Origin of the sequence: Leptospira wolbachii serovar Codice str. CDC (assembly GCF_000332515.2) — a bacterium.
Taxonomy (GTDB): Bacteria; Spirochaetota; Leptospiria; order Leptospirales; family Leptospiraceae; genus Leptospira_A; species Leptospira_A wolbachii.
Window position 1 is genome coordinate 403,005 of the sequence record NZ_AOGZ02000014.1, and the last position, 57,671, is coordinate 460,675.

Consider the following 57,671-nt stretch of genomic DNA (forward strand, 5'->3'; position numbering starts at 1 on the left):
AAGTTCGGTGGTGCCTTCGAGGGAATTTTTGGAAGAAAAATTTGCCTCTCTTACCAAAGAATGGGAAGGAAAGGAAGTGCCCATGCCGGAAAACTGGGGTGGGTATTCGGTTTTCCCTATCAAAATCGAGTTTTGGCAAGGAAGGGTGGGAAGGCTCCACGACCGGATCCAATTTGAAAGAAAAGAAACAGGATGGAACCGTTCGAGATTATCCCCTTAAGCAGTGAAATCACTGTTGTTCTTATTGATAAATCCGGTGGTTCCTCTCGGAGTATAAGCTTCAAACAAAACATACTCAAGAGGAATTGAATTAACCGTGTAAGTTTAACAAATGTCCTAACTTTGTTTTTTTGGTATGTAGATAACGAGAGTTCTCCTCCACAGGATCAATCTCTATTGGAACTCTTTCTGTTACATGTAAGTTGTATCCTTCGAGTCCGACAATCTTACGAGGGTTATTGGTGATGAGTTTCATTTGTTTCACCCCAATATCCCTTAAAATCTGAGCACCTATTCCGTATTCTCTGAGGTCAGGAGCAAATCCCAATTTTTCATTGGCTTCGACAGTATCGAGTCCCCCCTCTTGCAAAGAATAAGCTTTGAGTTTATTGATGATTCCAATCCCACGCCCTTCTTGACGCATATAGAGAAGTACCCCATTTCCTTCTTTTTCGATCATTCGCAAAGCATTGTGGAGTTGAGGACCACAATCACAACGCTGCGAAGAAAAAATATCACCAGTCAAACATTCACTATGTACTCGCACGAGCACGGGCTTTGCAGGATCAATCTCGCCCTTAACTAAAGCCATGTGGATTTTATCATCTATTTGCGTGGAATAGGCTTTGATTTTGAAGTCACCAAACTCGGTGGGAAGATTTGCTTCCACTTCTAGATGGATGAGTTTTTCTTTGTGTCGGCGGTAACGAATTAAATCTTCAATCGTATAAATGTTCAGTCCATGGGTTTTTGCAAATTTTTCTAAATCAGGAATGCGGGCCATTGACCCGTCGTCATTCATGATTTCACAAATGACACCACTGGCATACAACCCAGCTAACTTTGATAAGTCGACTGCGGCTTCCGTATGCCCTGCCCTTCTTAAAACCCCACCAGTCACGGCTTGTAGCGGAAACAAGTGCCCGGGGCGAACCAAATCTTCTGATTTAGTATTTGGATCAAGTAGGACTTCTACAGTTTTTGCTCTGTCATGTGCAGAGATTCCCGTAGAGGTTCCATGTTTAGCATCCACGGATACGGTAAAAGCAGTTCCGTGTTTGTCTCCCAAACTTAAATCATCCACCATCTTCCCAAGGCCCAAAGTCTGCAGCCTTTCCCTTTCCATCGGAACACAGATAAGTCCGCGGCCGTGAGTCGCCATAAAGTTAATTTTGTCTTTGTCTGCAAATTGGGAGGCACAGACCAAATCACCTTCGTTTTCTCTGTCTTCAGAGTCGACGAGAATGATCATTTTGCCTTGGCGGATTTCTTCGATTGCTTCTTCGATCGGACGTATCATAGGGGAAGGCCTCTATATACTAAAACTCTGAAAGGCGTTCCGAATTAAAGAAGATTCCCAAAGAAATTCATTGATTTTTCCCCTTTCTTTTGTCTAAATAATCCGGATCGGAGGCCATGTGGAACTGAAACTGAACACAACAGGAAAGATCAAAACCATTGAAATCGCAGGGAAATTTGATATTGAATCCACAGAGGAATTTGAATCAATTTTTGCCAAACTGATAGAACCAAATCCAAGTATTGTATCCATCGATATGAGTCGCCTTGACTATATAGATTCGTCTGGTATTGGCTCGCTAATCAAAAGTTTAAATTCTCTAAAAAACAAAAAGGGCAAACTCATCCTTGTCGGAATGAAACCAATGATCCAAAATGTATTCAAATTAGCAAAACTTGATATGTTCTTCGAAATCATGACTGATTCAGATTTCCAAACAAAATATGCTAAGGACGATATGGATTCCGATATTGACGATTTACTAAAAAGAAATTAATTTCCTGATCTTTGGCTTAAATAGTTTTCAATGTATTTGGCCAGAACATCCACTTCCACATTCAATCGTTGGTCTTTTTTCCAGGAACCTGCATTGGTTTTTTCCATAGTCTCAGGAATTAAGATCAGTTGGATATTTCCATCCTTTACATCCACCACAGTCAAACTGATCCCATCTAAAGTCACAGATCCCTTTTTCACAAAATAACGCTGAAGTTCTTCAGGAATTTCCACCCAGAATTCTTCTACTTCTGCTTCAATTTGTTTTCGGCTAATGACCTTGGCCATTCCATCCACATGGCCTTGCACTAAATGGCCTCCGAAACGTTGGCCAAGAGACATTGCCCTTTCCAAATTAACAGCGAAACCTTCACCTAATCTAGATAAGTTGGTAAGTTCTAAAGATTTAAAGGAAGCATAAAATTTAAACAAATTTCCTAAGTCAGAAAACTCGGTGACTGTCATACAAGCCCCATTGATGGCTATGGAATCTCCTATTTTTAAATCAGGATTTTCCCATTCTGTTTCAATTGTGAATTGAATGCCCGAATCAATGGGAGTAATTTCAACGACTTTTCCAATAGTTTCCACAAGACCAGTAAACATAGACTTAAGTGCTCCTTTGGGGTTTTCTAACAAAAATACGGTTGGTTCCTAACTGGTATTCCGAAATCAAAAAATCATTCTGATAAACAAAAGGAATTCCGTCGGGTAAGGATTTGTTTTCATTCCGAATCTCCAGGATTCGATCTGTTTCTGTCAGTTCCTCACACAAAAAAGATGGGAAAAAATTTCCCGATTCGCATAACAAAGTGTTGATGCCGAGGCCACCCAATATTTCTAAAAATTTTCCGCCATCACTTGGACCGATGTCCACTCCCTCAAAACGCGAAAGTGATTGGATCTGATTTTCCAATTCTATGGAGAGAGGTTTAGTATCATCCTCGGTTAGGATAAAAAAGATACATTTTTTTTCACCGATTCTCTCAGTAAGTTCGAGTTGTTTTGCAAAGAATGTATCTAGCGGAAGACGATTCGGATCCAAAACAAAAACACGATATGGTTGGTAAAGATTTTCTTCCAACCGATGAATTTCTGCGGTTTCTTTTGTATACTGTAATAAAGAAGAAATAAGTCCAGAGCCGGCTTCAAAAAAAGGTTCTAGTTCTGTGATTCGTTTTCCTGGTTTTTGCGAAAGTATCATTTCTTCGGTGATCCGAAAATGAAGAGAAGGAGAATCGGAAACAACAGTTCCTGGACCGACTGCCACCGCATCCACTTTGGCGCGTAACAACTGCAAGGAGAGATCGATTTCTTCCGAACTTACGCGTTCTTTTTTTTTATCCTTGGAAGCAAAATTCCCTTCCTTGGATGTGGCAGACTTAATCCAAACCCATGGCCTTCCTGTTTGTACTCGAGTCAAAAATCCTTGTAAATAAGGTAGAGAAACTTTCGCAAGCATCGGGTCGAGAGCCACAGAAATTCCAGCTTTCGTATACTTTTCCCAGTCTCCTGAAGCAATCAAAGGATTGGGATCTTTCCAGCCAAGTTTGATATCCTTTGGCTTTCTTTCGATCACCAAATCACGGCAAGGTGGAGTTTTTCCAAAATGGGTACACGGTTCTAAACTGACAGAAAGGAATTCAACTTTAGTTAAAGTCTCATTTGGGTTGTTTGAATTCTTTATCTCATCGGAATTTGTATCTTCTTTCCGATCGCTCACTTGAGAACTTGGGTAACGAGAATAAAGCTCCCTTTCGGCATGGTTACCACCATAGATTTGGGTATGTGCACTTGACAAGACAGAGCCATCGGGATCGGTTAATACCGCAGAGACGGGCGGATTGGCTCCGGTTTTTCCCATGGCCAAAAACCCAAGAAGGGAATGCAGAGAATAAGTTTCCTTTCGTTTCTCTGCATTCATAAATATTTTGTTATGCGAATCTTTTTTTCCTGAGTTGGTCGTAGATCTCAGAAATTGGAGCAGCAATGTAAATAGAAGAATATGTTCCCACAATCACTCCAAAAAGAAGGACAAAAGCAAAATCATACAATTCCACTGCCCCACCTACAATGATCGCCACAACGGAAATCATTGTTGTAAAGGAAGTATTGATAGTTCTACCTAAAGTTTGAGTGATGGAAACATTAATGATATTGGAAAGAGCTAAGTTGTCTTTTCCGTGGGCATTCTCCCTGATTCGGTCAAATACTACGATTTTATCGTTAATGGAATAACCAAGAAGAGTAAGAAGAGCCGCAATGATGGGAACACTCGGTTTGATTTGCAAAAAACCAATGAGAGCTAGTGTCATTAGGATATCATGAACCAGTGCGATGGAAGATGCCAAAGCAAACTTAAACTGAGAACGAATACTCAAATACAAAAGAATGATGGCAAGAGTTGTTAAAAGCAGTGTGATTCCCACTTCCGTCAACTCACCACCCACAACTGCACCCACTTGGTCAGCAGACAAAACTTTTTCTTTAGGAAGTTTGTATTCATATCTTAAAAGTTGAACAAAGCGGTCAATAGCAGAAGTTGAAGATTCTCTGTTAACTTCTGGAATTTCTTTATACAAAGATTCTATTGTATCAAGGGAACCTAGTCCGATATCCAATTGGTAGATATTCTTTTCTTTTTCCAAAAGGATAACAACTGCTTCGATTTTTTTGGATTGGAAGTATCCTTCTAAATCGTTACGAGTTTTGTCTGCCGGAAGTTCAACAACCGTACGAAGTCCACCATTAAAATCGAGTGAGTGAGCAAACCCACCATACTTTGCGAAGGTGACAACAAATCCGAAAACAATCGCTAAGAACGAAAAACTAAGAGTAAAGTATTTATACTTTGTGAAATTGATATTATGCATTAGTAGTCTCCTTTTTCCCAAAGAAGAAAGGTCTTAAATTCAAGTGATGGACACCCAATCGGTTGACTGTCAGTTCCATAAATAATCGCGAGAGGAAAAGCGATGTAAAAAGAGTGGTAACAATACCCCAACAAAGTGTGATCGCAAAACCTTTTATCGGTCCATTTCCAAGACGAATCATTAGAATTCCCGCAATGAGTGTGGTGACGTTGGCATCCATAATGGTCCAGAATGCGTTTTCAAAACCACGAGTGACGGCAATCGAAAGTGCTCGGCCCTCTTCTATTTCCTCTCGGATCCTTTCATAGATAATCACGTTGGCATCCACGGCCATACCTGCAGTCAAAATGATCCCTGCAATTCCAGGAAGGGTTAACGTAAAATCCATAAGTGTGAGAAGTGCAGCCAAAATGATGATATTCACAAGTAAGGAAAGGTCGGCAATAAAACCACCTAACCTGTAATAGAATATCATATAAACCATCACCAAAAAGAATCCGATGGCTACGGCTTTGACTCCCACTTCTATCGATTCAATTCCAAGTGTAGGTCCAATGAATCGCATTTCCAAAACTGACAAAGGAATAGGAAGTGCACCTTCGGAAATTACGTTCGCCAAACGGATGGCTTCTTGTTCCGAAAAACTTCCAGAAATCTCAGCACGACCGCCAGCAATAGGATCATTGATTACTGGATTAGAGATTACTTTATCCCCCCAAACAATCGCTAGGTTACGTCCGCGGTTTTGAGATGTGAGATCAAAAAATTTCTCTGCACCATTAGGAGTGAGAGTAAAACTTACCATCCATCCATAGGAGTTGGAATTGTAAGATGGTTGTGCGTTGGTCATATCATTCCCGGAAAGGGCAATTTTACGTTCCAAAACCACAAAACTACGAGGGAGAAGTGCCGACTTAGCAGAATTGCCCCGAGCCCACATAGCATATACTTTAAAGTCTTTAGGAATATTGTATTTTTTCTCAAGGCTTTCTAAAAACTCATCTTGGGCTTTTTTTCCAGCCTTGTTTTTCACAAGTTCTTGAAAGAGATAAATGTCCGTGTTTTCTCTTTTACCTAAATCCATCATCCGGCGTTCGCTATCGGCAATTTGACCTTTGAAAAGAAACGGTGTTGGCTCTTCTAAACGGTATTCGACAGTTTCAGTGTTTTGTAAAATTTCTAAGATGGCAGCAGAGTTCGAAACACCTGGAAGGGATACTTCAATTGCATCTTGTTCCTTTTGGATACGAACTTGTGGTTCTGTTAGGTTCTGTGTTGTAAGACGATTGTCGATAATCATCTTTGCTTTCTCTAACTCCACAATTTTACGCATGGGAGAAAGATCAAAACTAGATTCAATTTCTGCAAGTCTTGACTTTGCTTTTTCTTTCTCCTCTGGTTTCGCAGTAGGATTGTTTAATGTAAGATTGAGTTCAGACAATTCTTTTGCATATAGATCTTTTAGTTTGGATGTGTAATCATCAAAGTCTCCTTTGAGAACCACTCGCATACCACCTTGTAAGTCGAGACCCAATTTAATGGATAACGATTTTCCACCGCGGATTGTTTCTTCAATCCAAGTAGGCTCTAGTTTGTTTTTTGATTCGCTTACTAAAGATTGGTTTTCTTGCGAAATCTGATTGATCTTTGCGGAAGTGATAAACCTTCCTTTCACAGTATAAAATGGATTCTCTTTAGGAGGAAGAGTTCCTTGAGGTTCAATGGTCCAACCGGAAGTTTTTCCATAATCGTTTGCCCAACGTTCAAAGAGTGCGTTTACTCTTGTTTTTTGATCGGCTTCAGGAAGAGAATACACATCCTCTCTAACAACGATCTTTAAAGTGCGATCGGCGAAGTTCGGATACAGGATTGTAAAGGAAACTGCCAGAATCAGAAAAGGAAGAATCAATAGTCGATACGATTGCAAGTTAGTTTGCTCCTAAAATTATTATCTTCTATAAGAACGACTGCTAGATCCCGGGCGAGCAGATCTAAGTCTGTAAAAAGCAAAGAGTATGATAATCCCAAGGATCATCATCGCTTTTTTGTATTTAGCAAAAAAATCAGAGAAATTAAATAGCGATTTTCCTGTTTCTTTGTTTGGAGAAAAACTGACTTCCGATTTAGAACCTTCTGTCTTTCCGATTTTCAAATCAGCGGAAAATCCAGGCAGTCCAGATGGTTCTACAGAAACATTAGAATCCATCCACAATCCATTGTGAACCACTTCCTCTTCTTCCAAAACCGTAGGCTGTTTTTCCAAACCAGGAAAGGATTTATCCGTAACCGTCGTATTTGTATTGGGATTGGCAGCCAAATTGGTGTTTTGCGGAAGAGTTTCTGTAGTAACGAGTTGGTTTTGTTTAGATTTCTTTTTGGATCTCTTCTTCTTGCCTGTTGTTGTTACCGCCGTGGTCACAACATTCGTTTGTTTTTTTGTTGTGGGAGTGACGGTTTCTTCTTTCGGTTTGGTAGTTGTAGATTTTGGTTTATCGTTGACCTTATCTAAAAAATCCAATCCCTCTTGTGCAAAGAGGGAGGCCGAAAAACAGAATATTAGGGAAATGAAGAAGAGTCGTTTCATCTTAGGCTTTCTTCTTCAGAATAGCGCTAGTTTCAAATGTGATGTTTGTATTCGCAGCAACACTCAAAACAACAGTTTCGTTATTGTCTTTGAACTCTACAATCTTTCCGTGGAGGCCGCTATTCGTTACAACGTTGTCCCCTTTTTGGAGATTGGTAATCATCTCTTTACGTTTCTTCTCTTCTTTTTTGTTCGGAAGGATCACAAGAAAGTACATAGCAACTAACATGATCGGAATGATAATGAGTGACTGTAGGGACGATTTTGCACCCTCTTCTTGGGCAAGGATTAGGATATCTGGTGTTAAAAAATTAAAATTGAGCATAGCTATTTATCCAATGTTTATAGGCCTTATGTTAAATTCAATGTTTCACGAACGAATCGGAGAACTTTTTTCTCAAGGAGAGCCCCTTTCGCAGTTTCGTACCCTGTTCGTATATCGTTTACGACTCCGAGTAAAAACATCGCCACCCCAGCGTTTAGGGCAACCATCGCCGTCCCTCCCGTCGATTCTTTAGGATCGAGAACTGCCCGAAAGAGGGACTCCGCCCCTTCCTTCGAAGAGGAGAACACCGTATTTCTGTCCAATTCCTGGGAGTTTAGGCCCAATTCCTTAGGATCAAAAGACAATTCGATCGTTTCCTTCCCATCAAAATAGGCGTAATCAGTGCTTTCAAAGATGGAAAACTCATCCAACCCGTCCTGTGAATGGCAAACAATGGCCCGTTTGGAACCAAGCCGTCCCAAAATCTCCGCCATCGGTAGACAAAGAGACTTATCATAGACACCTACAATTTGATGAGAAGGGGAAAAGGGATTGGAAAGAGGTCCAATCAAATTGAAAAAAGTGCGAAATCCGAGGGAGGTCCGAACGGGTCCTGCATATTTCATGGCAGGGTGCCAGGCGGGCGCAAACAAAAACACAAAGCCCGTGCGAAGGAATTCCGCTTCTGAGTCTGCTGTGGACTGATCGAGTTTGTAACCAAGACCGGAAAGAATATCGGAACTTCCCGAAAGAGAAGATACAGATCGATTTCCGTGTTTGGCTACTTTGAAGCCGAGACTTGCTAAAGTAAGGGCCGAAAGTGTAGAAACATTCAAAGTACCTTTACCGTCCCCTCCCGTCCCACAAGTGTCCAAAAAATCAAAACCAAATTCTTTAGAGGGTTTGATTGCATGGCTTCGCATTGCACGGACAAATCCGTACAATTCGTCCGTGGTTTCCCCTTTCATTTTCATCGCAGTGAGAAAAGAAGCAAGAACTGGCTCTGAAACATTACCATCCATCACTTCACTTAAAAAATATTCCGCATGATTGTCCACAAGGTGGTGTCCGGAAACAACTTGTCCGAGAATTTCCTTAATTGTTGGAACGGTCATAAAAAATCCTTTTTAGGTTAGAAAAAGTTAACAGCTGATAATTGGTCACAATATAACGTAGGCCCGAAATGACAGTGATGAATGTTGTGAATAACATTCCAAAATAAGGAACAAAGGAAGCTATAGAATCAAAAAAATCTTTAAAACTTAAACTTTCTGTGGTTTTGACAAGCGTACAAAACTCGTTCGCATGTTGTGATGCGACTTCGAAGGTGGAATATCCAGCAAGTTTTCCCATAGCATAGGTTTCATTAATCATGGCTCGCCTTTTGCCGGAGATCAGCATAAACACAACAAGGATCATAAGGATAGCACCCATCTGGAAGGCAGTTTTCACCTTTCCCATCATGGTCGTACGAAGACTTTTTCCAGAACGAACGGCAATATAACGAAGGAAGGTGATGAGCATGTCTCTTGCTATGATGAGAACCACCATCCAAACCTCGATAGGTTCGTGGATGAATAAAAAAGTTACAAAACACCCAATGACTAAAAATTTATCAGCTAAAGGATCGAGAAACTTTCCAAACTCTGTTTGTTGGTTCCACTTTCGTGCGAGGTATCCATCAACTAAATCAGTGAGAGAAGCGAGCGCAAATAGAACAAAAGCAAAAATTTGGTATTCCCATTCCTTTTGGAAGAGTGCAAAGATAAATAAAGGGAGCGCAAGAACCCGAAGTACGGTAAGTAAGTTCGGAATATTGGCTATGGTTTTCCAATCTTCCAACTTAAGCCACCCAAGTCCCTGCCATATCTAATTCAAAGAAAGAGTCCACACGAACCCGACCGAACTGGCCCAGTTTCAAACCCATATCTTCCACATAGACAATTTCATCAATCTCAGGAGCATCTTGGAACCTACGTACCATCGCTCCCTTTTCTAATACTTCATCCACAACAGCAGAATAGATTTTTCCAATTCGATTTTGATGGATGGTTTTTAATGTTCCGAGGTAGGCATCACGCACCAAGTTCACACGGCGAGCAATTTCTTTGTCTTTGATCTGACCTTCCATAGTGGCACCCTTCGTTCCCTCTTGCGGGGAATAAGGAAAGAGATTTACCTTTTCCGGTTTTACATCTTCCACAAAACGAATGATCTCTTCTACATCTTCCATTGTTTCGCCAGGGAAACCTAAGATGAAAGATGTGCGAATTTCCAATTCAGGACGAAGGTCCCTTGCTTTTTGGAATAAAGATTTGAAGTATGAGTATTCGCCAGTACGATTCATGGATTTTAAAACGGACTTGGAAACGTGTTGTAAGGGGCTTTCCAAATACGGGGCAATTTTCGGAATTTCTTTATAAAGATCGAGTAACTTTTCTGTTTTTTTGTCTGGATAGAGATAGAGAAGTCGAAGGAGTTCGAGTCCATCCACATCAGCCACAGAACGAACCAAATCCAAAAGTTTGTCTGTGTCTTTTCCATAAAAAACAGTATCTTGGGAAACAAGACAAATCTCTTTAGAACCTGCTTTGACAGCACGTTTTGTTTGTTCTAAAACATCAGAACTTTCTGTATCTCGATACTTACCTCGTAAATTAGGAATGATACAGAAGTTACAACCGCGATTGCAACCATCGGAAATTTTTACATAAGAATATGGTTTGGAATAGTTTTCAATTCCCTTACTTGTGATAAGCCGATCCAAAAGATCTGCATTGAATTCGGTTAGGTCTTGGAACTCTAAGGGAAAGTTTTTACGTAAAATCTCCCCTGCTTTATCATACTTTCCTGTTCCAAAGTGAAGGTCCACTTCAGGAAGGTCGTCGGAAATTTCCTTTCCTGCACGTTCCGCAAAACAACCAACAACCACTAACTTCTGTTTGCTTTTCTTTTTGATATCGATGGAATCCAAAATGGTTTGGATGGTTTCTTTGGTAGCATCTTGGATAAAAGTGCAAGTATTGACTAAGTGGAAGTCACTGGCTTCCGGTCCCGCTGCAGGAAGGAGGCCCTCTTTCAGTAGAGACTGGTGCATGGCCATCGAATCTACGGTATTTTTAGGACAACCGAGAGTCGTGATAAAAAACGACTTCGGTGTCTCCTCGGTTTTTTCCTTAACCTTGGGCATTATTCGCCTAACTCACCAATGATGGATTGAGTGGAATCATAAGGATTTGGTTTGCGGATGAAGATTTTTTTAACAAGTTTTCCAGGTTTTCCGAGAACAGAACGTTCTTTTCCATTTTGAACCATTTCCACAGCCCCACCGTCACCCACTTTAATCTCGAGCCTATCCCGAGCCTCTAAGTGTTTGACCTCTCCTGCAGAAACAAGTCCTCGTTCTCCCATTTGACCATCTAACACAAATTCCACATAGCTTGGTTTAGAGAAAAAGAGTGTGACTTGGATCGGAACATCTCCTACTGGAGATTTTACTGCAGCCCCTTCTCTTTCTTCTTTGAGAGTCACAAGAACTTTGGCTGATTTTTCAGTAACGGCTTGTGTCACAACTCGGATGTCACGACGTAAAGAGGCAAGTTCTTCAATGCGATAAGAAAGTATGGTTTCTTCGCCTTCTGCTGTTTGAAAAAAGTATACATTTTTCTCAGGAAAAATATTGAATCCAAGGTTTGCCTTTCCATTGGATACACCTTTGATAAACATCTTACATTGTTGGTTGTTTACACTGAAACTCACACCACGGTCTTCCGTTAAGATAAAAGGAACACTAGCGTTTTCAGGAACACTTTGAGAAACAAAGTTAATTCCAGAAGGAATGTCGGAACTAGCCACAGTCTCTACAGCGGAACCAACTTCTGTTGTTTCCTCGTCCATGGATCCCGATCCTGAATCTTCAAAACTAATGTAGATGATATAAGCTGAGATTACAAAAAGAAAAATGGAAACTAGACTTATGATTTTATTGCGATCCAAACTGTAGGGAGTTGTTGTCGGACGAGTGAGTTCCTCTAGAGGAGCTTGTGATTCCTCAATTTGTTCTCCACGGTAGAGATTGAGTAACATAGCCGTATCCAATTTTAAGTAACTTGCATAGTTTTTTAAAAAACCAAGAGCAAAGGTTTCTGCCGGGAATTGAGAATAGTCTTCTGTTTCTAATGCAATGATGTATTTGGCAGCGATGTTTGTTTCTTTGGCTACATCTTTGACGGAGAGTTTTTTATCTTCCCTTGCTTCTCGTATAATTTGGCCGACTCGTTTTGTGTTCAAGATGATATCCTCTTAGCTTAGTTCTCGGATACAAGTGGGTTGTTGACAATTTTGGCGTTTCCACTCATGTGAAAATTGAAAACTCCATCTTGGATTTCTTCAGAAAAATTAATATTGGAAAATGAAATGGTGGTTACTTTCCCGCGACCATCAGTGGCCACTGCTTTTTTGATTAAGTAAGATTCGGAATCCACAAAGAGTTTCATCTTTTCAAATCCACCAATCTTTTCTCTTTGGTCGAGATCCAAAACAAAGTATTTGGCCGCATCCCCCATAGAACGAGGTTGTTCGATGGTATCAAATTTATAATGGTATTTACGAAAAAGACGATTCAGGCCATCGGGACTGTTCGTTGTAAAAATGGGACCAGAAGTATTTTTGCGATCCAGAGTTAAGTCCTGTTTTCCGACAGCACCTAACCTCTTAATAAAGATATGAAGAGTTTTTCCATCAGATACAATTTCATCCCCTTCCGGTTCCGCAAAGTTATATCTGATTTTGCCGGGACGTTTGTAGAAACATTTCCCGCGCATCTGTTTTTCCTTTTTGTTGTCTTCTGTTTTGATGAGAAAATCAGCCGAATAGGAATTGATATCGCTAAAGTTCTTCTTTATCTTTTTGACAACTTCGGAGGGTGAGTGCCAATTGTGAGCCGGACTTGTTTGGGCACCAAGAGACACCCCAAATACAAGTAAAAAAGATCCGATCCATACTTTCATAGTTTCCCAGTTTTTCAGACAAAGTTCTCTTGTCGATGATTTACGCTGAACGCAGGATTTCCCGAGGTTTGGCCCCGATTTGTGGGGAAACATAACCCCGCATTTCCATAAGTTCCATAAGCCTTGCGGCTTTGTTGTAACCGATTCTCATCCGGCGTTGGAGGTAACTGGCACTGGCTTTTTTTTCCGTGACCACGATATTCCAAGCCTCGTCAAAAAGTTCTTCGTCTTCGTCGGAAGCCATTTCGACACTGGTTTCATCGTCCCAATTCATTTCCACATACGCAGGAGCCCCTTGTTTTTTGGCCTCTTCCACGATGGACTCAATTTCTTTCTCTTCAATAAAGGGAGCTTGGATTCTTTGGAGGTCACTCGAAGTCGGAGACCGGTATAAAAAGTCCCCTTTCCCGAGAAGGGTTTCTGCCCCACTTGTATCCAGAATGGTTCTAGAGTCCGTTTTTTGAGCCACTTGGAAGGCTACCCTTGCTGGACAGTTGGCTTTGATCACACCGGTGATCACATCCACAGAAGGCCTTTGGGTTGCCATCACCAGATGGATTCCGACGGCTCTTGCTTTTTGTGAGATTCGTTGGATTTGTTCCTCGAGGTCCTTTCCCGAAACCATCATAAGGTCTGCAAGCTCATCAATAAAGATGACAATGTATGGAAGTTTTTGAAAGCCTTTGGCATGAGCATATTCATCGACTTTTTCATTAAAACTTTTGAAGTCCCTACTTTTCAATTGAGAGATCATTTGGTAACGACTTTCCATTTCTTGGATGGCCCAAGACAAAGCCTTCGTTGCTTTTTTTGGATCGGTGATCACAGGCATTAAAAGGTGAGGGATTCCTTCATACAGAGTCATCTCCACCATCTTTGGATCGATCATGATGAAGCGCACTTCTTCTGGGGAACGAGTGCAGATAAGACTTGTGATCATAGCATTGATACTCACCGACTTACCAGAACCAGTCGTTCCCGCCACGAGTAAGTGAGGAAGTTTGGCGATATCAATCATCACGAGTTTTCCTGAGATGTCTTTTCCAATACAGATGGAAAGGTCTTTGGCCTTGTGTTGGAGGATGGTATCTTTCAAAATTTCTGAGAGAAATACATCCTCACGGATTCGGTTGGGAACCTCAATCCCGATCGAAGCTTTGCCAGGAATCGGTGCCACAATCCGAATGTTTTTTACCTCTAAGTAAGCGCGAATTTCGTCAGAAAGGGAAACGATACGGTTTAGTTTGATTCCATTCGGGATGGTGATCTCATAACGCGTGATAATTGGTCCTCTTTCTTTTGTGACGACTTTCGATTCAATTCCGAAATGTCCCGTAGACTCTTCGATTTTACGAGAGATAAGATCCAACTCGGAATCGTTCTTCATAATATTGGCTACAGGCACTTGGTGGGAAACAAGAAGCCTTGGAGAGATATAATACTTTCCTTTTTTCAGTTTTGGTTTCGGAACCATGGAACCAAACATCAGCTCTTGTTGTTCTTTCGGCTCTTTGGGTTCTTGTTTTTTCTTTCCAAAATTACCAGAACTTAGGTTCGATCGAACGAGAGGTGAGGCTTCTTCTACGGCTAAAGTTTCGAGAGTTTCTTCTTCCAACTCTTCTGGACTATAATCCAGACCTTCTACTGACTCGTCGTGGTCACGTTCTTCACTAGCATCCCAACCAGTTTCTTCCACAAGCGAGAGGCGCAATGATTCAGGAATTTGGATGGCTTCTGTTTTTGACAGACCTTCTTCCTCCTCTACTGTCGCAAGTAAATCAGAAGTGGAATCCATTTCTTCAGACAAATCCTCATCGGATTCGTAGCCATCCTCTGTTTCCTCTTCATAAAGGTCATTGAAAGATGACAGATTAGAGTTTCCGAAAGCTGGATTTTTTCCACCAAACGGCAACTTAATGGGATCAAGTTTAGGTAACTCCAAACTAGTGAGATCCGCAACTGCCTCCCCTTTTGGCTTCCATTTAGCTTCTGGAAATTGGAAAAGGATCTTGGATTCACGAACATTTTCTAGTTCTTCCAATTCTTCCGGAAATCGCCTATTATCAGTTAGTTTAAGTCTTGATATTAAAACTTCGTTTCTTTCTACTTCTGCAAACAAATCCAATTTCGATTCTTGTTTTTGAAAACGAAATACCTTTTCCGACTCATCAAAAAAACCTTCGAATTTCGCAGTATTGCGATAACGAACTGATGGTGTTTTACGAGTGGAACCTTGTGACGGAGAAACACCATCTTTTCCCTTCGTTTGAATCTCTTCTTTTCTGAAACGATCGAAATCCAATCCAGCTCTTTGAGAACTCCCATTCGTTTTCCCATCCGCGACGACTTTCCAGAAATGATTAGCAATATCTTCTTTAGTTTCTTCTTCTGTTTGGACTGCGAACCATTGTTTGTTACGAATTTCATCGATCGGTGCTCGGCGAGTCGAAACCACTGATTCCAAAAAACCAGGAAGTTTTAAATGAGGAAGTTCCCTTTGTCCCCCCATCAATCGATAAATACCATTGGAATATTTATGAATCGCATCAAAGGTAAAAGACCAAGCTCCATCCTCAAGCCAGATCACGGCAAAGTATAAGTATAAAAAGAAAACGACAAGGATACGACCAGTCTCTCCAAAGAGATAAGAAAAGACCCAAGAGAAAAATTGACCAAGGATTCCGCCGCTATCTCCTACATGGCCAAGAGGGGTTTCTAGTAAATTCAGACTCACTGTCGTTGCCACAAGGAACAAAGGAAAAAACAAAGCTTTCCCAAGCCTATCGAAATCAGGGTTACGTAAAGAAAGGACACCTAACATCAAAACAAAACCCGCAAATAAAAAGGAAGATTTCCCAAAAAGATAAAGAAGAGTAAAAGCGATGTAATGCCCAAGCCTCCCAAACCAATTGAGAAGCGACCCATCCTCTCCTTCCTGAAAAGAAAAGAGAGAGAGAAGTAAAAACACACCGGAAAATACTAATAGATAGGGAAGGAAGTCTTTACGTGGCAAAGTCCATTCCCATACGGATTTTTTAGGGTCCATAGGGGAAATATCGGTCGGTTTTGAGACATAGATAGAAAAAAAATGGAAGCCGAATTACCGTTTTTTAAGGCAGAATTCTATCCCTTAAAGTTCGTAAAATTGGCATCAAAATTAAAATTCGCATTCCGGATAGCCGCCATCACCTCTTGTAAATCGTCCTTTTTTTTACCCACAACCCGGACTGATTCGCCCTGGATGGTGGCCTGGACTTTCAATTTTTGGTCTTTGATGAGGGTGGTGATTTGTCTCGTTTGTTCTTTGTCCAAGCCATTTTGGATCTTTACTTTTTGGCGAACTGTTTGGCCGGTCGCCGACTCCACTTTGGACTCAAAATCAAAGGCTTTGAGGCTAATTCCCCTTTTGGCCATTTTGGTCGTGAGGACATCGATCACTTGTTTCAATTTGATTTCATTTTCCGAGGTCAAAACCAAGGTATCTTCGGTAAGTTTGATCTCTGAATTGGAACCTTTAAAATCAAACCTGGTTTGGATTTCGGTCATGGCTTGGGCCACGGCATTTTGTAATTCCGGTCTTTCGATTTTTGATACAATGTCAAATGATGGATCTTGTGCCATACATTCCTCCTAACTCTTTCCTATTATCCTAAACTCTTTTTCGCAAGGCCCAACGCAAATTCCAAAGCGGCACTTAGGTTTTCTGGTTTTTTACCGCCACCTTGCGCCATATCCGGTCTTCCCCCACCTTTCCCATCTAACAGAACCAAGGTTTCTTTTAAAAGGTCTCCACAGTGGATTCCCCTCTCATTCAATACCTTATTGCACATAAAAACAAGTGAGCTAGAATCTCCATCGACGGATCCAAAGAGACAAAGGACTTCTGGTTCTTTGGATTTGAGGCTATCGGCTAGATCTTTAAGAGACTTGGCATCCACGGAAGTAAACACTTCTATTACTACTTTTCCTTTGGGTAAAGAAACTGCCTTTTTTAAAAGTCCATCCACAAGTTCTGGATTCATTTGGAAACTTAATTGCTCTTTTTTCTTTTTGGCTTTGAAAAGAGCACTGGATTTTTCTTCCAGTTCTCTTTCTAAACTGATCCGTAACTTCCGTAAATTTTCAACAGTCGCATTCCCTTCTTTGGAAAATAAATTTTGTAGGTCTTCGGGAGCAGGAACAACACTTGTGATTCCAAACTCTTTCAGATCACCAAATGTTTCTTTGGCGGATAAATTATGTGTTTCTACTTTCGCTGCCAAAGTTTGGAACTGCGATAAAAAGTATTCAATGACCGTATCTCCGCAAATGGCTTCCACCCTTCTGTTTCCCGCACCTGGACTTCCTTCTTTAATGATGGCAAAGTAACCAATTTCTTTTGTGTTCGTTACATGAGTTCCCCCACAAAATTCTTTGGATTTATCACCCATCGAAATTACACGAACTGATTTTCCATACTTCTCATCAAACATTGACAAAGCACCTGACTGTTTTGCGGCATCAATGTCTAAAACTTCTGTTTTCACTGGAATTTTAGAATTTACTGCATCGTTCACATCTTTTTCGATAGAGACAATTTCTTCTGGAGAAAGTGCTTTGGGATGAGAAAAATCAAATCGTAAATAATCGGAAGAAACAATGGAACCTTTTTGAGCTACATGGTTTCCGAGAATCCGACGAAGGGCCCCGTTTAACAAGTGTGTACCAGAGTGATGGTTTGCGAGATTTTGTCGCCTTTCTGTATCAATCTCTGCTTCAATGGTTTCGCCGACCGAGACTTTTCCTTTTAGTATCAAACCGAGATGGAGGAAGGTTTCGTTTTCTTTTTGTGTGTCCTGGACTTGAAACTGGAATCCTTCTTTTTTTAAGTAACCCCAGTCTCCTACTTGCCCACCACCCTCTGCATAAAACGGTGTTTTGTCCAAAACTACAACTGCCTCTTCTCCTTGTTTGGCAGAAGTCACAGACTTACCATCCACAAAAAGATACAAAACTTTTGCTTGGGCCTTTGCAGAAGTGTATCCTAAAAATTCTGTTTTGAGTTCGGGACTTGCTGTAAGACCAGTGAGATACTGAACTTTTTTTCCTTTCCAACTAGCGCGGGAAAGATCTCGGTCTTTTTCGAGTTCCTCTTCAAATCCTTTGTCATCGAAACCAAAACCTCGATCTTCCACAAGTTCCTTAGTCATCTCACGGGGAAATCCGTAAGTGGAATACAATCGAAAACCTTCTTTTCCCGTAACAACCGTTTGGTTGTTTGATTTCAAATGATCTAAAAGGGATTCTAATTCTTCGAGTCCCACTTCCAAAGTATGGAGAAAGAGTTCTTCTTCTTTTTTTAAAATAGATTCAATGTCTTTTGCTTTGTCTTTTAGTTCCGGGTAACGAACCGAATATAAATCGCGAAGTGTCGCAATCAGTTTGTATAAAAACGGTTCATGGATTCCTAGTTTTCTGGCAAATAATGACGCTCTTCTGATAAGCCTACGGATCACATACCCACGCCCCGTACGATCAGGATAAATCCCATCCCCTAACGAAAAGAATACGGAACGAGAATGGTCCGTAATCACTCGAAAGGATTGTTTCGTGGATTCATCGTAAGTTTTGCCTGAAAGTGTCTCGATTTTACGGATGATGGATTTTAGTTCATCTGTATCGTACACGGAGTCCACTTCTTGCAAAAGCATGGCCACTCGTTCGAGTCCGGACCCGGTATCAATTCCTGTTTGTTTTAAAGGAAGGAGCTCCCCAGAAACAGTTTGGTTAAATTGGTTAAATACTAAATTCCAATATTCTAAATAACGATCACAGTCACATCCCGGTTTACAATTTGGATTGTTCCCGCAATTGGGGCCCCCTTTTTCGGGACCACGATCCAAATACAATTCCGAACATGGTCCACAAGCTCCACTATCTCCCGCAGGTCCCCAAAAATTATCTTTTTTTCCAAGCCGTACAATCCGTTCTTCGGGAATGCCAGCTTCCATCCAAATCTTTTTGGCTTCATCATCATCTAAGTAAATCGTCACCCAAATTTTCTCTTTGGGGATATGTAAGTGGTTCAGTGAAAAATCTAATGCGTATTCAATGGCCTCTTTTTTGAAATAATCGCCAAAGGAAAAGTTACCAAGCATCTCAAAGAAGGTACAATGCCTTTCGGTTTTACCAACAACTTCCAAATCAGTAGTACGAACGCATTTTTGCACCGAGGCCGCACGGGTGTAAGGCAACTCCACCGCACCCGTAAATAGAGGTTTGAACTGAACCATACCTGCGGTTGTAAATAGAAGTGTAGGATCTCCCTTGGGGATGAGGCTAGAAGAAGGCACGATGGTGTGGTCTTTTTCTTTAAAGTAATTGGTATACAACAGAGCAATTTCGCGGACAGTTTTCGACATCATACACTTACAGCGAAATCGGTTTCACCTCCTAGGGCAAGGAATTTAGAAGTTAACTCTCCCGTAATTCCTTGTATTGGAGAAAAGAAAACAAGGCAAAACAGAGAAATAACCCACCCAAAATTCCAAAGGTGAGTTGGGAACCAATGGTATCAGCAAGGAGAGCTGAAAGAAATCCAGACACTGCCGGTGTGAATTGAAAACAAACTGTATAAAGGGAAAGGATCCGTCCGCGGATTCCATCTTCTGCCCGTTTTTGTAAAATGGCCGGAAGAAGACTCGAAACCACACCCCCGGAAACTCCAAAACAAAACAAAAAAAGCGAAGTTGTAAAAGCCTTTCCAAAAGGAACAAAACCCAAAAAGAAAATTGAGGAAAGGGTAAAAACAATGAGTAGAACAAGGCCCTTTCTTTCCAGGTGGTGGAAAAGGATGGTGAGAACTCCTCCGAGAAATAACCCTGGACCCAAAAATACGAGAACGGTTCCCCGGGCTAGTTCTCCGAGTCCCAACTCAGTTCGAACATATTTAGGGAGGATGACTTGGATGGGTCCAAGGGCAAGCATACTGAGAACTGCCATGTACATCACTTGCCTAGAAACCGAATCTACTTTCAAAAATTCCAATACTGTTTTGAGATTTTCAGATAAAGAGGGAATTCTATCTAGTTTTGAACCTTTCGAATCTAAGCCTGGATTTTGGATCTTAGCATTATAACGTAACGAAGTAAAGGCGATCATGGATAGTAAATGAAAAGAAGCCAATACTAAAAATAAACTGGGATAGTCATTTCCTTCCCGAAACCAACCCACAGCAAGCGGGCTCATTCCAAAGGCAAAAATCAAAAGTAAATTCCCAGCAATGGTATGAAAGACCAATCGGTGTGACTCCATCACTTCTCGAAGAATGGCCATTCGTCCCGGTAGGACTGTCGTCATTCCAATCCCATTGACAAAGGCCAAAGGCAATAAAAGCAAAGGGTGGTTATGGAAAAAATCCGTGAATGCACCTAACAGAAAAGAGGAGATAAAAAGAAAAAACTGAAAGCTCACCACCACCCATTTTTTGGAATAATGATCGAGTAAGTAACCTGTGTATAAGAAAAAAATAGGAAAGGGTAAAAACAAAAAAAAGAAAACAATCCCAGAGAATCCTTTCACTGCATCTAGAGTTTGGCAAAAAATTACAATGGAATATAAAAAACAACTACTGGCAAAGGTACCAATTGCGAAGGCAAAATAAAATATGAGTTGGTTCAAGTGAGTACCTACCTAAAAAAAAAGCCTCCCATGTCTAGGAGGCTTTGGTTCGGAAAAAAAAGAGGATTTCCGATTAACGTTTTGAGAACTGAGTTCCTCGGCGAGCTTTGTGTAGACCGTATTTCTTACGTTCCACCATACGGCTATCTCGAGTGAGAAAACCTTCTTTTTTCAAAGCTGGTTTGAAAGCTTCGTTAAAAGCTACGAGTGCACGAGCTACAGCATGTCGGATCGCTCCTACTTGCCCAATCACCCCACCACCAGATACATTCAGTGCAATGTCATATTTGTCACGAGCTTCTAAAATTAGAAGAGGCTCAAGAGCACGGCGCACTAGGTGGTCGCCGTTTTTGATATAATCATTTACATCTTTATGGTTTACTGTGATTTTACCAGTTCCCGATGCGATTTTTGCACGTGCAACGGATGTTTTACGTCGGCCTACTGCCCAAATTGCTTTTTGCGCCATATTATTTCAACTCCAGTTTAAGGGGCTTTTGAGCTCCCAAGTTGTGGTCATTACCTGCGAATACGCGGCAATTTCTCAACATTTGATCACCTAACTTAGATTTAGGTAACATTCCTTTCACCGCTTCCATAATCACTCTTTCAGGATTCTCTTGAATGAGTTTATGAAATGCAATTGCAGTCATACCACCTGGGTAACGTGAGTGATGATAGTAAATTTTTTGTTCTCTTTTGCGGCCAGTGACTGCCACTTTAGATGCATTAACGATAATGATATTATCTCCACAATCCTGGTTAGGAGTGAAGGTAGATTTGTGTTTTCCGCGAAGTCGGGAAGCTACTTGACTTGCCAATCTTCCGAGAGTCTTATCAGTTGCGTCCACAACAAACCACTGTTTTTGTACGGCTTCTTTTGCGATAGAAGGGGTCTTGTGGGCTTTAGACAATAGTTCCATAAGTACGAGATTTTCCTCTTTTATGTCAGGATTTTCGGTTTTCACACCGGGTCAAACAAATTTATTGGATGTAAGCCTTGAAAGAATCCGAAATTATACGAACCTTGTTTGGAACCACTCCTCCCCCAGAGGATGACTGTTATTTTTTGGCCCCCAACCGGCTTGTGACAACAGATTCCCTTTCGGAAGGCACACATTTCCTCCACGAGTGGTCCTCGGCCCCCATTTTGGCCAGAAAACTGGTCGAAGTCAACGTATCCGACATTACAGCTTCTGGTGGACGGCCCAAGGAATGTTTCTTAAACTTGGGACTCTCTCCCCTCTCTCGTAAAAAAGAATGGATTCGAGCCTTTTCCAAAGAACTTCGCAAATCTTTAGACCAATATGGAATGAAACTAGCGGGGGGCGACACCTTTTCGGCTTCCAAAACCCAACTCACTCTTACCGTTGTGGGCACAGTGGAAAAACCCTGGCTTCGTTCTGGAGGGAAACCGGGAGACTATCTATACATCACGGGATCTCTCGGCAAAAGCCAACTCGGCTTCCGGGCTTTGAAAAAAAAATCAAAAAAAAATATATACCAAGATGCCATAACTCACCACCTCTCCCCTAAATCTCGTTATGTGATCTTGAAACCTCTCCAAAATTTTCAGGTCCATGCCTGTATGGACATCACCGACGGACTCATCCAAGATGCAGAACGGTTGGCTATCCCCTCAAAGGGAAAATTAAAAATCCAAATCGAATCGGTTCCATTGGATCCTTTGGCACTAACGGAACTTGGCCTAGATTTATGTTTGGGTTCGGGGGAAGAATTAGAGCTACTCTTTCTTTCTCCGCTGGTCCTTCCCACAAAACTTGCAGGAATTCCTGTGACAATGGTGGGAAGATTGGAAAAAGGAAAACCTGGAGTGCATTTTTTAAAAGCTGGTAAACAATACCTACCGAAGTCTCGCGGGTTTCTTCATTTCGCTGAAGAAGAATAAGGTAAAAAAATCCGAAACTCTATCTTTGGCTCTTTTGTGTTGTTCCTATGATCGATAATGTTGAATGCAGAAATGAATCCTCCAAATTTTTGCAATGTTTGGCGAACAAAGCTAAGTCCGATTCCGTAATCAAGCGAACCATGTTTTTCATAAATATTCTTATTCAATCGAAAAAAAGGTTCAAATATTAATTCTAAATATTCATTTGGAATTCCATCTTTCATTTGAAAATCGTCACTAAATGAATTAACAAACGATATACGAAACCCCTCTTTACTAGATTGAAACATAGTATAAATTCTACTTGAAGAGGCAGAAAACCGCATTGCATTCAGTAACAATTCATAAAATACACTATGGAAATATTTTTGGTTCCAAACGACAGTATTTTCATCCAAATACTTTGGATCTATTTCTCCCATGGAAAAAGATTGGTCCTTAAGTGAAAACAGATTGCTCATTTCCGCTTTAACATCTAACAGTTCTTTTATTACTTGGTTCGGGGTAGCCAATTGTGGCGGGACTCGATCAAAAATTACATCTTCGATTTCAGTGAATCTATTTAATACTTTTTTGGAATAGTTAGCATTTTCCTCTAGTAAGTCGAGAATATCCTTATCCAAAATAAAATTTCCATTCGGAGCCTTGGGCATCACTTTAATGATATCGATAATTTGTGTTAGAATTCCAAATCCTGCACCCTGCGCCAAACTGGTTCTAAGTCCATAAAACAAGTTTTTGTGCATATCTTGTGTATTTAGATCCCCTTTTTTCAGGCTATGATTCTTATAACTATACCAATCTAAAAGTTTCTCAAGAGAAATGATCTTTTCTCTTTCATATTCAGAATATTGGTATTCCTTATCTTTGTTAGAAAGTTGGTATTTGATTCTAGAAATAAGTTCAGCGGGTATGACTGGTTTGATGATATATTCTTGAACATGTTCTTTCATCACTTCGATGATAGATTTTGGATCTTCTGTTGATGTGATGACAATAATGGGAATGGACTTGTTTATCTTTCGAATTTCCCGAACAAATTCCAAACCATTCCCATCGGGTAATTGTAAGTCTGTCAAAATCACACTTTCAGATAAAAATTGGTTGGCTTCGATGTATTCAAGAGCAGTTTTTATTTCTGCAAAACTGGTTACTTCCATTCCTTGTTTTTGAAGTAACCCACTGTAAAGAAGGGAAATGGTGGGATCGTCTTCAAGAAGTAATACTTTTGTTAGTGTTTGCAGTTTTTTCATCGGTACATCCGACGAAAGAATAGAAAAAAAGGTAAGGTTTCTCACCTTACCTTTTCAATTAGTTACGTTTCTTCTGAGTCTGAATCAGAGATCTGTCTTTCGGAAGTGGAACCTGGTTGTTTGCCAGTGTCTGCTTGGTTCCCATCTTGAACATTGTTCTGGTTTTGCGAACCGCCACCTCTTCTATCTCGGTGTTTCTTTCTCGGTGGGCGTTTTTTGTTAGGTTCTTTTTTACGATTCTGTTGTCCGAACTGATGGCTATCAGGTTTCGGTCTTTGTCGCAAAGAGATTTCCCAAAAGAAAGCAGTTTGTACTGCCGATTCGTTTCCTTCCGAAATCGCAACGATCTTATAGACCATAAACGCATCGTAGAAGTAGTCCTTCTTTTTGAAAAAGGAGTTTTGTCTTTCTTTTTCATCATCAGTGACTTGGAAACGAGGTTGGCTAATAAAAATTTTCACCAAATTGTCTTGTTCCCGTTTGGGAATTCCCATTCGTTCAAAAACAGGTTGGAGACTTTCTTTAATGTTGTGTGCTAAATGGCCCCGATCATTTTCATAAAGATCTTTGACGATATCATAGAAAATTAACGAATAAAAGATAGCAGGTGTCATCTCTTCTCTTGCCGAGAGGAGTTTGTCAGTGACTGCGAGTCTTTTCCCAAGTGGTGTTTCCATAAAATGTTCACGCCACTCTGGATCTGTTTTCTTTAGTTTATCTGTAGGTTCTTTGAAAAGTACATCGAGCAAATGATTCTCAGCAAGACCTTCGAATATAATCGAAGTCTTCCAAGTTCTAAACATTTTGTTGTATTCTTCTAAGAGTCTTGCAGTGGACGACTTATCAAGTTCCAAACGGTTCTTTTTGATTGCCAGTTTGGTTTTTTTCTCAATGTCGAGCCCGAGTAAAACAGAAAACTTAACAGCTCGCAACATACGAACTGGATCTTCTTTGAAGGAAATATCTGGATCACCAATGACCCTAACGATTTTCTTTTGAATGTCTTCGAATCCACCAACGTAATCCAAAATGGAATCGTTTTTAGGATCGTAAAACAAGGAGTTAATGGTAAAGTCGCGTCTTGCCGCGTCTTCCTTTGCTGTACCGAAGGAATTGTCCCGTTTGATGAGATAATCGTTATCTGCTTTGTGTTTTTCCAAACGATGTTCCGGTAGTGATCGGAACGTAGATACTTCAATAATTTTACCTTTAAAAATGATATGTACAATTTTAAATCGTTTACCGATGATTCGGCAGTTATTGAAGACCCTTTTGATTTGGTTTGGTGTCGCACTTGTGACTATATCAAAGTCTTTAGGGCGTTTGCCCATAAGCAGATCTCGGACCCCTCCACCGACTAAATAGGCCTTGTAACGAAACTTGTTCAATCGATTGATGATTTTGATGGCATCTTCATCGATATTGGCCCTGCGGATAGAATGGGATTCTCGATAGTATCTCTTTCCCTCGGGGTACATCAAAAAGGAATCGACAGAGTCGGCTTTCTTTCTGAAAAGAGAAGTGAGAAATTTAAACATATTGGACTCATCCACTTTCCCCTGAAAAATGGCATGGGCAAGGAAAAAATTGGCGGAATAACGAACATTGGCAGAAACTTACGTCACAACCGCCTACGAAAGGCTCCAAATTGCAAACTTACGTTGGCGAAAACGCCTCCAGAAGTGGATTTCCCGCAGCCGGGAAAGAGTAAGCTTTGTCCTCATCCCCAACGATGAAAAAGCTTTGGCCCAAATTGAGATTTCTGTGGGGATGCTTGGGTTTTTGTTCGGGCTTTCCCTTTCCTTAGTCCTACTCTCCTTCGGCCTTCTCTTCTATTTTTCCTTTCTATTTGACCGAGATCTCTCTTTGGAGAAAAAAACGGAAACCCAACTAGTCTCTTTTTTGTTTTATGATCTACTTTCCCAGGACTTACGAGATTCCGTGGAAGAATTAGAATCCACTGCCGAGTCTTTGAATCTCCTTGCTTGGGAAGAAATTCCTGAAAAGGAAATGATCACTCAAGATTATTTACTGAAAGAAGAATTTCGTAAAGATGCAAGCGAACTAGATTCCAATCTCTTGTTATTCCAACAAGTGGTTACCACCTACACTCAGTTTGGTGTAAGGTTAGGCAATCTTGTGCCTAACTTTCAAAATGCGATTGATTACCTTTCCATGAGAGAAAGTATATTTTATTCCATGCCCAGAGGGCGTCCTCTAAAACCTGGTGTGGGAGTGGTAACATCTACTTTCGGTTACAGGAGTGATCCTTTTGGAATTTTACCAGTGGGTGAGTATCATTCAGGAATTGACTTTGCCGCAGGGGAAGGAACACCTATCTATGCCACAGGTCCCGGAATCATTGCGGTAGATACAGCAGTCGGGGGCCTTGGAAAATCAGTTCGCATCAACCATGAAAATGGATTTTTTACTCTTTATGGCCACTGCTCTTTGATTTTAGTGAATCCGGGAGATCGAGTCAAACGGGGAGATAAAATTGCCCTTGTGGGACAAACAGGAAAAGCAACAGGAGCTCACGTCCACTATGAAGTGAGGATTGGCCTCGATGCACCACTCGATCCAGAAGAATACATTAACTTAGATTAGAAGTGGGATTGGTTCGAACCCTTGTTTGTTGGTAAACCAAACAGGGACAAAGGTCGAACCAGTTCGAAACAGAATCTTAAAATTTTCCGATTAAATTAAAATCAACGGAATACACACCAGCTCCACCAACCACGAGGGCGATAAGAAGGCCTGCAGCAAGAATATGAAACTCATATCCTTCACCTTTTTGGTTTCCATTCCAATTGATAAAAAAACCATTTTGTCTATGGGCGAGGACAGCAGCACCAATCATAATGATGGCGATAGAAGCCGCAGCAAACTTAGTTAAAAAACCCACAAGCAAAAGCACGGGGCCAAAGGACTCACCAAGAATGATAAGAACCGCAAGGATTCCAGGAAACTTCATTTGTCCTGTAAAAAATCCGTAGGTACCTTTGAATCCGTATCCACCAAACCAACCGAGTAGTTTTTGGGCACCGTGTGGGAAGATCACAACAAAAGCTGTGATGCGTAAGATAAGTGGGATAATATCCCCTGATGTAGAAAATAGGGTATCGAACATTTGGATCTCCTTAAGTCAATACTAGATAGTTTAATATTAAACTATCTAGAGTCAAGCTAATTTCTTATTTTTATTCTAAGAAAACGCAATGACTAGAATTCAAAATAACACTAACTTTATCTGTTATAACAGATATTTTTCTTGAAATCCTCAAAATTTACGCCCCTAATGAAGCTGAATCAATGTCCCAATCCACAAAGAAGACAAATCTTTCACTTTTTTCCTTGGTCTGCCTGGCCATTGGTCTGACCATCGGAGGGGGAATTTTCATTCTCACAAGCGTCCTCACAAAAGACCTCGGTGCGACTTTACCTTATTTTTATCTTTTGGCGTCCGTTCCCATGTTCTTTATCATCTTTCCTGTGGCGGTACTCGGAAGATATTTTCCCACCAATGGGGGGATCTATTTTTATCCGAGTCGCCTCGTCTCCCCGAGGTTTGCCTTTCTCGTCACCTGGATTTTTCTAACCACAGCAAGCTTCGGTCAAGTTCCCTTATTCACGCTTGCCTGTTCCGAGATCTTATTTCAAATATTTCCCTTTGGTTCCAAAGAAATTTGGGCCTTTTCCATTCTGACTGTTTTCTTTCTCTTAAATGTATTGGGACTGAAACCCGTACTTTTTGTACAAAATCTCCTAGTTTCCGTATTGGTATTTCTACTTGGGTATTCGATCTTTCGGTTTGCCGATCCAAGAGCCATCCCGCAAATTTCCCCCGATTCGTTCCCTAGTTTTGTATCTGGATTAAAAACCATCTCAATTCTATGTTTTACTTTTTTCGGATCTAATGCGATTATAGAACTCGGAAAAGAATCAGGAAAACCCAAACACTTACTCAAAGCTTTTTTATGGGCATTTCCCATTGTTGTACTTCTTTATTTTAGTTTTAGTTTTGCTGTATCCACTCTCGGGCCGGGAGATCCAACTCTTCCCCCTTCCGATTATCTTTTTCATTTGATTCGGAGTCGTTTGACCCAAGTAGAATACAAACTTTTTCTTTTAGGCGGACCTCTTCTTGCCGTAGTTACTTCGTTAAACGGAATTTTTCTCATCCAAACAAAGTCCTTTATCTGCTTGATAGAAGACGGATGGTTTCCTTTCCTAAATAATGAAAGGAAATCCCCTTCTTATCTGAAAATTTTTACCATCATCTATATTCTTTCCACATTAGGTTTATACTTACAATGGAATCTGGAAACCTTAGCGACTTATTCTACAGTCGGTTGGTTCTTTGTTGTTCTATCTCAATTGTTTTCACTCTTTGTTGCAAAAAAAATCTTAAAAGAAAACGGTTATTTCCCTAAATTATTTTTTAGAAAATCGATCACATTCGTGACCATCCTCGGATTTATTTTTGCGCTTCTTTTAACGGGAATTCTCCTATTCCGTTTGAACGAGGATCGAAAATTACTCGGTCTTATCATAGTGAGTGGATTTGGGTTTTTCTATTCTTATCTAATATCAAAAGCCAAAGATTGGGAACCCAAAGAACAGTCAGAAAGAAAACAGGAAATACTCAAACTTTATTTAGAATCAGAGGATGCCAATGACTAGGATTAGTTTAACAGAATACGCTTCATCAGATGCGGAAGTTAAAAGAGAATACGACTACCAAATCCAAAAAAACGGAAGGATCACGAATATGAAGAGGACTCTTCTTCATTCGATACCATCTTACAAAGCCTATATGGAATGGTATGTTTTGAAAGAGGAAATGGTTCCTTTCCTCGGCGAAAGACCTTTCACTATTTTTTCCCATGCTCTATCAGCAGAAACCGATTGTTTGATATGTTCCACTTTCTTTCGAAGGATCATCTTTGATTGGGGAGAAAATCCAGACACCATTCAATTCAATGAAACAGAAGATCTTTTAGTGGAATTTGCCAGGGAAATTGTAAAAAATTCCAATACGGTTTCCGATTCCATTTTCCAAAGATTACAATCCAAGTTTGATGAAAAACAAATCGTTCTTCTTACTGCTTTTGCAGGCATTATGATTGCGACAAATATCTTCAACAATGTATTAAAAATCCCACTCGACGAAGTATTAAAACCATTCACAAAAAAAGGAAATCACCATCATGACTAAAGAATTCTCCAATCAAGTTGTATTCATTACGGGCGCTGCCCACGGACAAGGGAGAGAAACGGCTCTGGCCTTTGCAAGAGAAGGTGCAAAGATTGCTGCCTTAGATGTTGCTAAACCCTTAAGTTATCCTTCATATACTTTGGGTACAAACGAGGAGCTGGTATCTCTAAAAAAGGAAATAGAATCCTTGGGATCAGAAGCCATCCTCCTAACAGCCGATGTGCGAAACTCAAAAGAAGTAGAAGTTGCCGTTACAGAAACGATTTCTAAATTTGGAAGGATTGATGTATTGTTTAATAACGCAGGGATTTGTGCTTATGGTTATTCTCATGAACTCACCGAAGAGGCTTGGGACAGTATGATTGATATCAATTTAAAAGGAGCTTGGGTGGTTGGAAGGTATGTGATTCCCCAAATGATCAAACAAAAATCAGGGGTCATCATCAACAATTCCTCCATTGCCGGCTTACGAGGTATGAACCGTCTCTCTCATTACGCCGCATCTAAATGGGGGCTCACTGGTTTATCCAAGTCCTGGGCCATTGAACTTGCCCCTTACGGGATCCGAGTCAATTCCCTTCATCCTACAGGAGTCAATACTCCCATGAACGATGGTTTGGCGGCTATGGAAGGTGCCACTCCCATAGAGATTGCTGAGAGGTCTGCCGGGAACCTACTGCCCGTTCCTTGGGTCGAAACAGAAGATGTGGCCAACGCAGTTCTTTTTCTGTCCTCTAAAAAAAGTCGCTACATCACAGGTTCAGAATTTGTATTAGATGCCGGGTTACTGACCAGGTAATTTTAGTCGGAGTGGAAGCATTTTAAGGTCATTCCACAAAGAAATTCTCCTTTTCCCATGGGGCGTAAAATTTACCCTTTCCCCTATGTTAGATCGAATTCCGATTCCGAATCCCTTTGGCTGGGAGGGTTTATCCACTTTCAGCCTTCTCATGATGTTGGCCTTTCTTGTCGGTTCTTACCTCCTCCCAAAAGAGTTGGAACGAAAGAAGTTGGATCCGAGCCACTCGGATTGGTTGATTTTTCTTGGGATTTTAGGCACCTTGGTGGGCGCCAAAATTTTCTTTATCTTCGAAATTTGGGACCAAGTGTTTATTGATGTTCCAGGATACGACGGGAAATACACATATCCCCTTACCCATTGGAATGGATTTCCTGGACATCCAGGACTTTGGTCTTCTCTATTTAGCGGGGGTGGTCTTGTATTTTTTGGAGGTCTTCTCTTTGGATGGCTTTTCATCACTCTATACTTTCGTCATCACAAACTAGACATTGGTGCCTATTACGATGCAGTCATTCCTGCCATTAGTATGGGTTATGCGATCGGAAGACTTGGATGTTTTGTGAGTGGGGACGGTTGTTACGGTTTTGCCACCGATGTAAGGATTCCTTTTTTCGTATTTGATTTTCATGGAGCTCATCCGTCCGGCGTTCCCGTTTGGAACACACCGGTGATGGAATCCATTATGGCCTTTGGCTATTTTGCTTATTTTCAATTTTGGGCAAGATACCAAAACTTTCGTAAATGGAGTATTGGAGCGCAGTTTCTCATCATCCATGGATTTGCAAGGCTCATTATCGAGTTTTTACGTGTGAATAAAGCGGTAATTCCATTTATCGATCCACCCACTTTAGTCAACATTCCTGATGCCAACGGAAACCCAACATTTCTTACCGGTTATTACTGGCATGGTTTTTCACAGTCACAATATATTTCTATTGCACTCATCCTCTTTGGCGTGTATCTTATGATTTCCAAAAAACTATGGTTAAAGGAGAAAACAAACGTATGAACCCTTCTCCATTTTTTGAAATCGAAAAAAGAAAAAACGTAGCCATCCTTTGGTTAAATCGTCCCGAAAAACGGAATGCCATGAATTGGCCTTTTTGGCGTGACCTGCCGGATATGGTGGATCAAATTAATGCCGACCCACAAATTCATTGTTTTGTGATTGCAGCCAAAGGAAAATCTTTCTCTACGGGACTTGATTTGGAAGAGTTCTTTCAAGAATTCAAATCAGTTTTCCAAGGAGAATTTGCAGACGGTAGAGAAAAACTTTACCAGCTCATTCTTACTATGCAAAAAGGAATCAACGCCATCTACAATTCAAAAAAGCCATCCATTGCTCTAGTGCAAAAACACTGTATTGGTGGTGGACTGGATTTAGTATCCGCATGTGATATTCGTTATGCGTCAAAGGATGCTAGTTTTTCTCTCAGAGAATCCAAAGTAGCTATTGTTGCCGATATGGGATCTTTACAAAGACTACCGCATTTGATTGGCAATGCTCACACAAGAGAATTGGCTTTGACCGGAAAAGACATCAGTGCAGAGGAAGCTCTTGAAATGGGACTTGTGACAAAAGTCACAGAAGACTTTGATTCTCTACTCCAAGCTGGATTAAAAACCGCAGAAGAAATTGCAGAGAACCCAACCATTGTGATCCGTGGAGTCAAACAAGTATTAAACCATGGAATTGGAAAAACCATCGACGAGGGATTAGACTATGTAGCCGTTTGGAATGCGAGTATGCTTGATTCCAAAGACTTTCGTTCGGCCATTGGTGGGTTTATGGAAAGAAAACGACCTGTTTTCAATCCAGAAACCCGGGTAGACTAATTAACAGTAGATGTCGAGTAACCTTTCGCTTTTTGCTTGTGGGCCTACTTTTTCTTCCACAGCCAACTTCATGAGTTTCTCGTTGAGTTGGTTTTGGGCCTGGAAAATTTCCTTCGGCAAATTGACGACTGAGTTAATAGGTGTAGATGGAACCATAATAGGACCTCCTTTTACAATCTTTACTCCCTATTCTACCCATCGGCGAATCCCTTATTTCCTGAAGTAAAAAACGTCGAATGAGTTCTTTTTTTTCCCTGATCCGTGAAGCAAAACTCCTGGAAGATGAAAAGGAATTCACTCGAGCATTTAATGTTTATGCACAGAGTGAGTCACATACAACCGACGAATCTTCTCTTATCAAAATCAAAGCCAAAAAAGCCTGGTGTTTGTATGCCGTAGGGAACCCCAAAGAAACAGAATCACTCTTTCAAGACATCATCAAAAATTATCCATCTCATCCACTCAGTATCACCGTATACTCGCGTTATCTGATCAAATTGAAAAAATTTAAATCAGCAAAAGTTTTACTACAAAAAAGTATTACGTATTTTCCATCTTATCTAGAAAACTATCTACTACTAGCTTCTCTCTTGAAAGATATGGAACGTTCGGAAGAAGCAATCAAAGTTTTAAAGAAAGCTCTTTCCCAAGAACACTTAAGTAATGGCCGAGGGATTGATCGTAAAGACATTTGGGCAGAACTTGGGTCTTTATATTTTTCTCGCGGTGATTTTAATTCGGCACTTGCTTCTTTAAAAAAATCGCTTAAAATGGTGGAACCAGAAGAGTTCCTTGATTATGATCTTTTAGCTCTCTGTTATTTGGAAGCGGAAGATCCTGAAAACGCACTTACTTCCATCCGTACACATATCCAGTTCTGTAAAGAGATTGATCCGGAAACGCTAATCATCTTAGCTCGAGCCCATTGCCGACTGGGTAAGTTGGAAGAGGCTGCGAACAATCTCATCCAAGCTTATTCCATCGAAGATTCTTTATACTTAAAAGCAGCCGATTTTATCGACTTTGCACCACTACTTAGAAATGGTTTTTTTACAACCTTGGAGAATATTGAATGGGAAGAACCATAAAACAAGAGTTTGGTTCACTGGAAGAAGAAATTCTAGATATAAAAACACTGTTATCCAAGGAGCGAGAATACGAACGTTCTTTATTTTTGGAAAAAGGTCAAAATGCCAAAGCCATTAAATTCGCACAGCTGGAAGATTTACGATTTGTTGTCGGTAATACGTGGAGAGCTGAATTCCAAATCTCCCCTTCCACGAAAGCAAAAGAATGGTTAAAATCTGGAATTCCCGTCCTTATCCAAGGTGAAACAGAAACCATATTCGGAAATATCTATAAGGCCACAGATTCTAAACTCACCATCCAAGTTCGAGGCGACTATGAATGGGAAGACCAAGAATTCCAAATCTCAAAATGGTTCCAAGAATCTACTTATGATTTGTATAATGAAATCATTTCCAAAGTTTTAGAAGATAAAGAAAGTATATCACATAAAAAACTTAATTGGATATTGGGTTTTGGGCTCGGGGAAAAACCAACTCCTCCTAAAGCCGGCTTGAATGACCCTCCGCTAGAACGAATCTTTCAAATTAATGATTATGGAGTGATCTTTGGTCCACCGGGAACAGGGAAAACCACCTTACTCATGCAAGCTGTGGAAGAAATAAAAAAAAGAAATGAATCGGTATTAACCCTTTGCCCCACAAACTTTGCTTGCGATTATATTGTAGAACTGGCACTAAAAAAAGGGATTCGCGTGATTCGTTTGGGTAACTCCACCAAAATCAAAGAAGAAGTTCTACCCTACCATATCGATCACCTAATCCAAACAAATCCTGACCAAAAACAAATCCATAACTGGCAAACGGAACTAAAAGCCCTACAGAAAAAAGCAAACTCTTGGAAACGTAATTTTGGAAAAGAAGAAAGGGAGGAAAGAAAAGCCCTACGTAAAGAAGCAAAGTTTTTACTTTCAACCATTAGAGAATCAGAATCTAATATTCGCACCAAGTTACTCGACAATGCAGAACTGATTGTATCTACCTTTTCTGGATTTGGAAATGAATTTAAAAAAGGGAGGACTTTTGATTTTGTTTTTGTCGATGAAGCCACACAAAGTTTGGATCCAGGATGTTACATGGCCCTCTATTTAGGTAAAAAAACATTCTTTTTTGGAGACCCAAAACAACTTGGTGCCAGTTACTCTCACCCTGACCATCTAACGATTCATAGCTTTTTAGAAAAGGCTGTAGCCTTTGATTCTGGGGAACGGATTTTATTCTTAGAAAAACAATTCAGAATGAAGCCGGAAATTTTGGGTTTTCCCAACCAAACCTACTACGAAAGTAAAATCCTTACCCATCCCGATGCTACTTGGACCCAATCCCTCGATATTTCTGAAGCTATTGGTTCGAATCCACCTATCCTCTGGATAGATACTGCGGGAAGCGATTCCGAAGAGGAAACAGAAGGAGAAGAACCGAGTTTTTTCAACCACACAGAAATTCAATTGATTGAAAAATTATTTAGTTTAGGAATTCCCAAAGAGTTAACTACTGTTATTTCCCCGTATCGAGGCCAAGTAGAAAAGTTGGTAAAAGTCTCGGAAGGAAATTGGTTTACCCAAACTATTGACTCTTTCCAAGGAAGAGAATCAGAAATTGTCATCTTAAGTCTGGTACGTTCGAACTCAGATGGGGAAATTGGTTTTTTACTCAATCCCAAACGTTTGAATGTGGCCCTCACAAGGGCCAAATCCCATTTAATCCTTATCGGAGATTCAGGAACCCTTTGCCAAAATAAAGAATTCCAAGAACTGTACTCTTATGTGGAAACAAACGGTGAAATTCGTTCGATTTATGAATTTATGGAATGATCGAAGCAATTGGTTACGCCATTTATAAAACAACCCACTTGGGTTCTTCTAAAGTATACACCAATCGATACGCACCATCCGAACCAGGGGGGATCTCGGAGATCCCTTCAAAATCGAAATCGGTCGTTTCATCTGCATTTTCTTTCACTGCACTCGTAACTAAAATTTCCCAAGCTTTGGCAGTATCTTCACCTAACTTAGATGCTGCATTTACTTCTGACCCAAATACGTCTGTGTCTCCAATCTTTAAGATTTTTCCATACCCAAGTCCTACACAAAGAAGAATCTGTTCTTCAGCGGCCCTTCCTTCGTTATATCTTTTGCATGCTTTTTGCATATGGATAGCACATTGAATGGCTTTGTTGGTATTTCGAAAGAGAACCATAAAACTGTCCCCTTCGTCTTTCATAAGAATACCATCAAACTCATCGACTACCGGAATAAGAATTCTTTGCGATTCGTAGATGGTTTGTAAAAAATGAATGATTCCAAATTTAGCGACACCGCGAGAAAATCCAGAAAGATCAGTAAACATCACGCACCATGTTTCTCCAAAAAGATCCCAAATTCGTTTGTCGATAAATTCTTGGTTGGATCCTGGAATTAATCTTTCTTCAAGAAGTTTTTCCAATCGTTCTTCGGATGCGGATGTGGCAATGGCTCTTTTTTGTCCCATGCGTGTGAGTATAACAAGTAAAAAGAGAATGTCAAGGTATGCGAAACAAAAGATAAGGATCCTTTCCTTGGCAACTGAAAAAGAAATTCAATGATCTCGAGAATCTACCTACGGCTTCAAATACAATGGCTTTGTAAATGTCTCTTAAAGGAAACATATAAAGAATCATAAACTTTACGATCATTCATCACCTTTCCCATAGCAAAGGTTGCTTCTTGGAAAGTAACAATGAATTCTGCAAGTTTTAGAGTGTCCGTATTTTCTTTTATCACCTTTTGTTTCTTTGCGAGATCCAAATATTTTTTTGTGTTCTGGATCCAAGTGGTTAACAATCCTTTCGCTTTCTTCTGAAATTCCGAATCAATTGCTGACATCTCTTGGCCTAAATTATTGAGTGGGCAACCGCGAGAAACAAACTCTTCTGGCCAACTATCAAAGGTTTTTTTAAATATTTGGATCATTCCCTCGATGGGATTCTCGTATCCTTCCAACGGTAGAATCCAACGTTCCATTATTCCCTTGGTCAGAAACTCATCAATGATTGCATAACCCACAAGATTTTTGGTTGGGAAGTGATAAAAAAATGCCCCAATCGTTAAATTGGCGTTTTCTGCAATCTCACGAACCCCCACACCTTGAAACCCATTTTGGTAAATCAGTGAAAAAGCAGATTCGATGATTAATTTACGAGTTTCCTCTTGTTTTCCCATTCCTTAGCCTTGTCCCCTCATAAAATCTTCCCTGCTTTCTCAATCGAACACCGATTTGAAATCCCATTCCAAAAGATGCCAAAACCTATGACTCTTATTTATATTGATTATAAATTCTATTGACAACATATCAGTTGATATGTTTTTCTGGCTAGATAGATTTTTTACAAGAGGTGGTTTTATGAACGAATTCAATAGCTCTCCAGCGTATCTTTGGGTGGGAAGGATCCTAAGTGGTCTTGTGATTGCTTTTTTACTTTTCGATGCAGTGGGGAAATTAGCCAAAATTGAACCTGTTTTAAAAAGTATGGAGGAATTAGGAATTCCCGGATCCCAAGCAGTGACGATAGGAATCATCCTTCTTGTGATCACTGTTTTGTATGCCATCCCGCAAAGTTCTGCGTTAGGTGCCCTGCTACTCACAGCCTATTTAGGTGGAGCCGTAGCCATACATTTGCGTGTGGGAAATCCACTTTTCTCTCACACATTATTTCCGGTATACATTGGCCTCCTACTTTGGATCGGCATTACACTCAGAAACCCAAAAGTAAAAGATCTTTTCTGGTTTTTTTAAATAAAATAAAAGAAGATAGCAAACAAAAAAAGACCCTTGGTTTCCCTTGGGTCTTTTAAAATCTTTATGATTACTTTTTAACAGGGATCACAGCAATTTTTTCTAAACCTTCTTTTGCATCCTTTTCTTTTTTTAACTTTTTATAGAAAGTTAATTCTTTGGGAATTTCTCCTTTTTTTATTAAGTAATAATATCTTCTCGTTTCAATCTGTCCGGGAGAAAGAGTTGCTTCGTATAGGGATGTGAATAAGACTATTGATTTTAGGTCTTGCAATAAATCTTCACCAAAATGACAGCAATACGAAAGTCCTACTATACTTGCTGATTCAGCACTATTCCCCTTTGCTTCATTATACATATATGGAAAATCAATTGGGTAAGGCTCTTTCGATACGTTCTGGAATGCGATATCCACTTCTGCAAATTCATAATTACTATCCGTAATATGTTTTTTTCCAACATAGTTTGTTGTATCATATCCAAGTAAGTAAATGTTTAAATTAGGTCCATTTACATCTGGTTTCGCATCCTTAATTTTTGCCGTACTACAATTTATAGCGATCAATATGCTAAAAATTCCAATCGAAAGTCTATATAACATCTGTTTCATTCATTCTTACCTTTACAAAGACAACAAAATGAAACAACACATAACTTTTGTCAAGTGGCATTAAATAAAAAAAGGACCCTTGGCAAAAACCTCGGATCCTTTTTTATTATCAATGTCGGATTCGCTCCGACTAAGATTAGTTTTGTTTTAACATGTTTTTGTTTGTATAAGGAACTTCTTCCAAACCTTTGGTTAGGTCAGAAAGTGGAATCTTTTCTTTCGAAAGATCCTTTAAGCTACCATACTCATACCCACGAGGATAATGTGTTTTGTCTGAAGGACTATAGAAGGGATTGTATTCCTTCACGAGTCCTTTAGAATATCTCCAAACACTTACTTCTGGGTCTTGGTTTACAACAAAACAACGTGGACTCATATAACCTTCGTTTTTTGCCGTTTGCACTTTAATAAAGTATTTTGGTGCCCATACGTTGTGGTTACGGGATTCAAACACTTTTACTACTGTTCCTGTCGGAACAAATTCTACCACTTTTGAGTTAGAATCTGCTTCGGAATACAATGGAACAGTAAAATCCAAACTTGCTTTGTTGGTTTTGGCATCACAATTTTTATGCCAAGCCACTTCTGCATTTTTGGAACAAGCAGTGAAACTTGCTCCGGCAATCATTAGTAATACAATCTTGTTTTTCAATTCCATTCTCCTATTGGTGGTGGTGGAGGCACTCATCTAAACGAGGATCTCCAACCGGAACTAAGCTGTGTTTTTCCAACTTTTTAAAAACGAAGAAACCGAAAATTCCCACCACACCTACAGTTCCACCAAAAGCGAGAACGAAGTGAAGGATGGAAAACTTCTCGAAGTTTGCAGGGAATACCAACCAGAAAAGTTCGAAGAACTGAACCGAAAGAATCCATACAGACAACTTCCATAAGAAATCAATGTCTCTTTTGTTAGGACGGTTAAGTAGGAGAAGGAAAGGAATCACAAACTTCACAAATGGAAGGGCAAGAGTTGTGTAACCCCACCCACCAGTCATACGCATTTCATAGAAGAAAGTTTCTTCCGGGATGTTTGCATACCAAATGAGCATAAACTGTGAGAAACCCACATAAGCCCAGAAAGTAGTCATACCCAAAAGGAATTTTGAAATGTCATGGTAGTGGTTTTCGTTGACTGCTTCCCCGAGATATCCGTTTTTCTTCAAAATTGCGATTACAATTAAGTAAGAAGCAAGGGACGTTTGGAAAGCACCTGCAAACGCATACACACCAAACATAGTAGAAAACCAGTGTGGGGAAAGCGACATGAGAAGGTCAAACGACATGAAACACCAAGAAAGTGCAAAGAAAAGGATGAATCCCCCAGAAATCTTTGCCAAAGTTTTTGTTGTATCCACAACTTTGTCTTTGTCTTGGCCGACCGACTTTCCGTGAAAGATGTAAGCAAAGATAGTCCAAATACCAATGAACGCTACACAACGAATGATGAATGCCGTTGGGTTTAAATAACCCGACTTATGGTGGATGAGGTGATCGTTTTCACGAACCGACGCATCCGCCCATTCATAAAGGTCATGCATTCCAAAAATTACACCCACAAGCAGCAGGCCTGCAATGGGAGTGAAAAGTCCATAGGTTTCAAAAAGTCGTCTCACAGTGACAGACCAATGAGACCCTGTTAAGTGTTGGATTGCGGTAAAGAAAATTCCCGTGATGGCAAGACCAATGACAAAGTAAGTTCCAATCAGTAGAATATGGTAACCTAAGTTTGTGTGGTGGAAATGACCTGCTTCGTCCATGTGACGAGTTGTTTCATGACCGAAACCTAGGAAAGCGATGAGAAAACTCACCACTCCTATTCCGATCATGGCAATGAGGGCATTACGAAGGGTTGCCGGCAGTTTGAACTGCAGTAATTTTTCGTCTAGTTTAGCTGCTTTTGTCGCGCTCATAGTTTCCCCTAGTTCGCCTTTTTATTTTGAACTTCATATTCTTGAAGTTTTCTTATGTAAGCAATGAGCTTCCATCTGTCTTCTGGTTCGATTTGGTAAGCATAACTTCCCATAAGTCCACGACCCATAGTGATGATATGGTAAACTTGTCCATCAGACCAACCCCTGATTTTATCAGAGACAACAGAAGGAGGTGATTGTTGAAACCTTGGTGCAGGTCCCACAACAGTTCCATTTCCAAGTCCTCTCACCCCATGGCAAGGTGTGCAGTATGTTTGGTATCGTTTTTCACCAATCATAAGATCACCTAAGTTTGCTTTGGCGATAGGATTTTTTAATCCTTTATCAGCCCCAGGAAGAGTATCAGGAGTTGCTTCTGCAGCATACGGATATGGGAAGTATCCTACTGGAATCGCACCCTTAGGAGGAATACGAGACGCAGAACCGTTCGTTGCAAAAGAATCATCCTCTTGAGATTCACGCGCAGGTGAATCATACATACTAGGAAAGTATTCATAAACGGGAGTTTTGTAATCGCAATTCACGAGAACAAGAAGTCCCGCAAGTGCTAAAACTCTAAAGATGTTTTGTTTCATTTTTGGTTCTCCGGTTTCACCACGGTTACTTCCGATCCACCAAGGCTTTTCACGAAAGAAACAACTTCTGATTCGTTATAACCTTTAGCAGACTTAGGAATCCAAAGAGCGAACCTGTGAGATGTCAAATCCGGGTGAAGGATCCGACGGGTTGCTTTGGGAATGCCGCTTAAGAAACATAGTGCAGCTACAGTGTAAATCCCTGCAGAAAATACAGTTAATTCAAAGATGATTGGCACATAGGCAAACCATGCATTGAGAGATTTTCCAGAGATATTGAGAGGCCAGTCATAGGCATGAGTGAGATACTGAAAAAGAATCCCAATCGCACATCCAAAGATTCCAGCTACAAAGGTGATCCAAGGAAGTCCAGATCTTGGAGTTCCCATCGCTTCATCAATCCCGTGAACAGGATAAGGAAGGATACAATCAAATCCAATGTAGTCCTTTTCTTTGGTTTTTTCTGCCGCATGTATGATTGCTTCGGGAGTTTCGAAAATTCCGAAAACTCCTTCATCCATTTCTTTATATTTGTGAAACTGTTCTAATTTTGGAAGATACATACTAGTGGTGTGCTCCTTCTTTCTGTGGCATCACTGTTTTTACTTCTGCAATCGCAATCACTGGCATAATTCGGCACCAGAGTAGGAAGAGAGTAAAGAAGATACCGAAAGTTCCGATTAACATCGCGTAGTCGAAAAGTGTCGGTGTATACATCGCCCAGCTGGACGGTAAGAAGTCTCGGTTCAGAGTCATCATGATCACAAATCGTTCGAACCACATACCTACGTTTACCACTAGAGATGCGATAAACATCACCGGGATATTGTAACGAAGTTTGCGGAACCAGAACACTTGTGGAGACAATACGTTACAAGAAATCATGATAAAGTAAGCCCAACCGTAAGGACCGAAAGCTCTGTTCCAGAATGCGAACACTTCGTATTCGTTTCCAGAATACCAAGCGATAAAGAATTCTGTTCCGTAAGCAAGACCAACGATAAGACCTGTTACCATCATAATCTTGTTCATGTTGTCCAAGTGTTTCATGGTGATGTAGTTCTTAAGATTGAATACTTCACGAGCAATGACCATAAGAGTTACCACCATAGCGAAACCGGAGAAAATCGCACCGGCAACAAAGTATGGAGGAAAGATGGTCGTATGCCATCCAGGAAGGATGGAAACCGCAAAGTCAAAAGATACGATGGTGTGAACCGAAAGAACTAGCGGTGTGGAAAGAGCTGCGAGAATCATGGAAACGATTTCTAAATGAGACCAAGATCTTGCCGATCCCACCCAACCAAAAGCAAGAACATTGTATAAGTTCTTTCTCCAAGTTTCTGTGGCACGGTCACGAAGTGTTGCTAAATCAGGAATGAGTCCTAAATACCAGAACACCATAGAGATGGAAAGGTAAGTTGATACCGCAAACGTATCCCAAATCAGTGGGGAACGGAAGTTCACCCAAAGTGGACCTCTTTCGTTTGGATAAGGAAACAACCAGTATCCGAGCCAAGGACGACCAACGTGTAAGATGAGGTTCGATGCCGCAACGAGTACGGCAAAGATTGTCATCGCTTCCGCGGCACGGTTAATCCCTGTTCTCCAACCTTGACGGAAGAGGAATAGAACCGCAGAAATCAAAGTTCCTGCGTGACCGATACCAATCCAGAATACGAAGTTAACAACGAAAAATCCCCAACCTACCGGGTTATTGATCCCGAGGAGGTAAAGACCTTCATAAAACAAATAACCAATGATGGCTACGTCGATCAGGGTGATCGTAAGAACCAAAAGAAAAGTATTCCACCAAAGTTTGGTAGGAAAATCTTCGTTTGGTTTTGCGATATCAACGGTTACATCTTTAAGCGACTTCCCGCCTGTTACCAGGTCGGGGATGTCTAATTTATCTCGAACTGCTTGTGCTAATGACATTCCCTTTGTGTTCTCCCTGTTAAACGTCGTTTCGAACGCGAGTCATGTAGGTGACAGCAGGTCCGATGTTTAGGTATTCCAGAAGTTTGTAAGACCTAGGGTCTTTCAAGAGCTTCGCTACTTTAGATTCAGGATCATTTACGTTACCGAACACAATGGAATTGGAAGAACATGTTTGTTCACATGCCGCCTTCACTTCTCCATCCCGTAGAGTTCTTCCTTCGTTTTTCGCTGCGATTTTTTTCTCAGCAACGCGAGAAGCACAGAAGTTACATTTTTCCATAACCCCACGAGAACGAACGGTTACATCTGGGTTGAGACCCAAGTTTCTTGGAGGGCGAGCCTTAAAAGTAGGTGTTGCTTCTCCGAGTAAGTTGTGTTCATTCCAATGTTCTAACCAGTTAAAACGACGCACTTTGTAAGGGCAGTTGTTTGAGCAGTAACGAGTTCCCACACAACGGTTGTAAACCATATCGTTGGTTCCTTCCGAACTGTGAACAGTCGCAGCTACTGGACAAACTGTCTCACAAGGAGCATTGTCGCAATGTTGGCACATGAGTGGTTGGTGTGCGATTTCTAGTGATTCTGGTTTTTCAGGATCACCAATATAGTAACGGTCGATACGAAGCCAATGCATCTCACGACCCATTCTTACTTCGTCACGTCCTACCATCGGCACGTTGTTTTCAATATTACATGCAACTACGCAAGCACCACAACCAGAACAAGAAGTAAGATCCACTGCCATTCCCCATTTGTATCCTGGGTAGGCGAACTGGCTTCCTGGTTGGTCAGACGGAGCATTTGCCCCTTGTGCTCTTTGTAGTTTTCCATCGATTAGGATTTTTGGAATCTCTGGTTCAGGAATTCCTGCCCCTGGATTTTTTGCATAATCTTGGAGTTTTGCAGAAATGATAAGAGGTCTTTCTTTCCACTCTACACCCATCATCACACCCGGGCTCATCATATGGTGATCCTGTGTGGTAGCGAGTTTGTATTTCTTCCCTGTAGGAGAAAGAGTGATCGAAAGTCCAGAGTATACAGTGGATCCGTTTACTTCTGCTGCAAGAATGGAGGCATTTTTACCCACTCCGTTTCCAATCTCTCCCACATTCGTTCTTCCATAACCAAGAGCAATTCCCACTGCTTCTGGATGGAGGCCCGGTTGGACGAGTGCCGGAAGTTCAAATGATTTCCCGCCCACAGTGACTGTGACGACATCATTGAGTTTGATTCCCGACGAACGAGAGTATTGCGGGCTAATCGCAACATAATTGTCCCAAGTCACTTTTGATACTGGATCTGGAAGTTCTTGGAGTTGGGAGTTGTTTGCTCTTTCGCCAGAACCGATAGCGGTGCTTTCGTAAAGAGAAACAGTTAAACCTGATTTAGAAGGAGATAGAGGAGCGATGGTTCCACGGAACGATCTTCCTGATTTGTCAGCTTTTGGATTTCCAGAAACTAACACACCTTTTCTAAGTAGGTCTTCCCAGTTTGTTTTTTTCGAGTATTTTGTTTTGAGGTAATCGTATAACGAACTCGCACCAAGAAGAGATCCACCAGCCCAAGTGATGAGCATGTCTTCAAATGCTTTTGATTGGAAGAGTGGTCGGATGGTTGGTTGTTGTACGGAAACAATTCCTGCTACCGATTCATTATCTCCCCAAGACTCAAGGAAGTGAGACACAGGAGCAAGCCAATTGGAAGCAAGAGCTGTTTCGTCCACTCGGTCAGAAACTTGCACTACTTGTGCTGCTTCATGAAGGAGTTTTTTCCACTCATCTCCGTTTGGCGCTTCGTATACTGGGTTCACACCAAAAAGAATGACCACACCGGCCTTTCTTTCTTTTAAATCTTTTGCGAGAGTTTTTAAATTTTCAGAGTAATTAGAAAGACCTTCTTTCAAAGGATTTCCAGCATCGATTGTTTTTCCATCGTTACCAAGCATGCTGTTGAGCATGTTGACTGCGATTTGAAGATCGACTGCGTCTGCGGTTAGAGCATTCGAACCACCGGCCACCACAAGAGATTCACCCTTAGCAGAAGCAAGAGCCTTCGCCGTGCGAAGAACTACTTCTTTAGAAATTCCAAGCTCAGATGCTGCCGTTTCTACATTGATTCCAGAAACACCAGTCGATCCACCTACTCCCAAATCAGAAAGAGCCTTTGCAATCACTAGGGCAAACTTTCTTTGGTCCCCAGGTTTGATTGGGACTCTTTGGTCAGCATTAGAACCCGTCATGGAAGGATGAGTTTCTGCCGCAATGAAGGCGTTGAAAGATTTTACATTCTTACCAGTCAAGTCTCTTCTTTTGGAAAAGTCATTGTGGTAGTTTGTGTTGTTTAAAAAGTCACTGTCGATGGAAAGGATGACTTTTGCTTTGTCGAAATGGTAGTTAGGAAGTACTGCCTTTCCGTAAGATTTCTCTTGAGCAATTGTGATCGCATCATCAGAAGAAGCAAAAGCCACTTCGATGTGTTTTCCACCACCTACAGAACGTAAGAATTCAGAAATGAATTCCCCCGTTGCAGGAGATGTAAGAGGTTTTGTGACAACAATGGTTTTTCCTTTGTTGGCGTTTAGTTTCTCTTTTACATCTTTATCTAGAACGAACCAGTCGCTAGATTTTGCGGCACCATTTACCACTTGTTGTGGTTCTTTGGCACGGTCTGCATCGTATAGATCAAAAATAGAAGCTTGTCCCGAAGCACAAAGAGCACCTTCCGAAATCGGATGGTTTGGATTTCCTTCGAGTTTCAAAGGTCGTCCGTCTTTTGCTTTTACGAGAACACCGCAACCAACAGAACATCCACCGCATACTGATGCATAGTGGTAAGAGTGTCCATGTTTTACGAAGTCATACTGTTCTACTTCGTTGTTGTCTGGGTTCTTGATGGTGAGGTTCACATAAGGAACAATTTTTTCAGCAGGTTTTTGGATACAACCCACAGTTGTCATCACAACCGAGGCACCCATAAACTTAAGGAAAGTTTTACGATCGAAATCACCCTTTTTGATTTTTGCAATCAGGGGATCCGGAGATTTATAGAACTCTTGCTTTTGCAATTCACGTTCGCGAGAAGTTCCGCGAAGTTCATAAGACTGCCAAAGCGATTTTTTTTCTTTTTGGAAACTATCGTCTTTCATCATAAATTATTACTTGTCTCCCGATTATCTGTGGCACGTAGAACAATCGTTAGGAGCATTGTTCTCTCTATGGCAATCGACACAAAATCCCATATTGAGGGACTTGGACTGTCTAACCTTTACCATCTCTGCCATGTTGCCGTGGCATGTGGAACAATCAACACCGCGTTGTACGTGTCTTGAATGGTTGAAGTATACGAAGTCTGGTTGGTCATGAACCTTCACCCAGGGAACTGGAGTGTTGCTGTCGTATTGTTCTTTAAGCCACTTAACATGTTCTTGGTTACCCGCTACGTTACCTGCTCCATGACAGTTCATACAAGTGGAACTTGGAGGAATTGTGGCATGGGCCGAATTTTCAACACCGGTATGGCAATACTTACAGTCGATTTTGTTATCGCCCGCATGTATCTTGTGGTTGAAGGGGATGGGCTGGTCGGGTGAATAGCCCACATAACGGCTAGGTGAAAAAATCAAATATGCAAGCGCTGCAATCGCAACGATAGGCACAGAGATCTTGAGTATTTTTATATTCATTCGCAGATTTCCTGAATCCGTTTACACTGTCTTCTGACAAGGAAAGGTAAAATAAGAAAAAAAGCAAGTATGTAAGGGTTTTGGTTGCGAAAAAACATGAAAAGAGACATAATTCTAATTTTTTTTGAAACTTTCTTTATTGAAACCGAGTCTCAATAAGATCGCTTATGGCCACCAAACGGGCGTTATTTTTAACTTAAAAAATTAGAATGGGTTAGAATCGGCCTAAGATTTGCATGAGGTCCACTCGAATCTATCCCTCTAGCTCCTCGTTATGGTAAACCGCTTGGTAATGGTGCGCAAGGTTTCAGCCGCATGAGATAAACTTTGAGAAGAGGATGCCACGAGATCAGAACCCGTCGCAATGTGCATGGTTTCATTATTGATTCCAATGACAGACTGCGAAATTTGTTCTATGGCCCGTTTCTGTTCGTCGATGGCCCCACGTATGGACTCCGATTCACGACCAACTTCTGCTGACCGTTCATCCACTTCTTGGTTGTAACTCAGTTGGGATTTGGTAGCTTCTGAAAGACGTTTCATTACACTTTCGACTTCGGCAATATCTCGAATGATGAGGTTCAGTAGTTCCACCGAGGAACGAATTCCTTTGGCACCTTCCTCTAATTCCTTGCTGTTCTTTCCGATCATATCCTCGATCGCTTGGATGGAGTGGGCGGTTTTATCGGAAAGTTTGGAGATTTCTTCGGCGACAATGGCAAATCCCCGCCCCGCCTCCCCTGCTCTTGCCGCTTCGATGGCAGCATTCAAAGCAAGTAAACTGGTTTGGTCAGAGATTTCGTCAATGATGCCAATGACTTCTTTCATTTCAGAAGAAGATTCCAGGATGACGCCAATCACATCCTTCATTTGGTTTAAGGACTCACCACCGAGTTTGGCTTGTTTGGTAATGTTTTCTGTATTGGCGAGGGCTGCCTTGGTATCCTTTTCAATTTGGATGGCCCCTTTGGAAAGTTCCATGATCTTTTGATTAAATTCCAGGATGTTGTCGTGTTGTTTGACAGTGGAGGCTGCTGTTGTTTCCATACTTGCCACCACCTCTTCTGTGGTTGCCGAGATCTCCTCTGCCGAGGCCGCTGTTCCTTGTGCCATATCCGAAAAACTAGCAGAAGAATCACGCAAACTTTCGGAAGAGGACGCAATCTCTTCTGCGACTGTCTGGATCTCTCCGAGAGAGTTACGAATACTTTTCACAAAACCATCGAGTGCTAAATTCATTTGTCCAATTTCATCATGATTGGTAAGAGTGAATGACTCGGTTAAATCTCCAGCAGCCATTTTATCTAAAGTAGCAACAGATGTTTCTAAAGGTAACAAACGTTTTTTAAGAAATCGAAAGATGCCAAAAACAACAAGGGCGGTGATTAAAAACACAACCACAAGAGCCGTGATCGCAACCTGAATGAATCCAGAATTCATATCCGATTTAGGGAGTACCACTCCAATGATGGTATTCCATTCTTCTAGTCGTTTGATAAGAAAGGCAAAATCTTTTCCATTTTCCGTATATTCAAAGTAGGCTCCATCCTTGGCTTCAAGGATAGGCCGGCCTTCGGGAATTTTACTTAAATCCATTTTTAGAATTTTCGATTTGTCGGGACCAGCAAAGACAACTCCCTTGGTGGTGATGGCTGTGACATAACCATTAGAACCCACATGAATTCCTTCTCCCATTCGTTTGGAAACTTGTTCCAAATTCAATGCAATCCATAATATTCCCACAAGCCTGCCATTATCTTCAATGGGAAAAGAAACTAAACTCACCGGCAAACCAGTGATTGGTGACTCTTGGACAGATCCAATTAAAAATTTCTTCTTTAGTGCGACAACAACATGGTCCCCTACTTTAGCTTCTTCCAATTGATATCCGATTGACCTTGGAATTCCTGCAGCAAAGATTTTGGCATTTTGGATGGGTGCCGATAAAAAGATATTTTCATATTCCCCATTCGCTTCTTGCATCATACCAACGAGGAGATCGGTTGCAAATTTTGCCTTTCCGGATTGAAAGGATTCTACGATCTCTCTTTGTTTGGAAAGAAGCCCTGCGATTCGCAGTTGCGATTTATAATAATTGGAAAGTTCGGCCCCAGCACTTTTGCCTGCGTTTTCCATTTCTCCTCGGTAGACTTTAACAAGAAGCCCCCAATTTAAATACAAGATGAGAGTCGATACAACCACTGATAAAACTAAGATGGAGAAGAATGTATATAAACCGAGGATGTATTTTAAACTTTTCATATAGCACCGTATGTGACGTGTCATTACACCGTGTTTTTAAAAAATGGAAAGGATTTCTTGGAAAAATATTTCCAAAATTGTTTTTTGTTGGAAAGGAACAACGGTGATCCGCTGTAAACCATTAGTACATGTCTCTAGAAAATAGAATCGGCGGATCCGGAGAGGGCAAAAAAAAAGGCCCTGATTTGACATCGAAGGGCCCTAAAAACCAGACTTACACAATTTAGCCTAGTTATACTTTCGAATTTTTAGAAGATTTCCCCTGAATTTTTTTTAGCCAAACCAAAGAAATTTTCTTTGTGACGAGGTTTCTTGTCTCTTTTTTCAAGAAACCGATGGTGGGTGTGGCCACTTTGAAGGATTCACGTTCCAAAACCGGCACAATGCTGTATCCAGGCCCTGCCAGTTCCTGTAATTGACCAAGTTTTTCGGAAGGTAGGATGAGAAGCCTCTCCGGCTTTTCTGACCAAAGTTTGTCTAATTTATCCCGATCATATACGTTTCTAAAATTTCTTTCTGCATAAAAACCGTAAGACCGTTTGGAATTGGACAACCAAAAGGTATAAACAACTGGTTCGTTTGGTTCTAGTTCTTTGATTTTGGCGCCAAATTCTTTAGCAGGCTGGTAACTAGTGAGTAGTGGATAAAATTGAATGCTTATCGCACTAAAGAAGAGAGTGGCACCCACTAAAGTGACAAGAACTTCCAGTGGAATGAGTTGGGCCGATAACATGATAAATAGAATTCCGATCGCACCAAATACATAATAAACAATTCCAACATCGGCTACAAAGATAGGGATAAGAAAGTATCCCACCAAATACACAAGACCAGCGATAAGGAAAGACGGACGCAAACGTTCTACAGTAGAACGAAACAAACTTTCTTCGGCAATCTTCCCGAAATATAAGGCTGCTCCAGGCAAAACCCAATAGGTGTACTGCGGGAGAGGAAATCTTGAAAAAGAAATTAAGAATAAAAATAGAAATACCCAAAACGGAATCACGAAGTCGATTTCTTTGTATTCGTTAGCGCGGATTTTGCGAAGGATTTCCTTCCATCCCAAAGACTTGATATAGTTGTAAGTGCGAAATGCGATGTAGATAATCATCGGCACCACCCCACTAAAGAAAGCCCAAGAAAAGGATTTATAAAAGTAGAACGGATCAAATTTTACATCGTACATCTCTTTGTAAAAACGACCGAAGGATTGAATCCACAAAAAGAAGGATGGGCCATAAGAGTTAAAACTTTTATAGAGTAAAACACACCAGAAGGCAGGAAGGGAGGCTAGAACCAAAATCCCTGTAGGGACTCTCATCGATAATAACAACTTCCAATCCCTGCGAAAAAGAATATCCCCACCAATGGACAATGCTGGGATCACAACAGAGATAGGACCCTTGGTAATAAATCCCATAGACATCATCAGATACATTAAGTAAAAGAAGTTTGGATTTTTCTTTCTTCCTAAGTAATAAAAATGATAAGTAAAAACCAAATATGCAGTGAGATACACATCGATTTTGGGATCTACGATCATGGCATAAAAACCAGGAGCAAGTAGATATGCAAAAGATGCCAAATAACCTTGTCTTTCTTTTCCACCAGTTAGAATGGTGATTCGGTAGATCGAAAAAACAGAAAGTAAACTGAGTAGAATAGCAGGAATCCGAAATGCAATATTGTTAATCCCAAATAAAGAAAAGGATGTGGCAATCGTCCAAAAAGTTAAAATGGGTTTGTCTAAATAACGCCTTCCATTATCGAACAAAGTAAAAAAATCACCAGACAACACGAGTTCGCGGCTTATCCCTGCATACTGAGAACTATCAATATCGATCACATCCAAAGGAAGAGTAAATAAAACAGGGAGGGATGCGATCAGTAATAGAATTCGATAAAAAATTCTTTCAGAGGGGTTCAGTGTTTCTTTCATTCTAAAGTACCAATTTGTAGGAGGCATTGTCCAAATCCTTTGCAAGAATTGGGTTCTTGGTCATAACATTGGAGGATATCACTATTGTGTGTGGTACAGCCGTCCATACATTGGATGCGGCCTGTACGTTTGACATCAGGGGCAAGCGTGAGTTTAAGTTCTTCCTCAGTACAAGTGACAAATACTTCGCAAGCTGCCTGGCATTTTTTTTCGACGATATCTTGGCAATTGATAAAAAAGACAGCTATCGCAAGAGTTAAGATCCATTTACCGTGTTTCACTTCGAATTCCTTTTAGAGCTAACATTCCGCAAGCACCGTTGATGTCCCGACCAGGACTCCTCCGGTTGAGAATGGGAGCTGTTGTTTTAGCTTTGAGATGCATGACAAAATCTTTTACTTCATCGTCTGTAGGTCTACGCCATCCGGTAAAATCGGTATTCAGTGGAATCACATTGATTTTACACTTATTGACTGAACGTGCAATCTTTGCAAGACGCTCCGCATTGTCGCGACCCATGTTTACATCGGGGATCATTACATATTCAAAAGTAATGGCGCGGTCTAGTTCCTTTGTGAATCTTTTTGCAGATTCAACAAGTTTATCTAACGGATGTTTATCGTTTACATCCATAATCGAGGAACGGGAATTAGGGTTGGGGTGGTTGAGAGAAATTGCAAAATTGAATGGTTCTTTGTTTTCGATAAATCGATGGATTCCCGTTGTCACACCGGCAGTAGAGATTGTGATTCGAAGTGCCCCAAGACCAAAACCTTCCTGGTCACGAAGGATATGGGCTGCCTTCATCACAGAAAAGTAATTATGCATGGGTTCCCCCATTCCCATAAAAACAATATTGGTAGCACGGTCTCCGACAAGACGTTCCACTTGTAAGATTTGGTCCAGGATTTGCCAAGTGTGAAGGTTGCCCTTGTATTCCAAAAGGCCGGTGGCGCAGAATTTACAATTGAGAGTACATCCAATTTGAGAAGAAATACAGATGGTTTTTCGCCCGCCATCGCCTGAGGGAATCCAGACAGCCTCAATCTCTTTGTTTTCACCTACATAAAAAGTGAATTTGCGAGTGCCGTCTTCTTTGGATGCAAGGTCCCTTCCGAGTTCAATTTCGGGATAAGAGGTATGTTGTTTTAATTTTTCTCGGGCTTCTTTGGACAGGGTGGTGAACTGGTCTAAGTTCGTATAACGGCTCTTATAGATCCCTGTATAAATTTGTGCTGCTCGGTATTTTTCCAGACCTAAGGAAACACATAGCTCTTCTAGTTCTTTTTTGGTTTTCCCTTTGAGAACCGGTATTTCCTCTTTCATTTGTTTGGATTTCCCACCTTTAGCCAATCTTTTCTGCGCCCCCCAGAGGGACAAGGATTTCCGGCAATTCTCTAATTCATACTCCAGAATCAATATCGGAACAAGTCTAAAATGGAAGTCTAGGACCATTCTTAGTGAAATTACTGAGTCCAAATGGACATTGACTTACACGCATTGATTCAAAAGCCTAGTATCAAGTGAGGAAATTTTACGAATGAATAGCGACGCCTTTATGGAATATGCCTTTATCGTCATGGTCGCGCTGATAGGAATCGAGATATTTGTTTCCTACATCAAAGGAAAAAAATATTACCGATTGAACGTTCTCATTGCTGACGTGAGTACAGGTGTGATCTTTGCTTTGATTGGGGTGGTTATCCTACTCGGAGCACTCTATGTCTATGACAAAGTAGAGAAGAATTTTTCACTCTCTGCATTAGGTTTCCATTTTTTTCCACTGGAAAGCCCGTTTCGTTTTTCGCCTAGTTTTTCAGTTAACTGGCAGGCTCTTGGAGCTTGGAGTTTTGCGGTTGTTTTTGCTGATTTTGTCTATTACTGGTTTCATAGACATTGTCATGAAATCAATTTGTTTTGGGCCACTCATGTCACGCACCACTCCACACAAGAAATGAATTTATCCGTTGCCTTTCGTGGGAATGGATTACAAAGAATATTCGAATATACTTACTTTCTATCCATGGCACTCCTTGGAATTCCTTGGCCTATGTTTTTACTCAGTCACAGAATTTTAAAAGTATACCAATTTGTGGTCCACACTCGTTTTATCGGAAAATTAGGATTTTTTGAACAGTTTATGGTAACTCCCTCAAACCACCGAGTCCACCATGGAATCCAACCCAAATACATTGACCGTAACCATGGAGGAATTTTTATCATTTGGGATCGTATGTTTGGATCCTTTGAATGGGAAGCAGAAGAACCCATTTACGGTTTGACTAAACCCGTGAACTCATTCAACCCGATCACGGTAAACCTACATGTATTCAAAGATATGTTCTTCCAAGTATTAGAATGTAAATCGTTTGGTGATGTGTTTAAAACAATTTTTGGACCTCCCGGTTGGAAACCCACTTACCTCATCACAAATGCTGATGTGGCTCCCGAGCCAAACAAGGTGGTCAAGTATGATCCAAAACCTCCAATGGGTGTGATGGTTTATGTAGCTCTCCAAGCAGCCGTACTAATGGGAGTGGGTCTTGTGATTTGGAAGGTAGCAAAAATCAATTTGGAAAAAGATATGGTGACCCTAGGAATCTTATCTGTTGTAATTATCTTTAGTTTGTTCTCCATAGATAGGACTATGGAGATGAAACGATGGTCGAGAAGAACGGAAGTGGTTCGGAATGTCCTTTTTATTTTAGCTTTTGTGGGTGCCCTTGTGTATTCCAATATTCCAAAAATTGAAATCTTTGCGATTCCACTCATTGGCCTCTCGTTTGTATCCTTAGTATGGATCATCCTCAAACGAAAGACCTTCTTTGATTTGAGTAATATTTCTAATACTTGGTATTAGATTTAATCTCTTTTAGAACGGACTCCGAAGGGAACAAATGGTTCGACTTCAGGAGTTCGTCTCCTAAATTTAGGAAAGCTTTGGTTTTATCTCCATGTTTTTTACATAGGTTAATATCCTTGTAACAAAGTCCAACGTCCACAAACGGTGGTTTGATGGTTTTTGTTTCGCCTTGCCCGCCAGATACCGATTGGTAATACAAAAAGTCATCTTCAATCCACCCAAAGATATTCCCGTAAGCAAAATAAGCTGACTGTCCCTTCACTTTCCTTAGGTCCCGACCCATCACACTAAAGTAAACTTCCCTTTCCATAAATCCGAGAATGGTCGGGATTAAATCGAGTTGAGATGTAAAATCTTCACGAAGTTCCGGTTTGATTTTTCCGGGAGCATAAATTAGGAGAGGAACATTACGATCTTCATAATAATTGAGAAATCGGTGGTGGCTATGGTCAGAGACAAAAAAGAAAATGGTGTCTTTAAAGTAAGGAGCCTTTTTAGCTTTTTCCATATATTCATTCAGGGCAGAATCCGCATAATGGAGAACATTTAAGTATTCGCTGTCCTGAGTAGTTGATTCAAACAAACGATACTTTTCCTCTGGCACTTTGTAAGGATAGTGAGTGGTTCCTGTATGAATGACAGAAACAATTGGTTTTTCTGATTTCACAAGAAGGAGTTTTTTATGCATGGCATCGAGGGAAGCTTCATCCAAATAACTCCAAGGTCCTGTTTTGTATTCAGGAACTTTTTCTAACTCATTTTTTCCGACAAGAGTATCAAAACCCCAATGGTACATGATACTTCCCTTATTATTAAAACTAAGATCGGTTCCTGTGACAAAAAGAGTTTCATATCCAATGGTTTTTGCAATATTCCCAAGTCCTGAAAAACGATTGAGAATTTGTGGTGTACGAACTGCTGTTAGGCCTGGCCGATCAGGAATACCACCCATAAGAGCCATAAGTCCATTGGTGGTACGTCCCCCACTCGCAAAAAAGTTCTTAAAGAACATCCCTTGGCGTATGAGTTGGTTGAAATATGGTGTGACTACTTTTCCTTCGACCTTACCTGTTCCAATGATATCGATGAATTTTCCAGTCCAACCCTCTAACACAATCACAACGATATGAGGTAGGGGTTTGTTTGTAGTGAGAGTGGTTTTACGAAGGAGTGGGTATTCTTCGCTCACAAAAGTGGCACCTGGATAGGTCACTTCTTTTTGTACGATGGCGCTTGCATCACTTAACTTCATAAAGTGACGGTCATCCACCTTGGTCATCTTTAAGTCGGTAATCACAGTAAAGCCGGGGTTCAGAACTAAGTCATTGATGATGGTTTCTTTCGTGATGATGGCGTCGCTGGTGCGAAGGGGGCTTGTCTGGATTCCTCCACGGATTCCAAGAACCAAAAGGGCCAAAACCACAAGGAATTGTAATCCAGCCCATTTGTAGTGCAAATTTACATGAGAATAAGGAAACTTAGATTGGATTTTATAAATTCCAAAACTAATCCCTCCGATCACAAAAAGCCCAAGTAAAAACAGAAAAGGATTTTGGGAAAAGGCAGAACCCACAAGAGGCAACATCTCAAACCCAAGATAAGCAAAGGCTTCATATCCTAAATGTTTGTTTCCGTTCTCATAATAAATCAAGTCAGCGATGAGCAGGAAAAGAAGTAGGATAATCAATATGACAGGAAAGGTTCTCCAGACAGCTCGGTAAATACGGTTACGATTGAGAAAGTGTAATGAAGAATACAACAAACTCACACCAAGTAACACACATAATACGGAGATATCAAATCTGGCCCCTTTTAAAAATGCTTTTAAGAGGATCCAAATTGATTTGTCATGAATTCGGTAGGAATACATGGCAAAAAAGCAGACTCGGTAAATAGTAAGAAATACAATTCCAAGGCTTGCCAAAAGTAAATGAAACCGGATGTAAAACGGTAATTTAGAAAATAGTTTTTTCATAAATAAAAATTAAGTAACTTCCATAAGGCAAAAATAGTGATCGATTGTTTTTTTGTTCGGTTCAATGTTTACGGTTTTACCATTTTGTAAATGGTTCCCGTTTGGTAGTCGGCCACAAAGATTTCCCCATCATTGTCCCGTCCAAATGTTGGAATGAGTAAGTTCCATTTTCCAAGAGTTATGGTTTCTGTAACTTTTGAGTTCTCCCCTGGTTTGGGAACCGGGATCGCCCAAATTTTTCCTTGGATAAAATCGCCAAACACATACATTCCTTTCAAATCAGGAATGGCTGATCCAGTATACACATATCCACCAGTGATAGATTGGCCTTCGTCTCTACCATATTCATAAAAAGGAGGTTGGTAAAGAGCCGTATTACAGCCGTCAGTAAAACAATGGAATCCCTCTGTTTGGTTCCAACCATAGTTTTTTCCAGAAAGAATGATATCCACTTCTTCATAAGCATCTTGGCCTACATCTGCTACAAGCAAACGTCCGTCAGGTGAAAAACTCATGCGCCAAGGGTTACGAATCCCATAAGCAAAAGTTTCCGGTGCATAACCTGCTTTTCCCACAAAGGGATTGTCTGAAGGAATGGAATATGGTTTTTTTGACTGGGTGTCTGGAGTCACACTGATTCTTAAAATGGATCCAAGTAAGGTGTTTGGGTTTTGACCGTGGTTTTTTGGATCGGCTCTCCAACCCCCGTCTCCTAACCCAATGTATAAATACCCATCCAGACCAAAGGCTAATTGCCCGCCGTTGTGGTTCGGATAAGGTTGTTCCACTTGCAGTAACACCCGTTCGCTTGCAAGTTTCATTCCCTCAAAGTTAGTAGGGTTTTCTACCACCCATTCAGAAACAATGGTCACATCTTTGTTGCCTATCGCTTTAACATAATTGGTATATAACTTTGGTTGTTTCGGAAATTGAGGATGAAAAGTGAGACCAAGTAAACCTTCTTCACTGTCTGTGATGACTGGGAATGTGGCAAGGACACGACTTGTCTTTTTTTCCCGATGGAAAAGAATCATATTCCCTGCTTTCTCCAAAGCGAATAAAAAGGGAGAGTCTCCTGGTGGAAACTGGATGTCTGTTGGTTCCTTTACTTTCACCACTTCTTGCAAAGAGATGGTGACCTGTTTCCGGTTAGCATCAGCACCAATAAAAAGAGGTTTCGCTCCGAGGACTTGCCCATCAGTTTCATAGGTTTTGTTGTAATTCTTTAGGACACTGCGAATTAAATCATCACAAGAAAGAGTCATGGACAGAATGGAAAATAAGACAAAGGTTTGGATTTTCATAATACTTAAGGTTCCCATCCTAAGATAATTGGCTTGGATTTGTAACCGCAATCAAAAAACTGATACGCATCTATGAAACTCTTTCGAATTCTTTGTATCCCCACCTTCCTGTACTTTGCTTATTTGCAATTGAATGACCCAGACCCCTACCTCTGGTTCCCCATTTATGCTTTTGTGGCTGTTATTGCCCTAGCTGGATTCTATCGTCAGGTGCCCCCATTTGTTGGATGGATCCTAATACCAGTTTATTTAGTCTTAGCGGGATATTACTACATGCAAGCTCCCTACTTTGGGATGGAAGTGGAAGAAGTGCGAGAATATTTGGGGCTCTTAATCGCAAGTGCTGCATTGGCCGTGCTTGTTTTTAAAAAGTAAAAACGCAACCGATTCAGTCATTGGTACAGAGGCTTTAGAAATTATTTTGTCTTAAAGAATCCAAAGTAAAAGATATCTATGGATTCTAAAAACAAGAATCCATTTGCCGATTATTTTTCGGCAATGACCTTCCCATCTTCCAAAATCATTTTGATAAGTTTTGTCATTTCCACAGAATATTCCACATCCAAATGTTTGGTGACCCCTTCGCAAAATCCGTTGATGATGAGTAACTTCGCGTCGTCTTCAGACATCCCTCGGGATTGCAAGTAAAACAATTGGTCATCATCAATTTTGGAAACGGTGGCTTCGTAGTTCAGAGTTCCCTCTTCTCCTGACACATCGTTGTACGGATAAGCATGGGACTGAGATCGGTTGTCCATCATCAGCCCATCACATTTGATATGACTATAGGAACCTTTGCTCGATGGTTCAAACTTCACAAGCCCGCGGTAAGAATTGATTCCCCCGTCTAGTGCCACACCTTTTGCAAGGATATTGGACCTTGTATTTTTTCCCACATGGATGATCCGAGCTCCCGTATCTTGCACCTGGCCACTGCCGGCAAAAGCTAAGGAAAGAACATCCCCAGTAGAATGATCTCCTTTTAAGATGATCCCAGGGTATTTGATGGTATTGGCACCAATATTACAATCAGTCCAGGTGATGTGGGCCGCTTCTTCGCATATCCCCCGTTTCACGGTCCAATTGTACATATTCTTTTTCCAATTTTGGATGGTGGTATAAAAGATCTTAGATTTTTTTTTAGCAACAAGCTCTACAACGGCTGTGTGGAAATTCGTACCCTTATCTTGGACAGAAGTGCAGCCTTCACTGTATTCTAAATGTGCACCCTCGTCAGCAATAAGGAGTGTCCGTTCATATTGTCCGGAACTTGCAGCCGTTACTTTAAAATAAGCCTGAAGAGGCATAGGAGTTTTGACTCCTTTAGGAATGTAAGCAAAAGAACCCCCGCTAAAGACTGCTGAATTTAGAGCCGAGAATTTATTGTCTCCAATGGTAACCACAGTTCCCAAATACTCCCGAACGAGTTCCGGATACTCTTTGATGGCAGTATCAATGTCGCAGAAAATGATTCCGAGATCGGTAAGTTCTTTTTTGACATTGGCATAGATGGTTTCGGAATCGTTCATGGTTTCGATTCCCGCAAGATACTTCCTTTCGTGTTCAGGAATTCCTAACTTTTCAAAACTTCGTAGGATTTCTGGATCCACTTCATCCCAAGATTTTTTCTTCTTTTGGTTGGAACCCACGTAATGTACATAGTCATCGATATTAATATGAAATTGAGGAATGAACCCCCAAGTAGGCATGGGTTTTTGTTCATAGACTTCAAAAGCCTTCAAACGAAATTCAGCAAGCCAACTTGGTTCGTTTTTGATATGAGAGATGGATTCTACAACCTTACGAGTGAGTCCCTTTGGAAAATTATCTGGTTTGTAAAATTCAAAAGTTGCCTTGTCTAAACTGGCTGTAGATTCCATACATTCTCCCTTCTCTATCTTAGAGAATCTCTAATTAATTCACAGAAGCGAAGTAAGCTTTGGATCCAGTAGGATCTGCTTTCATCGTTTTCTTTCCTTCGTCCCAGTTTGCAGGACATACTTCACCGTGTTTTTCCACAAATTGGAAAGCTTTGATGAGACGAACTGCTTCTTCAATGTTACGTCCTACAGGTAGGTCGTTAACAGTTGCTTGGCGAATGATACCCGCAGGATCAATGATAAAGGTTCCGCGAAGCGCAACACCAGCATCAGGGCCTGACTCGATAAGAACTCCAAAGGACTTTGCGATTTCTTTTGTTTTGTCAGCGATGAGTGGGTATTTGATCTCACCAATACCACCTTCTTTTCGGGCTGTTTTTTTCCAAGCTAAGTGTGAAAATTCGCTATCAACTGAAACTCCCAAA

General features: G+C 40.8%; 54 protein-coding genes (2 of these 54 cut by a window edge). 14 read left to right on the plus strand and 40 right to left on the minus strand.

What is annotated here, in order from left to right:
• Positions 1-220, plus strand: the end of a protein-coding gene (gene pdxH, locus LEP1GSC195_RS07480) for a pyridoxamine 5'-phosphate oxidase (RefSeq protein ID WP_198012792.1). The gene continues 419 nt to the left of window position 1, outside the view; only the last 220 of its 639 coding nucleotides appear in the window; its start codon lies off the left edge, out of view; it ends in the stop codon at positions 218-220.
• A gap of 90 nt (positions 221-310) precedes the next feature.
• Here the strand turns inward: pdxH and LEP1GSC195_RS07485 are convergent, their stop codons facing one another.
• Positions 311-1,519 carry a bifunctional 3,4-dihydroxy-2-butanone-4-phosphate synthase/GTP cyclohydrolase II gene (locus tag LEP1GSC195_RS07485; RefSeq protein WP_015681475.1) on the minus strand — a complete coding sequence of 403 codons (1,209 nt, stop codon included), beginning with the start codon at positions 1,517-1,519 and terminating at the stop codon, positions 311-313.
• A gap of 118 nt (positions 1,520-1,637) precedes the next feature.
• Between LEP1GSC195_RS07485 and LEP1GSC195_RS07490 the strand changes: the two genes are divergently transcribed.
• Entirely contained in the window at positions 1,638-2,015 is a 378-nt protein-coding gene (locus LEP1GSC195_RS07490) for an STAS domain-containing protein (RefSeq protein ID WP_015682700.1), read from the plus strand.
• Here the strand turns inward: LEP1GSC195_RS07490 and LEP1GSC195_RS07495 are convergent.
• The 17 genes from LEP1GSC195_RS07495 to rplM all read right to left on the minus strand — a co-directional run bounded on the left by LEP1GSC195_RS07495 (position 2,012) and on the right by rplM (position 21,327).
• Positions 2,012-2,620: a riboflavin synthase gene (locus LEP1GSC195_RS07495; protein ID WP_015682162.1), complete on the minus strand. Its 609-nt coding sequence runs from the start codon at positions 2,618-2,620 to the stop codon at positions 2,012-2,014. The two genes, LEP1GSC195_RS07490 and LEP1GSC195_RS07495, sit on opposite strands and share 4 nt — an antisense overlap.
• Before the next feature lie 4 nt (positions 2,621-2,624).
• Positions 2,625-3,938: a bifunctional diaminohydroxyphosphoribosylaminopyrimidine deaminase/5-amino-6-(5-phosphoribosylamino)uracil reductase RibD gene (locus LEP1GSC195_RS07500; protein WP_015680843.1), complete on the minus strand. Its 1,314-nt coding sequence runs from the start codon at positions 3,936-3,938 to the stop codon at positions 2,625-2,627.
• 10 nt (positions 3,939-3,948) lie between these two features.
• Positions 3,949-4,887 carry a protein translocase subunit SecF gene (secF, locus tag LEP1GSC195_RS07505; protein ID WP_015681451.1) on the minus strand — a complete coding sequence of 313 codons (939 nt, stop codon included), beginning with the start codon at positions 4,885-4,887 and terminating at the stop codon, positions 3,949-3,951.
• A complete protein-coding gene (gene secD / locus LEP1GSC195_RS07510) occupies positions 4,880-6,814 on the minus strand; it encodes a protein translocase subunit SecD (protein WP_015682433.1) in 1,935 nt (644 codons plus the stop codon). The genes secF and secD overlap by 8 nt, the downstream gene beginning before the upstream one ends.
• Positions 6,815-6,835: 21 nt before the next feature.
• Entirely contained in the window at positions 6,836-7,471 is a 636-nt protein-coding gene (locus LEP1GSC195_RS07515) for an SRP-less Sec system protein (RefSeq protein WP_015682674.1), read from the minus strand.
• A 1-nt stretch (position 7,472) separates the two neighbouring features.
• Complete coding sequence (gene yajC, locus LEP1GSC195_RS07520) at positions 7,473-7,796, minus strand: preprotein translocase subunit YajC (protein WP_002973971.1); 324 nt, start codon at positions 7,794-7,796, stop codon at positions 7,473-7,475.
• A 26-nt stretch (positions 7,797-7,822) separates the two neighbouring features.
• A complete protein-coding gene (trpD, locus tag LEP1GSC195_RS07525) occupies positions 7,823-8,851 on the minus strand; it encodes an anthranilate phosphoribosyltransferase (protein ID WP_015681624.1) in 1,029 nt (342 codons plus the stop codon).
• Positions 8,832-9,578 (minus strand): CDP-diacylglycerol--glycerol-3-phosphate 3-phosphatidyltransferase, encoded by a 747-nt coding sequence (gene pgsA, locus LEP1GSC195_RS07530; RefSeq protein ID WP_015680951.1) that lies wholly within the window; start codon positions 9,576-9,578, stop codon positions 8,832-8,834. Before pgsA ends, trpD begins: the two co-directional genes overlap by 20 nt.
• 1 nt (position 9,579) lies before the next feature.
• Positions 9,580-10,926: a MiaB/RimO family radical SAM methylthiotransferase gene (locus LEP1GSC195_RS07535; RefSeq protein ID WP_015682318.1), complete on the minus strand. Its 1,347-nt coding sequence runs from the start codon at positions 10,924-10,926 to the stop codon at positions 9,580-9,582.
• Positions 10,926-12,026 (minus strand): helix-turn-helix domain-containing protein, encoded by a 1,101-nt coding sequence (locus tag LEP1GSC195_RS07540; protein WP_015681901.1) that lies wholly within the window; start codon positions 12,024-12,026, stop codon positions 10,926-10,928. The genes LEP1GSC195_RS07535 and LEP1GSC195_RS07540 overlap by 1 nt, the downstream gene beginning before the upstream one ends.
• A gap of 17 nt (positions 12,027-12,043) precedes the next feature.
• A complete protein-coding gene (locus tag LEP1GSC195_RS07545; protein ID WP_015681237.1) occupies positions 12,044-12,745 on the minus strand; it encodes a LolA family protein in 702 nt (233 codons plus the stop codon).
• A 40-nt stretch (positions 12,746-12,785) separates the two neighbouring features.
• Entirely contained in the window at positions 12,786-15,791 is a 3,006-nt protein-coding gene (locus LEP1GSC195_RS07550) for a DNA translocase FtsK (RefSeq protein ID WP_015681408.1), read from the minus strand.
• A 77-nt stretch (positions 15,792-15,868) separates the two neighbouring features.
• On the minus strand, positions 15,869-16,366 hold the full coding sequence (locus tag LEP1GSC195_RS07555) for a YajQ family cyclic di-GMP-binding protein (RefSeq protein WP_015680791.1): 498 nt from the start codon (positions 16,364-16,366) through the stop codon (positions 15,869-15,871).
• A gap of 23 nt (positions 16,367-16,389) precedes the next feature.
• Complete coding sequence (alaS, locus tag LEP1GSC195_RS07560) at positions 16,390-19,149, minus strand: alanine--tRNA ligase (RefSeq protein WP_040506547.1); 2,760 nt, start codon at positions 19,147-19,149, stop codon at positions 16,390-16,392.
• Positions 19,150-19,198: 49 nt separating this feature from the next.
• On the minus strand, positions 19,199-20,404 hold the full coding sequence (locus LEP1GSC195_RS07565; protein WP_015680646.1) for an MFS transporter: 1,206 nt from the start codon (positions 20,402-20,404) through the stop codon (positions 19,199-19,201).
• A gap of 73 nt (positions 20,405-20,477) precedes the next feature.
• A complete protein-coding gene (gene rpsI / locus LEP1GSC195_RS07570) occupies positions 20,478-20,873 on the minus strand; it encodes a 30S ribosomal protein S9 (RefSeq protein WP_015682330.1) in 396 nt (131 codons plus the stop codon).
• A gap of 1 nt (position 20,874) precedes the next feature.
• Complete coding sequence (gene rplM, locus LEP1GSC195_RS07575) at positions 20,875-21,327, minus strand: 50S ribosomal protein L13 (protein ID WP_002973943.1); 453 nt, start codon at positions 21,325-21,327, stop codon at positions 20,875-20,877.
• A gap of 77 nt (positions 21,328-21,404) precedes the next feature.
• Here rplM and thiL point away from each other — a divergent pair, with 77 nt between their 5' ends.
• Positions 21,405-22,313: a thiamine-phosphate kinase gene (gene thiL, locus LEP1GSC195_RS07580; protein WP_015680984.1), complete on the plus strand. Its 909-nt coding sequence runs from the start codon at positions 21,405-21,407 to the stop codon at positions 22,311-22,313.
• Here the strand turns inward: thiL and LEP1GSC195_RS07585 are convergent.
• Complete coding sequence (locus LEP1GSC195_RS07585) at positions 22,292-23,566, minus strand: hybrid sensor histidine kinase/response regulator (RefSeq protein ID WP_015681636.1); 1,275 nt, start codon at positions 23,564-23,566, stop codon at positions 22,292-22,294. The two genes, thiL and LEP1GSC195_RS07585, sit on opposite strands and share 22 nt — an antisense overlap.
• Before the next feature lie 62 nt (positions 23,567-23,628).
• Entirely contained in the window at positions 23,629-25,104 is a 1,476-nt protein-coding gene (pcnB, locus tag LEP1GSC195_RS07590; protein WP_015682664.1) for a polynucleotide adenylyltransferase PcnB, read from the minus strand.
• A gap of 67 nt (positions 25,105-25,171) precedes the next feature.
• Between pcnB and LEP1GSC195_RS07595 the strand changes: the two genes are divergently transcribed.
• Complete coding sequence (locus LEP1GSC195_RS07595) at positions 25,172-26,173, plus strand: M23 family metallopeptidase (RefSeq protein WP_015682037.1); 1,002 nt, start codon at positions 25,172-25,174, stop codon at positions 26,171-26,173.
• Positions 26,174-26,249: 76 nt separating this feature from the next.
• Here the strand turns inward: LEP1GSC195_RS07595 and LEP1GSC195_RS07600 are convergent, their stop codons facing one another.
• The gene (locus LEP1GSC195_RS07600; protein ID WP_015681616.1) at positions 26,250-26,696 is read right to left on the minus strand and encodes a DoxX family protein; all 447 of its coding nucleotides are present in this window, start codon (positions 26,694-26,696) and stop codon (positions 26,250-26,252) included.
• A 182-nt stretch (positions 26,697-26,878) separates the two neighbouring features.
• Here LEP1GSC195_RS07600 and LEP1GSC195_RS07605 point away from each other — a divergent pair, with 182 nt between their 5' ends.
• The 5 genes from LEP1GSC195_RS07605 (at position 26,879) to LEP1GSC195_RS07625 (ending at position 31,422) form a co-directional block, all read left to right on the plus strand.
• A complete protein-coding gene (locus LEP1GSC195_RS07605; RefSeq protein WP_015680967.1) occupies positions 26,879-28,249 on the plus strand; it encodes an APC family permease in 1,371 nt (456 codons plus the stop codon).
• Positions 28,242-28,784: a carboxymuconolactone decarboxylase family protein gene (locus tag LEP1GSC195_RS07610; RefSeq protein ID WP_015682543.1), complete on the plus strand. Its 543-nt coding sequence runs from the start codon at positions 28,242-28,244 to the stop codon at positions 28,782-28,784. Before LEP1GSC195_RS07605 ends, LEP1GSC195_RS07610 begins: the two co-directional genes overlap by 8 nt.
• Positions 28,777-29,583: a mycofactocin-coupled SDR family oxidoreductase gene (locus tag LEP1GSC195_RS07615; RefSeq protein WP_015682467.1), complete on the plus strand. Its 807-nt coding sequence runs from the start codon at positions 28,777-28,779 to the stop codon at positions 29,581-29,583. Before LEP1GSC195_RS07610 ends, LEP1GSC195_RS07615 begins: the two co-directional genes overlap by 8 nt.
• An 85-nt stretch (positions 29,584-29,668) precedes the next feature.
• On the plus strand, positions 29,669-30,595 hold the full coding sequence (locus tag LEP1GSC195_RS07620; RefSeq protein ID WP_015681581.1) for a prolipoprotein diacylglyceryl transferase: 927 nt from the start codon (positions 29,669-29,671) through the stop codon (positions 30,593-30,595).
• Positions 30,592-31,422 carry a crotonase/enoyl-CoA hydratase family protein gene (locus tag LEP1GSC195_RS07625; protein WP_015682106.1) on the plus strand — a complete coding sequence of 277 codons (831 nt, stop codon included), beginning with the start codon at positions 30,592-30,594 and terminating at the stop codon, positions 31,420-31,422. Before LEP1GSC195_RS07620 ends, LEP1GSC195_RS07625 begins: the two co-directional genes overlap by 4 nt.
• Here the strand turns inward: LEP1GSC195_RS07625 and LEP1GSC195_RS19825 are convergent, their stop codons facing one another.
• Positions 31,423-31,578, minus strand: coding sequence for a hypothetical protein (locus LEP1GSC195_RS19825; RefSeq protein ID WP_015682278.1), 156 nt, complete (start codon positions 31,576-31,578; stop codon positions 31,423-31,425).
• An 80-nt stretch (positions 31,579-31,658) separates the two neighbouring features.
• Here LEP1GSC195_RS19825 and LEP1GSC195_RS07630 point away from each other — a divergent pair, with 80 nt between their 5' ends.
• Together LEP1GSC195_RS07630 and LEP1GSC195_RS07635 are read left to right on the plus strand one after the other, a co-directional pair.
• A complete protein-coding gene (locus LEP1GSC195_RS07630; RefSeq protein WP_015681036.1) occupies positions 31,659-32,510 on the plus strand; it encodes a tetratricopeptide repeat protein in 852 nt (283 codons plus the stop codon).
• Positions 32,495-34,321, plus strand: coding sequence for an AAA domain-containing protein (locus LEP1GSC195_RS07635; RefSeq protein ID WP_015681297.1), 1,827 nt, complete (start codon positions 32,495-32,497; stop codon positions 34,319-34,321). Before LEP1GSC195_RS07630 ends, LEP1GSC195_RS07635 begins: the two co-directional genes overlap by 16 nt.
• A gap of 22 nt (positions 34,322-34,343) precedes the next feature.
• Here the strand turns inward: LEP1GSC195_RS07635 and LEP1GSC195_RS07640 are convergent, their stop codons facing one another.
• A complete protein-coding gene (locus tag LEP1GSC195_RS07640; protein WP_015681792.1) occupies positions 34,344-34,997 on the minus strand; it encodes an adenylate/guanylate cyclase domain-containing protein in 654 nt (217 codons plus the stop codon).
• A gap of 116 nt (positions 34,998-35,113) precedes the next feature.
• The gene (locus LEP1GSC195_RS07645) at positions 35,114-35,707 is read right to left on the minus strand and encodes a TetR/AcrR family transcriptional regulator (RefSeq protein WP_015681375.1); all 594 of its coding nucleotides are present in this window, start codon (positions 35,705-35,707) and stop codon (positions 35,114-35,116) included.
• Between the two features lie 181 nt (positions 35,708-35,888).
• On the opposite strand from LEP1GSC195_RS07645, the gene LEP1GSC195_RS07650 reads away from it, so the two are divergent.
• The gene (locus LEP1GSC195_RS07650) at positions 35,889-36,281 is read left to right on the plus strand and encodes a DoxX family protein (protein ID WP_015681183.1); all 393 of its coding nucleotides are present in this window, start codon (positions 35,889-35,891) and stop codon (positions 36,279-36,281) included.
• Between the two features lie 70 nt (positions 36,282-36,351).
• Here LEP1GSC195_RS07650 and LEP1GSC195_RS07655 read toward each other — a convergent pair whose 3' ends face one another.
• The 12 genes from LEP1GSC195_RS07655 to rlmN all read right to left on the minus strand — a co-directional run bounded on the left by LEP1GSC195_RS07655 (position 36,352) and on the right by rlmN (position 50,550).
• Positions 36,352-36,891 (minus strand): hypothetical protein, encoded by a 540-nt coding sequence (locus LEP1GSC195_RS07655; RefSeq protein WP_015682099.1) that lies wholly within the window; start codon positions 36,889-36,891, stop codon positions 36,352-36,354.
• Between the two features lie 136 nt (positions 36,892-37,027).
• Positions 37,028-37,543, minus strand: coding sequence for an Lsa16 family lipoprotein adhesin (locus LEP1GSC195_RS07660; protein WP_015682769.1), 516 nt, complete (start codon positions 37,541-37,543; stop codon positions 37,028-37,030).
• Between the two features lie 10 nt (positions 37,544-37,553).
• Positions 37,554-38,804, minus strand: coding sequence for a hypothetical protein (locus LEP1GSC195_RS07665; RefSeq protein WP_015682527.1), 1,251 nt, complete (start codon positions 38,802-38,804; stop codon positions 37,554-37,556).
• A gap of 8 nt (positions 38,805-38,812) precedes the next feature.
• The gene (locus tag LEP1GSC195_RS07670) at positions 38,813-39,400 is read right to left on the minus strand and encodes a c-type cytochrome (RefSeq protein WP_015681421.1); all 588 of its coding nucleotides are present in this window, start codon (positions 39,398-39,400) and stop codon (positions 38,813-38,815) included.
• Complete coding sequence (locus LEP1GSC195_RS07675; protein ID WP_015681198.1) at positions 39,397-39,963, minus strand: DUF3341 domain-containing protein; 567 nt, start codon at positions 39,961-39,963, stop codon at positions 39,397-39,399. Before LEP1GSC195_RS07675 ends, LEP1GSC195_RS07670 begins: the two co-directional genes overlap by 4 nt.
• A 1-nt stretch (position 39,964) precedes the next feature.
• The gene (gene nrfD, locus LEP1GSC195_RS07680; protein ID WP_015681874.1) at positions 39,965-41,338 is read right to left on the minus strand and encodes an NrfD/PsrC family molybdoenzyme membrane anchor subunit; all 1,374 of its coding nucleotides are present in this window, start codon (positions 41,336-41,338) and stop codon (positions 39,965-39,967) included.
• A 19-nt stretch (positions 41,339-41,357) separates the two neighbouring features.
• Positions 41,358-44,486 (minus strand): TAT-variant-translocated molybdopterin oxidoreductase, encoded by a 3,129-nt coding sequence (locus LEP1GSC195_RS07685; protein ID WP_040507005.1) that lies wholly within the window; start codon positions 44,484-44,486, stop codon positions 41,358-41,360.
• Between the two features lie 24 nt (positions 44,487-44,510).
• Positions 44,511-45,023, minus strand: a complete 513-nt coding sequence (locus LEP1GSC195_RS19495; protein ID WP_002974237.1) for a cytochrome c3 family protein — start codon at positions 45,021-45,023, stop codon at positions 44,511-44,513.
• 261 nt (positions 45,024-45,284) lie between these two features.
• Positions 45,285-47,285: a methyl-accepting chemotaxis protein gene (locus LEP1GSC195_RS07695; RefSeq protein ID WP_015682183.1), complete on the minus strand. Its 2,001-nt coding sequence runs from the start codon at positions 47,283-47,285 to the stop codon at positions 45,285-45,287.
• Between the two features lie 232 nt (positions 47,286-47,517).
• The gene (locus LEP1GSC195_RS07700) at positions 47,518-49,224 is read right to left on the minus strand and encodes an ArnT family glycosyltransferase (RefSeq protein ID WP_040506552.1); all 1,707 of its coding nucleotides are present in this window, start codon (positions 49,222-49,224) and stop codon (positions 47,518-47,520) included.
• Complete coding sequence (locus tag LEP1GSC195_RS07705; RefSeq protein ID WP_015682337.1) at positions 49,221-49,505, minus strand: Cys-rich protein; 285 nt, start codon at positions 49,503-49,505, stop codon at positions 49,221-49,223. Before LEP1GSC195_RS07705 ends, LEP1GSC195_RS07700 begins: the two co-directional genes overlap by 4 nt.
• Positions 49,492-50,550 (minus strand): 23S rRNA (adenine(2503)-C(2))-methyltransferase RlmN, encoded by a 1,059-nt coding sequence (gene rlmN / locus LEP1GSC195_RS07710; RefSeq protein WP_051122377.1) that lies wholly within the window; start codon positions 50,548-50,550, stop codon positions 49,492-49,494. Before rlmN ends, LEP1GSC195_RS07705 begins: the two co-directional genes overlap by 14 nt.
• Before the next feature lie 214 nt (positions 50,551-50,764).
• Between rlmN and LEP1GSC195_RS07715 the strand changes: the two genes are divergently transcribed.
• Positions 50,765-52,084: a sterol desaturase family protein gene (locus LEP1GSC195_RS07715; RefSeq protein ID WP_015680735.1), complete on the plus strand. Its 1,320-nt coding sequence runs from the start codon at positions 50,765-50,767 to the stop codon at positions 52,082-52,084.
• Here LEP1GSC195_RS07715 and LEP1GSC195_RS07720 read toward each other — a convergent pair.
• Complete coding sequence (locus tag LEP1GSC195_RS07720; RefSeq protein WP_015681286.1) at positions 52,068-54,062, minus strand: LTA synthase family protein; 1,995 nt, start codon at positions 54,060-54,062, stop codon at positions 52,068-52,070. The two genes, LEP1GSC195_RS07715 and LEP1GSC195_RS07720, sit on opposite strands and share 17 nt — an antisense overlap.
• A gap of 68 nt (positions 54,063-54,130) precedes the next feature.
• Positions 54,131-55,366: a PQQ-dependent sugar dehydrogenase gene (locus tag LEP1GSC195_RS07725; protein WP_015682235.1), complete on the minus strand. Its 1,236-nt coding sequence runs from the start codon at positions 55,364-55,366 to the stop codon at positions 54,131-54,133.
• Positions 55,367-55,438: 72 nt separating this feature from the next.
• Here LEP1GSC195_RS07725 and LEP1GSC195_RS07730 point away from each other — a divergent pair, with 72 nt between their 5' ends.
• Positions 55,439-55,741, plus strand: a complete 303-nt coding sequence (locus LEP1GSC195_RS07730; RefSeq protein WP_015681738.1) for a transmembrane 220 family protein — start codon at positions 55,439-55,441, stop codon at positions 55,739-55,741.
• A 110-nt stretch (positions 55,742-55,851) separates the two neighbouring features.
• Here the strand turns inward: LEP1GSC195_RS07730 and sufB are convergent, their stop codons facing one another.
• Both sufB and LEP1GSC195_RS07740 read right to left on the minus strand, forming a co-directional pair.
• On the minus strand, positions 55,852-57,246 hold the full coding sequence (gene sufB, locus LEP1GSC195_RS07735) for a Fe-S cluster assembly protein SufB (RefSeq protein ID WP_015682112.1): 1,395 nt from the start codon (positions 57,244-57,246) through the stop codon (positions 55,852-55,854).
• A 34-nt stretch (positions 57,247-57,280) separates the two neighbouring features.
• On the minus strand, positions 57,281-57,671 hold the 3' portion of the coding sequence (locus LEP1GSC195_RS07740; RefSeq protein ID WP_002973954.1) for a peroxiredoxin. The gene runs 203 nt beyond the window's last position; only the last 391 of its 594 coding nucleotides appear in the window; the start codon falls outside the window, past its right edge; the stop codon is at positions 57,281-57,283.

Coding starts and splice junctions, on each gene's coding strand:
- LEP1GSC195_RS07485 (WP_015681475.1), bottom strand. CDS start 1,519: ATGATACGTCCGATCGAAGAAGCAATCGAAGAAATCCGCCAAGGCAAA.
- yajC (WP_002973971.1), bottom strand. CDS start 7,796: ATGCTCAATTTTAATTTTTTAACACCAGATATCCTAATCCTTGCCCAA.
- LEP1GSC195_RS07630 (WP_015681036.1), top strand. CDS start 31,659: ATGAGTTCTTTTTTTTCCCTGATCCGTGAAGCAAAACTCCTGGAAGAT.
- secF (WP_015681451.1), bottom strand. CDS start 4,887: ATGCATAATATCAATTTCACAAAGTATAAATACTTTACTCTTAGTTTT.
- LEP1GSC195_RS07635 (WP_015681297.1), top strand. CDS start 32,495: ATGGGAAGAACCATAAAACAAGAGTTTGGTTCACTGGAAGAAGAAATT.
- LEP1GSC195_RS07515 (WP_015682674.1), bottom strand. CDS start 7,471: ATGAAACGACTCTTCTTCATTTCCCTAATATTCTGTTTTTCGGCCTCC.
- LEP1GSC195_RS07685 (WP_040507005.1), bottom strand. CDS start 44,486: ATGAAAGACGATAGTTTCCAAAAAGAAAAAAAATCGCTTTGGCAGTCT.
- LEP1GSC195_RS07610 (WP_015682543.1), top strand. CDS start 28,242: ATGACTAGGATTAGTTTAACAGAATACGCTTCATCAGATGCGGAAGTT.
- LEP1GSC195_RS07730 (WP_015681738.1), top strand. CDS start 55,439: ATGAAACTCTTTCGAATTCTTTGTATCCCCACCTTCCTGTACTTTGCT.
- trpD (WP_015681624.1), bottom strand. CDS start 8,851: ATGACCGTTCCAACAATTAAGGAAATTCTCGGACAAGTTGTTTCCGGA.
- sufB (WP_015682112.1), bottom strand. CDS start 57,246: ATGGAATCTACAGCCAGTTTAGACAAGGCAACTTTTGAATTTTACAAA.
- nrfD (WP_015681874.1), bottom strand. CDS start 41,338: ATGTCATTAGCACAAGCAGTTCGAGATAAATTAGACATCCCCGACCTG.
- LEP1GSC195_RS07720 (WP_015681286.1), bottom strand. CDS start 54,062: ATGAAAAAACTATTTTCTAAATTACCGTTTTACATCCGGTTTCATTTA.
- LEP1GSC195_RS07640 (WP_015681792.1), bottom strand. CDS start 34,997: ATGGGACAAAAAAGAGCCATTGCCACATCCGCATCCGAAGAACGATTG.
- rlmN (WP_051122377.1), bottom strand. CDS start 50,550: ATGAAAGAGGAAATACCGGTTCTCAAAGGGAAAACCAAAAAAGAACTA.
- LEP1GSC195_RS07555 (WP_015680791.1), bottom strand. CDS start 16,366: ATGGCACAAGATCCATCATTTGACATTGTATCAAAAATCGAAAGACCG.
- LEP1GSC195_RS07495 (WP_015682162.1), bottom strand. CDS start 2,620: ATGTTTACTGGTCTTGTGGAAACTATTGGAAAAGTCGTTGAAATTACT.
- LEP1GSC195_RS07550 (WP_015681408.1), bottom strand. CDS start 15,791: ATGGACCCTAAAAAATCCGTATGGGAATGGACTTTGCCACGTAAAGAC.
- LEP1GSC195_RS07725 (WP_015682235.1), bottom strand. CDS start 55,366: ATGAAAATCCAAACCTTTGTCTTATTTTCCATTCTGTCCATGACTCTT.
- LEP1GSC195_RS07535 (WP_015682318.1), bottom strand. CDS start 10,926: ATGCCCAAGGTTAAGGAAAAAACCGAGGAGACACCGAAGTCGTTTTTT.
- rplM (WP_002973943.1), bottom strand. CDS start 21,327: ATGGAACTATTGTCTAAAGCCCACAAGACCCCTTCTATCGCAAAAGAA.
- LEP1GSC195_RS07695 (WP_015682183.1), bottom strand. CDS start 47,285: ATGAAAAGTTTAAAATACATCCTCGGTTTATATACATTCTTCTCCATC.
- LEP1GSC195_RS07650 (WP_015681183.1), top strand. CDS start 35,889: ATGAACGAATTCAATAGCTCTCCAGCGTATCTTTGGGTGGGAAGGATC.
- LEP1GSC195_RS07545 (WP_015681237.1), bottom strand. CDS start 12,745: ATGAAAGTATGGATCGGATCTTTTTTACTTGTATTTGGGGTGTCTCTT.
- LEP1GSC195_RS07665 (WP_015682527.1), bottom strand. CDS start 38,804: ATGAGCGCGACAAAAGCAGCTAAACTAGACGAAAAATTACTGCAGTTC.
- LEP1GSC195_RS07700 (WP_040506552.1), bottom strand. CDS start 49,224: ATGAAAGAAACACTGAACCCCTCTGAAAGAATTTTTTATCGAATTCTA.
- rpsI (WP_015682330.1), bottom strand. CDS start 20,873: ATGGCGCAAAAAGCAATTTGGGCAGTAGGCCGACGTAAAACATCCGTT.
- LEP1GSC195_RS19825 (WP_015682278.1), bottom strand. CDS start 31,578: ATGGTTCCATCTACACCTATTAACTCAGTCGTCAATTTGCCGAAGGAA.
- LEP1GSC195_RS07500 (WP_015680843.1), bottom strand. CDS start 3,938: ATGAATGCAGAGAAACGAAAGGAAACTTATTCTCTGCATTCCCTTCTT.
- LEP1GSC195_RS19495 (WP_002974237.1), bottom strand. CDS start 45,023: ATGAATATAAAAATACTCAAGATCTCTGTGCCTATCGTTGCGATTGCA.
- pcnB (WP_015682664.1), bottom strand. CDS start 25,104: ATGTTTAAATTTCTCACTTCTCTTTTCAGAAAGAAAGCCGACTCTGTC.
- LEP1GSC195_RS07645 (WP_015681375.1), bottom strand. CDS start 35,707: ATGGGAAAACAAGAGGAAACTCGTAAATTAATCATCGAATCTGCTTTT.
- LEP1GSC195_RS07670 (WP_015681421.1), bottom strand. CDS start 39,400: ATGAAACAAAACATCTTTAGAGTTTTAGCACTTGCGGGACTTCTTGTT.
- LEP1GSC195_RS07600 (WP_015681616.1), bottom strand. CDS start 26,696: ATGTTCGATACCCTATTTTCTACATCAGGGGATATTATCCCACTTATC.
- LEP1GSC195_RS07625 (WP_015682106.1), top strand. CDS start 30,592: ATGAACCCTTCTCCATTTTTTGAAATCGAAAAAAGAAAAAACGTAGCC.
- LEP1GSC195_RS07605 (WP_015680967.1), top strand. CDS start 26,879: ATGTCCCAATCCACAAAGAAGACAAATCTTTCACTTTTTTCCTTGGTC.
- LEP1GSC195_RS07655 (WP_015682099.1), bottom strand. CDS start 36,891: ATGAAACAGATGTTATATAGACTTTCGATTGGAATTTTTAGCATATTG.
- alaS (WP_040506547.1), bottom strand. CDS start 19,149: ATGATGTCGAAAACTGTCCGCGAAATTGCTCTGTTGTATACCAATTAC.
- LEP1GSC195_RS07715 (WP_015680735.1), top strand. CDS start 50,765: ATGAATAGCGACGCCTTTATGGAATATGCCTTTATCGTCATGGTCGCG.
- LEP1GSC195_RS07675 (WP_015681198.1), bottom strand. CDS start 39,963: ATGTATCTTCCAAAATTAGAACAGTTTCACAAATATAAAGAAATGGAT.
- LEP1GSC195_RS07620 (WP_015681581.1), top strand. CDS start 29,669: ATGTTAGATCGAATTCCGATTCCGAATCCCTTTGGCTGGGAGGGTTTA.
- LEP1GSC195_RS07615 (WP_015682467.1), top strand. CDS start 28,777: ATGACTAAAGAATTCTCCAATCAAGTTGTATTCATTACGGGCGCTGCC.
- LEP1GSC195_RS07585 (WP_015681636.1), bottom strand. CDS start 23,566: ATGAAAAAACTGCAAACACTAACAAAAGTATTACTTCTTGAAGACGAT.